51 protein-coding genes (2 of these 51 running past the window's edge) are annotated in these 56720 nt (G+C 71.6%); 18 read left to right on the top strand and 33 right to left on the bottom strand.

Annotation, left to right across the window (positions count from 1 at the left end):
- Nucleotides 1-1920, bottom strand: partial view of a polyribonucleotide nucleotidyltransferase gene (locus ACYU7L_RS15195; RefSeq protein WP_460798188.1) — the 5' portion only. Its footprint begins 390 nt before the window's first position; 1920 of the gene's 2310 nt are visible here — the first part of the coding sequence; the start codon lies at nt 1918-1920; its stop codon lies beyond the left edge, outside the window.
- Nucleotides 1921-2219: 299 nt separating this feature from the next.
- Nucleotides 2220-2495 carry a 30S ribosomal protein S15 gene (gene rpsO / locus ACYU7L_RS15190; RefSeq protein ID WP_460798184.1) on the bottom strand — a complete coding sequence of 92 codons (276 nt, stop codon included), beginning with the start codon at nt 2493-2495 and terminating at the stop codon, nt 2220-2222.
- Between the two features lie 280 nt (nt 2496-2775).
- Here rpsO and ACYU7L_RS15185 point away from each other — a divergent pair, with 280 nt between their 5' ends.
- Nucleotides 2776-4908: a molybdopterin-dependent oxidoreductase gene (locus ACYU7L_RS15185; protein WP_460798180.1), complete on the top strand. Its 2133-nt coding sequence runs from the start codon at nt 2776-2778 to the stop codon at nt 4906-4908.
- A gap of 30 nt (nt 4909-4938) precedes the next feature.
- Here ACYU7L_RS15185 and ACYU7L_RS15180 read toward each other — a convergent pair whose 3' ends face one another.
- On the bottom strand, nt 4939-7119 hold the full coding sequence (locus ACYU7L_RS15180; RefSeq protein ID WP_460798176.1) for an MMPL family transporter: 2181 nt from the start codon (nt 7117-7119) through the stop codon (nt 4939-4941).
- A gap of 140 nt (nt 7120-7259) precedes the next feature.
- Here ACYU7L_RS15180 and ACYU7L_RS15175 point away from each other — a divergent pair, with 140 nt between their 5' ends.
- On the top strand, nt 7260-8501 hold the full coding sequence (locus tag ACYU7L_RS15175; RefSeq protein ID WP_460798174.1) for a sensor histidine kinase: 1242 nt from the start codon (nt 7260-7262) through the stop codon (nt 8499-8501).
- Nucleotides 8453-9094, top strand: a complete 642-nt coding sequence (locus ACYU7L_RS15170; RefSeq protein WP_460798171.1) for a LuxR C-terminal-related transcriptional regulator — start codon at nt 8453-8455, stop codon at nt 9092-9094. The genes ACYU7L_RS15175 and ACYU7L_RS15170 overlap by 49 nt, the downstream gene beginning before the upstream one ends.
- 9 nt (nt 9095-9103) lie before the next feature.
- Here ACYU7L_RS15170 and ptsP read toward each other — a convergent pair whose 3' ends face one another.
- A complete protein-coding gene (gene ptsP, locus ACYU7L_RS15165; protein WP_460798169.1) occupies nt 9104-10801 on the bottom strand; it encodes a phosphoenolpyruvate--protein phosphotransferase in 1698 nt (565 codons plus the stop codon).
- A 100-nt stretch (nt 10802-10901) separates the two neighbouring features.
- On the opposite strand from ptsP, the gene ACYU7L_RS15160 reads away from it, so the two are divergent.
- From ACYU7L_RS15160 to ACYU7L_RS15145, 4 genes are all read left to right on the top strand, one after another.
- Nucleotides 10902-11669 (top strand): DeoR/GlpR family DNA-binding transcription regulator, encoded by a 768-nt coding sequence (locus ACYU7L_RS15160; protein WP_460798167.1) that lies wholly within the window; start codon nt 10902-10904, stop codon nt 11667-11669.
- A complete protein-coding gene (locus tag ACYU7L_RS15155; RefSeq protein ID WP_460798165.1) occupies nt 11666-12640 on the top strand; it encodes a 1-phosphofructokinase family hexose kinase in 975 nt (324 codons plus the stop codon). The genes ACYU7L_RS15160 and ACYU7L_RS15155 overlap by 4 nt, the downstream gene beginning before the upstream one ends.
- Entirely contained in the window at nt 12637-14739 is a 2103-nt protein-coding gene (locus ACYU7L_RS15150) for a PTS fructose transporter subunit IIABC (RefSeq protein ID WP_460798162.1), read from the top strand. The genes ACYU7L_RS15155 and ACYU7L_RS15150 overlap by 4 nt, the downstream gene beginning before the upstream one ends.
- Before the next feature lie 97 nt (nt 14740-14836).
- Nucleotides 14837-15094: an HPr family phosphocarrier protein gene (locus ACYU7L_RS15145; RefSeq protein ID WP_460798159.1), complete on the top strand. Its 258-nt coding sequence runs from the start codon at nt 14837-14839 to the stop codon at nt 15092-15094.
- A 49-nt stretch (nt 15095-15143) separates the two neighbouring features.
- Here ACYU7L_RS15145 and ACYU7L_RS15140 read toward each other — a convergent pair whose 3' ends face one another.
- The 8 genes from ACYU7L_RS15140 to rimP all read right to left on the bottom strand — a co-directional run bounded on the left by ACYU7L_RS15140 (nt 15144) and on the right by rimP (nt 23733).
- On the bottom strand, nt 15144-16160 hold the full coding sequence (locus ACYU7L_RS15140; protein ID WP_460798155.1) for a hypothetical protein: 1017 nt from the start codon (nt 16158-16160) through the stop codon (nt 15144-15146).
- Nucleotides 16157-17095, bottom strand: coding sequence for a bifunctional riboflavin kinase/FAD synthetase (locus ACYU7L_RS15135; RefSeq protein ID WP_460798823.1), 939 nt, complete (start codon nt 17093-17095; stop codon nt 16157-16159). Before ACYU7L_RS15135 ends, ACYU7L_RS15140 begins: the two co-directional genes overlap by 4 nt.
- Nucleotides 17096-17177: 82 nt before the next feature.
- Nucleotides 17178-18077, bottom strand: a complete 900-nt coding sequence (truB, locus tag ACYU7L_RS15130) for a tRNA pseudouridine(55) synthase TruB (RefSeq protein ID WP_460798152.1) — start codon at nt 18075-18077, stop codon at nt 17178-17180.
- Nucleotides 18074-18559 (bottom strand): 30S ribosome-binding factor RbfA, encoded by a 486-nt coding sequence (gene rbfA / locus ACYU7L_RS15125; RefSeq protein WP_460798149.1) that lies wholly within the window; start codon nt 18557-18559, stop codon nt 18074-18076. Before rbfA ends, truB begins: the two co-directional genes overlap by 4 nt.
- A gap of 152 nt (nt 18560-18711) precedes the next feature.
- Complete coding sequence (gene infB, locus ACYU7L_RS15120) at nt 18712-21678, bottom strand: translation initiation factor IF-2 (protein ID WP_460798145.1); 2967 nt, start codon at nt 21676-21678, stop codon at nt 18712-18714.
- A gap of 118 nt (nt 21679-21796) precedes the next feature.
- Entirely contained in the window at nt 21797-22105 is a 309-nt protein-coding gene (locus ACYU7L_RS15115; protein ID WP_460798143.1) for a YlxR family protein, read from the bottom strand.
- Between the two features lie 159 nt (nt 22106-22264).
- Nucleotides 22265-23242: a transcription termination factor NusA gene (gene nusA / locus ACYU7L_RS15110; protein WP_460798141.1), complete on the bottom strand. Its 978-nt coding sequence runs from the start codon at nt 23240-23242 to the stop codon at nt 22265-22267.
- Nucleotides 23242-23733, bottom strand: coding sequence for a ribosome maturation factor RimP (gene rimP, locus ACYU7L_RS15105; RefSeq protein ID WP_460798138.1), 492 nt, complete (start codon nt 23731-23733; stop codon nt 23242-23244). Before rimP ends, nusA begins: the two co-directional genes overlap by 1 nt.
- A 111-nt stretch (nt 23734-23844) precedes the next feature.
- Between rimP and ACYU7L_RS15100 the strand changes: the two genes are divergently transcribed.
- The 3 genes from ACYU7L_RS15100 to ACYU7L_RS15090 all read left to right on the top strand — a co-directional run bounded on the left by ACYU7L_RS15100 (nt 23845) and on the right by ACYU7L_RS15090 (nt 25148).
- On the top strand, nt 23845-24429 hold the full coding sequence (locus ACYU7L_RS15100) for a hypothetical protein (RefSeq protein WP_460798135.1): 585 nt from the start codon (nt 23845-23847) through the stop codon (nt 24427-24429).
- Complete coding sequence (locus ACYU7L_RS15095; RefSeq protein ID WP_460798133.1) at nt 24426-24842, top strand: ferritin-like domain-containing protein; 417 nt, start codon at nt 24426-24428, stop codon at nt 24840-24842. The genes ACYU7L_RS15100 and ACYU7L_RS15095 overlap by 4 nt, the downstream gene beginning before the upstream one ends.
- Nucleotides 24843-24935: 93 nt before the next feature.
- Nucleotides 24936-25148 (top strand): hypothetical protein, encoded by a 213-nt coding sequence (locus ACYU7L_RS15090; RefSeq protein WP_460798130.1) that lies wholly within the window; start codon nt 24936-24938, stop codon nt 25146-25148.
- A 338-nt stretch (nt 25149-25486) separates the two neighbouring features.
- Here the strand turns inward: ACYU7L_RS15090 and ACYU7L_RS15085 are convergent, their stop codons facing one another.
- The 3 genes from ACYU7L_RS15085 to ACYU7L_RS15075 are packed head-to-tail and all read right to left on the bottom strand — an operon-like array spanning nt 25487 to nt 29533.
- The gene (locus ACYU7L_RS15085) at nt 25487-26206 is read right to left on the bottom strand and encodes an HAD family hydrolase (protein WP_460798127.1); all 720 of its coding nucleotides are present in this window, start codon (nt 26204-26206) and stop codon (nt 25487-25489) included.
- A gap of 10 nt (nt 26207-26216) precedes the next feature.
- Complete coding sequence (locus tag ACYU7L_RS15080) at nt 26217-27722, bottom strand: acetyl-CoA hydrolase/transferase family protein (protein WP_460798125.1); 1506 nt, start codon at nt 27720-27722, stop codon at nt 26217-26219.
- A 29-nt stretch (nt 27723-27751) separates the two neighbouring features.
- A complete protein-coding gene (locus ACYU7L_RS15075; protein WP_460798122.1) occupies nt 27752-29533 on the bottom strand; it encodes a proline--tRNA ligase in 1782 nt (593 codons plus the stop codon).
- Nucleotides 29534-29716: 183 nt separating this feature from the next.
- On the opposite strand from ACYU7L_RS15075, the gene ACYU7L_RS15070 reads away from it, so the two are divergent.
- A complete protein-coding gene (locus tag ACYU7L_RS15070) occupies nt 29717-30682 on the top strand; it encodes a hypothetical protein (protein ID WP_460798119.1) in 966 nt (321 codons plus the stop codon).
- Nucleotides 30683-30691: 9 nt separating this feature from the next.
- Here ACYU7L_RS15070 and ACYU7L_RS15065 read toward each other — a convergent pair whose 3' ends face one another.
- Both ACYU7L_RS15065 and ACYU7L_RS15060 read right to left on the bottom strand, forming a co-directional pair.
- Nucleotides 30692-31063 carry a DoxX family protein gene (locus ACYU7L_RS15065; protein WP_460798117.1) on the bottom strand — a complete coding sequence of 124 codons (372 nt, stop codon included), beginning with the start codon at nt 31061-31063 and terminating at the stop codon, nt 30692-30694.
- A gap of 18 nt (nt 31064-31081) precedes the next feature.
- Nucleotides 31082-31927, bottom strand: a complete 846-nt coding sequence (locus ACYU7L_RS15060) for a GNAT family N-acetyltransferase (RefSeq protein ID WP_460798114.1) — start codon at nt 31925-31927, stop codon at nt 31082-31084.
- A gap of 411 nt (nt 31928-32338) precedes the next feature.
- Here ACYU7L_RS15060 and ACYU7L_RS15055 point away from each other — a divergent pair, with 411 nt between their 5' ends.
- Nucleotides 32339-33811: an HNH endonuclease gene (locus ACYU7L_RS15055; RefSeq protein ID WP_460798112.1), complete on the top strand. Its 1473-nt coding sequence runs from the start codon at nt 32339-32341 to the stop codon at nt 33809-33811.
- A gap of 185 nt (nt 33812-33996) precedes the next feature.
- On the opposite strand, the gene ispG is transcribed toward ACYU7L_RS15055, so the two are convergent.
- The 3 genes from ispG to ACYU7L_RS15040 form a co-directional block, all read right to left on the bottom strand.
- Nucleotides 33997-35148 (bottom strand): flavodoxin-dependent (E)-4-hydroxy-3-methylbut-2-enyl-diphosphate synthase, encoded by a 1152-nt coding sequence (gene ispG / locus ACYU7L_RS15050; RefSeq protein ID WP_460798109.1) that lies wholly within the window; start codon nt 35146-35148, stop codon nt 33997-33999.
- A gap of 72 nt (nt 35149-35220) precedes the next feature.
- Nucleotides 35221-36576, bottom strand: coding sequence for a M50 family metallopeptidase (locus tag ACYU7L_RS15045; protein ID WP_460798107.1), 1356 nt, complete (start codon nt 36574-36576; stop codon nt 35221-35223).
- Nucleotides 36573-37703, bottom strand: coding sequence for a 1-deoxy-D-xylulose-5-phosphate reductoisomerase (locus tag ACYU7L_RS15040; protein WP_460798105.1), 1131 nt, complete (start codon nt 37701-37703; stop codon nt 36573-36575). Before ACYU7L_RS15040 ends, ACYU7L_RS15045 begins: the two co-directional genes overlap by 4 nt.
- 159 nt (nt 37704-37862) lie before the next feature.
- Between ACYU7L_RS15040 and ACYU7L_RS15035 the strand changes: the two genes are divergently transcribed.
- The 4 genes from ACYU7L_RS15035 to ACYU7L_RS15020 are packed head-to-tail and all read left to right on the top strand — an operon-like array spanning nt 37863 to nt 41786.
- Nucleotides 37863-38993, top strand: coding sequence for an ABC transporter substrate-binding protein (locus ACYU7L_RS15035; RefSeq protein ID WP_460798103.1), 1131 nt, complete (start codon nt 37863-37865; stop codon nt 38991-38993).
- Between the two features lie 2 nt (nt 38994-38995).
- Nucleotides 38996-39847 carry an ABC transporter permease gene (locus ACYU7L_RS15030; RefSeq protein WP_460798101.1) on the top strand — a complete coding sequence of 284 codons (852 nt, stop codon included), beginning with the start codon at nt 38996-38998 and terminating at the stop codon, nt 39845-39847.
- Entirely contained in the window at nt 39844-40683 is an 840-nt protein-coding gene (locus ACYU7L_RS15025) for an ABC transporter permease (protein WP_460798099.1), read from the top strand. The genes ACYU7L_RS15030 and ACYU7L_RS15025 overlap by 4 nt, the downstream gene beginning before the upstream one ends.
- On the top strand, nt 40680-41786 hold the full coding sequence (locus ACYU7L_RS15020; protein WP_460798096.1) for an ABC transporter ATP-binding protein: 1107 nt from the start codon (nt 40680-40682) through the stop codon (nt 41784-41786). Before ACYU7L_RS15025 ends, ACYU7L_RS15020 begins: the two co-directional genes overlap by 4 nt.
- Nucleotides 41787-41829: 43 nt before the next feature.
- Here ACYU7L_RS15020 and ACYU7L_RS15015 read toward each other — a convergent pair whose 3' ends face one another.
- Genes ACYU7L_RS15015 through ACYU7L_RS15005 form a run of 3 tightly spaced genes read right to left on the bottom strand, consistent with a single transcriptional unit; the run spans nt 41830 to nt 46242 of the window.
- On the bottom strand, nt 41830-43725 hold the full coding sequence (locus ACYU7L_RS15015; protein WP_460798094.1) for a propionyl-CoA synthetase: 1896 nt from the start codon (nt 43723-43725) through the stop codon (nt 41830-41832).
- A 56-nt stretch (nt 43726-43781) separates the two neighbouring features.
- Entirely contained in the window at nt 43782-44726 is a 945-nt protein-coding gene (locus ACYU7L_RS15010) for a hypothetical protein (RefSeq protein ID WP_460798092.1), read from the bottom strand.
- Nucleotides 44727-44745: 19 nt separating this feature from the next.
- Entirely contained in the window at nt 44746-46242 is a 1497-nt protein-coding gene (locus ACYU7L_RS15005) for a M1 family metallopeptidase (protein WP_460798090.1), read from the bottom strand.
- Nucleotides 46243-46437: 195 nt separating this feature from the next.
- Between ACYU7L_RS15005 and ACYU7L_RS15000 the strand changes: the two genes are divergently transcribed.
- Together ACYU7L_RS15000 and ACYU7L_RS14995 are read left to right on the top strand one after the other, a co-directional pair.
- Nucleotides 46438-47322 (top strand): serine protein kinase RIO, encoded by an 885-nt coding sequence (locus ACYU7L_RS15000; RefSeq protein WP_460798088.1) that lies wholly within the window; start codon nt 46438-46440, stop codon nt 47320-47322.
- Between the two features lie 65 nt (nt 47323-47387).
- Nucleotides 47388-48497: an LOG family protein gene (locus ACYU7L_RS14995; protein ID WP_460798086.1), complete on the top strand. Its 1110-nt coding sequence runs from the start codon at nt 47388-47390 to the stop codon at nt 48495-48497.
- Nucleotides 48498-48536: 39 nt separating this feature from the next.
- Here the strand turns inward: ACYU7L_RS14995 and ACYU7L_RS14990 are convergent, their stop codons facing one another.
- The 10 genes from ACYU7L_RS14990 to frr form a co-directional block, all read right to left on the bottom strand.
- Complete coding sequence (locus ACYU7L_RS14990; protein ID WP_460798084.1) at nt 48537-49775, bottom strand: glycosyltransferase family 4 protein; 1239 nt, start codon at nt 49773-49775, stop codon at nt 48537-48539.
- Between the two features lie 287 nt (nt 49776-50062).
- Nucleotides 50063-51211 carry a dual-specificity RNA methyltransferase RlmN gene (gene rlmN / locus ACYU7L_RS14985; RefSeq protein ID WP_460798080.1) on the bottom strand — a complete coding sequence of 383 codons (1149 nt, stop codon included), beginning with the start codon at nt 51209-51211 and terminating at the stop codon, nt 50063-50065.
- A gap of 43 nt (nt 51212-51254) precedes the next feature.
- On the bottom strand, nt 51255-51650 hold the full coding sequence (locus ACYU7L_RS14980; RefSeq protein WP_460798078.1) for a hypothetical protein: 396 nt from the start codon (nt 51648-51650) through the stop codon (nt 51255-51257).
- Entirely contained in the window at nt 51647-52195 is a 549-nt protein-coding gene (locus ACYU7L_RS14975) for a hypothetical protein (protein WP_460798076.1), read from the bottom strand. The genes ACYU7L_RS14980 and ACYU7L_RS14975 overlap by 4 nt, the downstream gene beginning before the upstream one ends.
- Nucleotides 52196-52268: 73 nt before the next feature.
- Entirely contained in the window at nt 52269-52601 is a 333-nt protein-coding gene (locus tag ACYU7L_RS14970) for a hypothetical protein (protein ID WP_460798073.1), read from the bottom strand.
- Nucleotides 52598-54238, bottom strand: a complete 1641-nt coding sequence (locus tag ACYU7L_RS14965; RefSeq protein ID WP_460798071.1) for a radical SAM protein — start codon at nt 54236-54238, stop codon at nt 52598-52600. Before ACYU7L_RS14965 ends, ACYU7L_RS14970 begins: the two co-directional genes overlap by 4 nt.
- Before the next feature lie 19 nt (nt 54239-54257).
- Nucleotides 54258-55055 carry a prolipoprotein diacylglyceryl transferase gene (locus tag ACYU7L_RS14960; RefSeq protein ID WP_460798069.1) on the bottom strand — a complete coding sequence of 266 codons (798 nt, stop codon included), beginning with the start codon at nt 55053-55055 and terminating at the stop codon, nt 54258-54260.
- A 6-nt stretch (nt 55056-55061) separates the two neighbouring features.
- Nucleotides 55062-55364 (bottom strand): hypothetical protein, encoded by a 303-nt coding sequence (locus tag ACYU7L_RS14955; protein WP_460798067.1) that lies wholly within the window; start codon nt 55362-55364, stop codon nt 55062-55064.
- Nucleotides 55365-55672: 308 nt separating this feature from the next.
- Entirely contained in the window at nt 55673-56527 is an 855-nt protein-coding gene (locus tag ACYU7L_RS14950; RefSeq protein WP_460798065.1) for a phosphatidate cytidylyltransferase, read from the bottom strand.
- An 11-nt stretch (nt 56528-56538) separates the two neighbouring features.
- On the bottom strand, nt 56539-56720 hold the 3' end of the coding sequence (gene frr, locus ACYU7L_RS14945) for a ribosome recycling factor (protein ID WP_460798819.1). 373 nt of this gene lie beyond the right edge of the window; only the last 182 of its 555 coding nucleotides appear in the window; the start codon falls outside the window, past its right edge — the gene reads right to left on this strand; the stop codon is at nt 56539-56541.

The raw sequence follows: 56720 nt of genomic DNA, 5'->3' as shown, positions 1-56720 counted from the left end.
CAGCGACGCACCGGTGTCGTCCTGGATCTGGTTGATCACCTTGCCCTTCGGGCCGATGACCTCGCCGATCTTGTCGACGGGGATGCGCACCGTGATGATGCGCGGCGCGTGCAGCGACATCTCCTCGGGAGCGGTGATCTCCTCGTTCATGACCGCGAGGATCGCCGTGCGGGCGTCCTTGGCCTGGTTGAGCGCGGCCGCGAGGACCTCGGCGGGGATGCCGTCGAGCTTGGTGTCCAGCTGGAGCGCGGTGACGAACTCCGGGGTGCCGGCGACCTTGAAGTCCATGTCGCCCATGGCGTCCTCGGCACCGAGGATGTCGGTCAGCGCGACGTACTCGGTCTTGCCGTCGACCTCACCGGAGATGAGGCCCATCGCGATGCCGGCGACGGGGGCCCGCAGCGGGACACCGGCCTGGAGCAGCGACAGGGTCGAGGCGCAGACCGAGCCCATCGAGGTGGACCCGTTGGAGCCCATCGCCTCGGAGAGCTGACGGATCGCGTAGGGGAACTCCTCGCGCGTCGGCAGCACGGGCAGCAGCGCACGGCGCGCGAGCGCACCGTGGCCGACCTCGCGGCGCTTGGGCGAGCCCACGCGACCGGTCTCGCCGGTGGAGAACGGCGGGAAGACGTACTTGTGCATGTAGCGGCGCGTCTTCTCCGGGGAGAGCGTGTCGAGCTTCTGCTCCAGCGTGAGCATGTTCAACGTGGTGACACCCAGGATCTGGGTCTCGCCGCGCTCGAACAGCGCCGAGCCGTGGACGCGCGGGATCACGCCGACCTCGGCGTGCAGCGGGCGGATGTCGGCCAGGCCGCGGCCGTCCATGCGGATCTTGTCGCGCAGCACGCGCTCGCGCATGAGGGACTTCGTGACCGACTTGAACGCGGCCCCGATCTCCTTCTCGCGCCCCTCGAACTGGGCGCCGAGCTGGTCGAGCAGCGACGCCTTGACGGTGTCGAGCGCGGCCTCGCGCTCGAGCTTGTCGGCGATCACCAGGGCGGCGGAGGTGCCCTCGGAGGCGGCAGCGAGCACGGCGTCGTAGACGTCGTCCTCGTAGTCGAGGAAGACCGGGAAGTCCTGGACCGGCTTGGCGGCCTCCTTGGCCAGCTCGGCCTGGGCCTCGCACAGCTGCTTGATGAAGGGCTTGGCCGCGTCGAGACCGCCGGCGACGACCTCCTCGGTGGGCGCCTGCACGCCGCCCTGGACCAGGGTCCAGGTCTGCTCGGTGGCCTCGGCCTCGACCATCATGATCGCGACGTCGCCGGTGTCGGTGACGCGGCCGGCGACGACCATGTCGAAGACGGCGTTCTCGAGCTGGCTGTGGGTCGGGAACGCCACCCACTGGCCCTCAATGAGCGCGACGCGCACGCCGCCGACGGGGCCGGAGAACGGCAGGCCGGAGAGCTGGGTCGACAGCGACGCGGCGTTGATCGCCAGCACGTCGTAGGGGTGGTCGGGGTCGAGCGCCATCACGGTGATGACGACCTGGACCTCGTTGCGCAGACCCTTCTTGAAGGTCGGGCGCAGCGGCCGGTCGATCAGGCGGCAGGTGAGGATCGCGTCCTCGCCGGGACGACCCTCGCTGCGGAAGAACGAGCCGGGGATCTGGCCCACGGCGTACATCCGCTCCTCGACGTCGATCGTCAGGGGGAAGAAGTCGAAGTGGTCCTTGGGGTGCTTGCCGGCCGTCGTGGCCGAGAGCAGCATGGTGTCGTCGTCGAGGTACGCCGTCACGGAGCCGGCGGCCTGCCGGGCGAGCAGCCCGGTCTCGAACTTGATGGTCCGGGTGCCGAACTTGCCGTTGTCGAGAACGGTCTCGACGGCGGAGATAACCGGGCCGGCCTGGGTGGAGTCTGTCAAGGGTTCATCCCTTTTCTCTTCGCGGAGCGATCCGCAAGTCCGCCTGCGTCGGCGGGGCATCGAAGGTGTCCCGCCTGGGTGTGCCCTCCCGTGCTTGCGTGGGAGGGGGCCGGTCTTCGATCGAGGCCCGCGGAGCCCAGCTCCGAAGGCCACTACCGAGGACCGGGCCGGCGTCTGCGGGTCGCTCCTGGTGATGTGTTCAGTGTGGAGTTGTGGGGTGCTGCACGTTCGTCGTACGGGGAGGTCTGGAGCCGACACTAACGAATCCGGCCCGCGGGCCGAAACCCGCACGCGCCCAGAGCGCGAGAAGCGGCCGCCACCAGGGGTGGCGACCGCTCCTCACAGAGACGTCAGACAGATCAACGACGCAGGCCGAGGCGCTCGACGATCGAGCGGTAGCGAGCGATCTCCGTCTTCTGCAGGTAGTTGAGCAGGCGACGGCGCTGACCGACCAGCAGCAGCAGACCACGACGGCTGTGGTGGTCGTGCTTGTGCTGCTTGAGGTGCTCGGTGAGGTGCGCGATGCGGAAGCTCAGCAGCGCGATCTGCACCTCGGGCGAACCGGTGTCGCCCTCGGTCGTGGCGTACTCGGCGATGATCTTCTTCTTGGTCTCCGCGTCGGTACCGATCGACATACGGGGGCTCCTTTCGATTCGCTGCGCGGCGCGCCGGGGCCTGTTCACCCGGGCACTCTGGATCCGCGGCCGTTCGTACGGCGGTGTTCTGGTGCGTCACCCGCGATCTGTCAGGCGGACCTGACCCGGGCAACCGCACAAGATTATCAGCGCGACGGGTCGCCGGACTAATCGTGCCGCCGGTCCGACGGCCGGCCCCTCCCACTCTGGTGTCCGAGTCCAACAGGGTCCGTGCGCGCGGACCGTTCCCCCGACGCGTCGTCGGTGTGAGGATGCCCGGATGGGCGTGGAGAAGCGGATCGGCGTGTGCAACCTGTGTGAGGCCATCTGCGGGCTGGAGCTGACCCTCGAGGACGGTGCCGTCACCTCGGTGCGCGGCAACCCCGACGACCCGCTCTCGCGTGGCCACATCTGCCCCAAGGGCGTGGCCATCGCGGACCTCCACACCGACCCCGACCGCCTGCGCCGCCCCCTGATGCGGATGGGCTCCGAGCCCGACGGCAGCCCGCACTGGCGCGAGGTCGGCTGGGACGAGGCCCTCGACGCCGTGGCCGACGGCCTGGCGCGCACGATCAACGACCACGGCAAGGACGCCCTCGGGGTCTACCTCGGCAACCCCAACGCGCACAGCCTGGGGTCGCTCACCCACGGGACGGCGATGGTGAAGTCGTTCCGCACCCACAACAAGTTCAGCGCCACGTCGGTCGACCAGCTGCCCCACCAGCTGGTGGCGTACCTGATGTACGGCCACCAGCTGTTCCTGCCGATCCCCGACATCGACCGGACGTCGTACTTCCTGGTGGTGGGGGCCAACCCGATGGCGTCCAACGGGTCGCTGATGACCGTCCCGGACTTCCCCGCCCGGCTGCGCCAGCTGAAGGCTCGCGGCGGCCGGATGACGGTGCTGGACCCGCGTCGCAGCGAGACGGCCCGGGTCGCCGACGAGCACCACTTCGTGCGGCCGGGGACCGACGCCCACGTGCTGCTGGCGATGGTGCAGGTGATCCTCGCCGAGGACCTCGCCACTCCCCCGTCGTACGTCGACGGGCTGGGGGCCGTCGCGGAGGCCGTCGCCGACTTCACCCCCGAGCGCGCGGAGGCGGCCAGCGGCGTCCCCGCCGGCGAGATCCGCCGCATCGCCCGCGAGTTCGCGGCCGCCGAGAGCGCGGTGGCCTACGGCCGGATCGGGGTCTCGACCCACGCGTTCGGCACCGTGTGCCAGTGGGCCGTCCAGCTGCTCAACCTGTTGACGGGCAACCTCGACCGGGTCGGGGGCGCGATGCTCACGAGCCCCGCGATCGACGCCGTCGGCACCGGCCTGATCGGGCGCGGTCACCACGACGTGTGGCGCAGCCGGGTCCGCGGCCTGCCGGAGTTCGGCGGCGAGCTTCCGGTGGCGGCCCTGCGCGAGGAGATCGAGACCCCCGGGGAGGGGCAGATCAGGGCGATGCTGGTCGTCGCCGGCAACCCGGTGCTGTCGACGCCCGACGGGGTCCGGCTCGACCGGGCGCTGGCCGGGCTCGACTTCATGGCCTGCGTCGACATCTACCTCAACGAGACGACCCGGCACGCCGACGTGATCCTGCCGCCGACGACCGCTCTGGAGCGCGACCACTACGACCTGGTCTTCCACGTGCTCGCGGTCCACAACACCGCTCGCTTCACCCCGGCCGTGCTGCCCAAGCCGCAGGGCGCCCTGCACGACTGGGAGATCTACCGCGAGATCGTGCTGCGCACCCAGCGCCGTCTCACCAACCGGCCGCCGCGGAAGGTGCGGCTGCAGCAGCGGCTGCGGCTCTCGACGAGCCCCACCCTGCTCGTGAGCATGCTGCTGCGGCGCGGGAGGTCCGGTGTCACGCTGCGCCGGCTGCGGGCGACCCCGGCCGGGATCGACCTCGGCCCGCTGCGTCCTGGACAGCTGCCGGAGCGGCTGCCGCACCGCAGCAGGCGGGTCGATGCCGCGCCCGGTCTCGTCCTGGACGACCTCGCCCGCCTGCGGGACGCCGCGGCGCCCGCCGGCGACGAGCTGGTGCTCATCGGTCGCCGCCACCAGCGCGACTGCAACTCCTGGCTGCACAACGTCGAGAGGCTGACCCGGGGCCGTCCGCGTCACCAGCTGCTCATGCACCCGGAGGACCTCGCCGAGCACGGCCTCGAGGAGGGAGCCTCGGTCTGCGTCACGTCCCGGGTCGGCGCCGTCGAGGTGGAGGTCCGGGCGACCGACGAGATGATGCGCGGCGTGGTCAGCCTCCCCCACGGCTACGGGCACCAGCGTGCCGGCGCCCGGATGGCTCACGCCGAGCAGGTCCCCGGAGTGTCGGTCAACGACCTGACCGACCCGGACCTGCTCGACGTGAGCGGCAACGCCGCGCTGACCGGCGTCCCGGTCACGGTCACGGCGGCCGGACGCTAGCCGACCGCCCCCTCCCGTCAGCCCACCCCGTCAGCCCACCGACGTCAGCTGCTGCGCGGACTCCGGCTCGACGACCGTGCGCCCCACCGGGGGCCTCGGCCGCGTCGGCCACCACACCCGGTCCCCCAGGAGCACCAGGATGGCCGGCATCGTGACGAGCCGGATCAACGTGGCGTCGAGGAGGATCGCCACGGACAGCCCCACCCCCATCATCTTCATCTCCATCATGCTGAGCGTCGCGAAGATCGCGAACACCGACACCATCACCGCGGCCGCGCTCGTCACCACGCCTGCGGTGTCGCGGATCCCGCGCTCCACGGCGAGCCGTGTCGGGAGGCCGGAGGCGACGTGCTCGCGGATCCGGCTCAGCACGAAGACCTGATAGTCCATCGAGAGCCCGACCAGCACCACCATCACGAACACCGGGATCCAGTCGATGACGAAGCCGGGACTGGTGAAGTCGAGCAGCCCCTCGGCCCAGCCGTGCTGGAACACCGCGGTCAGCACGCCGAAGGCGACCCCGACCGACACCGTGTTGAGCAGCAGGGAGACGAGGGCGATCCACAGGCTTCGGAAGGCCAGCCCCATCACCAGGAGCGTGAGGACCAGCACCGCGCCGATCACCAGCGGGAGCCGTTCGCGCAGCAGGTCGACGAAGTCCATCGAGCCGGCCGCCCCGCCACCGACCGCGACCTCCACCGGCAGGTCGCCCAGCGCGGCGGGGGCGAGCTCACCGCGCAGGTCGCGCAGGGCCTCGTCGACGGCGGGGTCGGACTCCTCGAAGGGCATCGCCAGCTGAAGCACCGACGTCGTCCCGTCAGCGGAGACCTGGACCGGGTCACGTCCCGCGTCGACGAAGTCACCGGTCCCGATCGCCGCGTCCTGGAGCCGGCCCAGCGCGGCGTCGACGGCGTCGTGCTCGGCCGCCGGACCGCGGACGACGACGTCCGCTGAGGCCCCCTCGACGGGGAACTCCTCGGCGATCTGGAGGAAGGTCTGCACCTCGGGGATGGACGTCGGCAGCGTCTGCAGGTTGGAGGCGTGCAGCTTCATCCCCAGCGCCGGGGCAGCGAGCAGAAGCAGGACGATGGTGGAGACACCGAGAGCGGCCACCGGGCGTCGCAGCACGGGGCCCAGCAGCCGGCTGCTGATCCCGCCGCGACCGATGCGCCGGTTGACCCGCCACAGGAGCGGGACGCGCGGTCGGTCCACCCAGCGGCCCAGCTTGACCAGCAGGGCCGGCAGCACGGTGATCGAGCCCAGCACCGCGATCGCCACCACCAGGATCGCCCCCGAGGCCAGCGAGTCGAACGTCGAGCTGCCGATCAGGAAGAGCCCGGCCATCGAGGCGATCACCGCGCCACCGGAGACGAGGATCGAGTGACCCGAGGTCTCGGCGGCGATCTCGACCGCGTCGAGCGTGCCTCGGCCGGCGGCGCGCTCCTCACGCTCGCGCTTGAGGTAGAACAGGGAGTAGTCGACGCCGACCGCCATGCCGATGAGCACGATCATGCTGGAGACGGTGGGCTCCGCGTGGATCAGGTGGGACAGCGGCGCCGTGATCCCGATCGTGGCGGCGACGCTCGTGACGGCGAGCAGCACGGGCAGGCCGGCGGCCACCAGCGCCCCGAAGGCGAGCAGCATGAGCAGCAGGGTGATGGGGAGGCTGATGCCCTCCGCGGCGGACAGGTCGTCGGCCACCTGGGCGTTGATGCTCTCGTCGAGCGTGAGGTCCCCGGCCTGGCGCACCACCAGGCCCGGGTGGTCGGCCTGCACCTCCGCGGTGACGTCGAGCATCGGCCCCGGCTCCTCGTGGTCGTCGGCCACCTGGACCGCGACGAGCAGCGCGGAGCGGTCGCCGTTCCACTGCGGCGCGCTCACCGCGTCCACCCCCTCCACGCCCGACATCGCGGCACGCAGCTCGTCGGCGGCCGCGGCCGCGTCCTGCTGGTCGAGAGCAGCGCCGTCGTTCGCCGTCACCAGGACGCTCTCGCTCGAGGGGTCGTCGAGTCCCGCCTCGTGCATCATCGCGTCGGCACGCCCCGACTCACCGACCCTGTAGTCGGCGTCGGTCGTGTCCTGCGTGGGTACGGCGGCCGCCAGGGCCACCGCGACCAGGACGAAGGCCAGCCACGCCCCGATCGCGCGCCAGGGGTGCGTGGCGCTCCAGCGGGCGACACGTTGGGGTATCGCGGTCAACGGGTTGGACATGGCAGGCTCCTGCGGTCGTGCCGGAATCGGATACGACCAGCCTGGTGCGCCGCTCCGGCCCGGTCAGGGGTCCGCGCACCCGACTCGACGGGGGTGCCTGCACCACCGCGTCGGCGGCCGGAGGCGAGGAGGATGGGGCGGTGAGCATCCCCACGACGACCACTCCCGCGCGTCCCCAGGAGCCCGGTCGCCCCAGCAGTCTGAGAGCCAGCCGTCTGAGAGTCAGCCGCCTGAGGCTCACGGCGTACGCCGCCGCCCAGCTGCTGATGGCCGTGGCCGCCCTGCTCCTCCTCGTCCTGACGGTCGCAGGCGGTGTGCTCGCGATCATCTGGGTCGGGATCCCGCTGCTCTTCGTGACGATCCCCGCCACGCGGTGGCTCGCCGACCGGCACCGGTCCATCGCCGGCGAGGTGCTGGGGACCCCCATCCCGCCGCAGTACCACCCCCGGCGCCCGGGCAGCCCCATCGACCGGATGACCGGCTGGGCCTCCGACCCGATGACGTGGCGCGACCTGGGTTGGCTCATCGCGGCAGGGACCGTGGGGCTGGCCGCGTCGCTGCTGACGATCGTGCTGTTCCTGGCCGTGGTCACCGGCTTCCTGTGGTGGTACGGCGTCGAGCCGATCATGCGGGCGCGCTGCGCGATGGACCGCTGGCTGCTGTCCTACGGCCACGCGGAGCGTCTCGAGCAGCGGGTGCAGGTGCTCACCGAGACCCGGGCCGACGCCGTCGACCACTCGGCCGCCGAGCTGCGCCGGCTCGAGCGCGACCTGCACGACGGCGCCCAGGCCCGGCTGGTGGCGCTGTCGATGAGCCTGGGGTTGGCCGACACGCTCTTCGACAGCGATTCCGAGGCGGCGCGCAGGCTGGTTCGCGAGGCGCGGGCGACCAGCGCCGGCGCCCTCGGCGACCTGCGCGCAGTCGTGCGCGGCATCCACCCGCCCGTGCTCGCCGACCGGGGGCTCGGCGGGGCGGTCGAGGCGCTCGCTCTCGACCTGGCGCTCCCGGTGTCCGTGCAGATGGACCTCGCCGGCCGGCCCCCGGCGCCGGTGGAGTCGGCGCTCTACTTCGCCGTCGCGGAGTGCCTGACCAACACCGGCAAGCACGCCGCGGCGGAGCATGCGTGGGTGCGCGCCACCCATGCGGACGGGGTGCTGCAGGTGGTGGTCGGCGACGACGGCCGCGGGGGCGCCGATCCGGGCGACGTCTCCGCTCAAGAGTACGGCGTCGGGACCGGCATGCTGGGGGTGATGCGCCGCCTGGCCGCCTTCGACGGCACGATGAGGGTCTCGAGCCCGGACGGCGGGCCGACCGTCGTGACCCTGGAGGTGCCGTGCGTCTTGTCCTCGCCGAGGACCATGCCCTCCTGCGAGCCGGACTGATCCAGCTCCTGGAGGCCACCGGCTTCACGATCCTGCACGCCGTCGGGGACGCCCCGTCGCTGGAGCTCGCCCTGCAGGACCCCGACGCCGACGCCGCCGTGGTCGACGTACGCCTGCCTCCCACGCACACCGACGAGGGCCTGGTGGCGGCGATCGCCGTGCGAACGGCCCGCCCGGGCTTCCCCGTGATGGTGCTGTCGCAGTACGTCGAGCACCTGTACGCGCGCGAGCTGCTGGCCAGCGGCGAGGGGGCGATCGGCTACCTGCTCAAGGACCGGGTGGCCGACGTGGCGGAGTTCGTCGACGGCATCAGACGCGTGGCGGCGGGCGGCACGGTGCTCGACCCGGAGGTGGTGGCGGCGATCATGGCGCGGCGCCGCAGCCAGCCCATCGACCGGCTCACCCCCCGCGAGCGCGAGGTGCTGGCCCTGATGGCGCAGGGGCGCTCCAACGCCGCCATCGCCGGGGCACTCGTCGTCTCGGAGAAGGCCGTGGCCAAGCACATCAACAGCATCTTCACCCGGCTCGACCTGCCGCCGGCGCCCGACGACCATCGCCGGGTGCGCGCCGTGCTGGCCTGGCTGCGCCCCTGAGCCGGGCGCTCAGATCCCGAGCGCGTCGCGCACGGCGGCCCGGGCCGCCAGCGGGTCGTCCGCGGACAGGGCGCCCTCGGCGGCCTCCTGGCAGGCGGCCGCGGTGACCGAGGACAGCCGGGCACCGACCGGCCGGACGGCTGCGGAGGCCATGGACAGCGACGTGACGCCCATGCCGACCAGGGCGCAGGCCAGCAGCGGGTCGGCGGCAGCCTCGCCACACACCCCCACGGGCTTGCCCGCCTCGCGGCCGGCAGCCGCCGTGATCGCGATCAGCTGCAGCACCGCTGGCTGCCAGGCGTCCGTGAGGTGCGCCAGGTCGGTCGCCATCCGGTCGGCGGCCATCGTGTACTGCGTCAGGTCGTTGGTGCCGATCGAGAGGAAGTCGACGACGTCCAGCATCTTGTGGGCGAGGAGGGCGGCGCTGGGGACCTCGACCATGACACCGGCCCTGAGGCCATGCGCGTGGACCTTCCCGGCGAAGTCGGTCGCCTCGGCGAGCGTGGCGACCATCGGCGCCATCACCCACGTGTCGACTGCGGTGCGCTCGGCGGCCAGCGCGATGCCGGCCAGCTGGCGCTCCAGCAGACCGGGGTTGTCGAAGGCCAGGCGCAGCCCCCGCACGCCGAGGGCGGGGTTCTCCTCCCCCTCGTGGGTGGCGAACGCGATCGGCTTGTCCGAGCCCGCGTCGAGCGTGCGGACGACGACGTGGCGGCCCGCGCCGGCGAACGGCGCGAGCACCTCGGCATAGATCTCGGCCTGCTCCTCGACGGTCGGCTCCTCCCGGCGGTCGAGGAAGCTCAGCTCGGTGCGGAAGAGCCCGACGCCCTCCACCGGGCCCTGGGCGGCAGCGCGTGCCGACTCGGCGTCCGCGACGTTGGCCAGCAGCTCGACGGCGGACCCGTCCGCGGTGACGGCCGGCCCGGTCCAGGAGTCCAGCTGTGCCCGCAGCTCGCCATCGGCCTCGACCCGGCGGGCCGCGTCCGTGGGGTCCGGCGACGGCTCGACGGTCCCGCTCGTGCCGTCGACGAGGACCTGGGTCCCCTCCGCGATCGTCAGCGCGCCCGAGCAGCCGACCACGCAGGGGATGCCCAGCTGGCGCGCGATGATCGCGGTGTGGCTGGTGGAGCCGCCCCGCTCGGTCACCAGTGCGAGGACCCGGGAGGGGTCCAGGCCGGCGGTGTCGGAGGGCGCCAGGTCGGTGGCGACCAGCACCGAGGGCTGGTCGGGCGCGGGGACCCCCGGCTCGGGGGCGCCCACCAGATGCGCCACGAGGCGGCGCTCGATGTCGCGCAGGTCGGTGACGCGCTCGGCCATCAGCCCGCCCATGCCGGCGAAGATCGCCGCGAACTGCTCGACGGCCGCCGTGAGCGCCGCCAGCACGTCGACCTCTCCCCCGGTCAGCTGCTGGCGCACGGCCGCCCGCAGCCCCTTGTCGCGGGTGAGACCGGCGCTGGCGGTGAGCACCTCGGCGGCCGCACCCGAGACCGAGGCGGCCTTGCGCGTGAAGCCCTCCGCGACGGCCACGGCGGCCGCGTCGTACGCCGCGAGTGCCTGCTCCGCGTCCTCGAGGCCCCCGGTGCCGAACGCGGCGACCAGCTCGGGCGACACGACGGCGACCACATGCACGGCGGGACCGACGACGACCCCAGGGACGACCGGGGTGCCCTGGAGGAGTTGGCGGCTGCTGTCTGTCTGGCTGGTCATGTCTCCATGAAACCCGCATCGCTCTTGACAGTCAACACAAACGGGGGATAAAACAACATAAACACAGATCGAACGGTTGATCTGAGGAACTGGAGGTCGGATGTACGCCGAGGAGCGCCAGCAGGCGATGGTCGAGCTCGTCACCCGTCAGGGGCGGGTGTCGGTCGCCGACCTGTCGCAGGAGTTCGACGTCACGACGGAGACGGTACGCCGTGACCTCTCCGCGCTGGAGCGGCTGAACCTCCTGCGGCGCGTGCACGGCGGGGCGGTGCCCGCGGACACCTTCACGGTCATCGAGGTCGCGCTCAGCGACCGCGACGCCGCCAACCCCGAGGCCAAGGAGCGGATCGCGGCTGCCGCCATCGAGCTGCTGCCCGGCGCCGCCTCCACCGTGCTCATCGATGCGGGGAGCACCACCGGCCGCTTCGCCGCACTGCTCCCCCGCGAGCGCCAGCTCACGGTCTTCACCCACGCCGTGCCCGTGGCCGCGCGGCTGGCCAGCCAGCCGAACATCGAGCTCCATCTCCTCCCCGGGCGGGTCCGGGCGACCACGCAGGCCGCGGTCGGCGCCGAGACCATCGAGGCCCTGGGCCGGATCCGCGCCGACGTCGCGGTCCTGGGCACCAACGGCATCTCGGTGGCCCACGGCCTCTCGACCCCCGACGACGCCGAGGCCGCGGCCAAGCGGGCGATGGTCGCCTCCGCCCAGCGGGTCGTGGTCCTCGCCGACTCCGCCAAGATCGGTCAGGAGCGGACCCTGCGCTTCGCCGAGATCTCGGACGTCGACGTCCTGGTCACCGACGAGGGCATCTCGGCGTCGGACCGCGCCGCGCTCGAGGAGGCCGGTGTCGAGGTGGTGATCGCGTGATCGTCACCCTCACCCCTAACCCGAGCGTGGACCGCACGGTCGACCTCGCCGGCCCGCTCGAGCGTGGCAGCGTCCTGCGTATCGCGGCGGGGATCGCGCAGTCCGGCGGCAAGGGGGTCAACATCTCCCGTGCTGCCGTGGCGGCGGGAATCCCGTCGGTCGCCGTCCTCCCCGCCCACAAGGACGACCCCTATGTCATCGAGCTGCTCGGAGTCGGGGTCGACTGCCGCCCCGAGGAGCCCACCGGTCCGGTGCGGGTCAACCTCACGATCACCGAGCCCGACGGCACCACCACGAAGCTCAACAGCCCCGGCTCCGTCGCCACCCCCGAGTCTCTGGACCGGCTTCGCGAGGGAGTGCTGCGGCGCGCCGACGGCGCCGACTGGGTGGTCCTGGCCGGCTCGCTGCCGCCCGGCGCCCCTGCCGGCTGGTACGCCGAGCTCGTCGCCGCGCTCGTCCCGGGGCCGGCGAAGGTCGCCGTCGACACCAGCGAGGAGCCGCTCGCCGCGGTCGTCGCCGGGCTGACGACCGCCGCCCCCCATCTGATGAAGCCCAACGCCGAGGAGCTGGCCTCGCTGACCGGCGATGCCGTGGAGTCCCTCGAGAACGACCCCCGGGCAGCGGCCCGCGCCGCACTGGTCCTCGTGGAGCGCGGCGTCCGGTCGGTGCTCGTCACGCTCGGCGCCCAGGGCGCCGTACTCGTCCGCGCCGACGGCGTCTGGCAGGCCACTCCCCCGCCGATCGAGCTGGCCAGCACGGTCGGCGCCGGCGACGCCAGCCTCTTCGGCTACCTGCTCGGCGATGTCCGGGCGCTGCCCCCGGCCGAGCGGCTCGCCCTCGCCGTGGCCTACGGCAGCGCCGCCGCCAGCCTCCCCGGCACCGGCATCCCCGACCCCACGCACGTCCACCCCGAGCTCGTCCACGTCCGAACGCTCGACCTCACCCCCGCAGCCCCTGGAGCCCTTCCGTGAACCCCTTACTGACCACCGACCTGGTGCGGCTCGACGCCGACCTCGGCAGCGACAAGCACGACGCCATCCGGGCACTGGCCCAGATCGTCCAGGACGCCGGTCGCGCCACCGACCCGTCCCAGCTCGTCGAGGACGCGCTCGCCCGTGAGGCGACCTCCTCCACTGGCCTGCCCGGTGGGATCGCCATCCCACACTGCCGCACCGACGGCGTCGACACCCCGACCCTGGCGTTCGTCCGGCTGAGCCCTCCGGTCGACTTCGGCGCCAAGGACGGCCCGGCGGACATCGCCTTCCTGATCGCCGCCCCGATGGGGGGCGACGCGACGCATCTGCAACTGCTCACCCAGCTGGCGCGCGCGCTGGTGAAGCCCGACTTCACCAGCGCCCTGCGCGCGGCCGGCACCGCCGAGGAGGTCGTGGCGATCGTCTCGGGGATCTTCCCGGACCAGGGAGCGGCCGCGGACTCCACGCCAGATGCGCCGCCCGCGGCGGCAGCGCCGACCGCCGGGGACACCTCTGGGGCGAGTCCGACCGAACGCCCGCGCCTCGTCGCGATCACCGCCTGCCCCACCGGCATCGCGCACACCTACATGGCCGCCCAGGCCCTGGAGGAGGCCGCCGAGCGCGCCGGCGTCGACATCGCGATCGAGACCCAGGGGTCGGCGGGCGCCAAGCCCTTGGCGCCCGACGTCATCGCCGGTGCGAGCGCGGCGATCTTCGCCGTGGACGTCGGTGTGCGCGACGCCGGCCGGTTCGCGGGCCTGCCGCTGGTGAAGTCCAGCGTGAAGCGTCCGATCGACGAGGCGGACCTGATGATCGCCGAGGCCCTCGAGGCCGCCACGAGCCCCCAGGCGGCCCGCGTCGAGGGCGCCGCCGACGAGTCCGCCGCATCGACCGCGGGCGAGTCCTGGGGCGGCCAGGTCCGCCGGGTGCTGATGACCGGCGTCTCCTACATGATCCCGTTCGTCGCGGCCGGAGGTCTGCTGATCGCGCTCGGGTTCCTCTTCGGCGGCTACGCGATCGCGTTCGGCGGCACCTTCGACGGCGAGTCGGTCAACGTCGGGCAGCACATCGTCACCAACTCCACGCTCGTCGACCTCCCCGACCCCGCGGCGTACGACCTCGACCAGTCCGAGCTGGTCCGTGGCCCCCTGCTGACCTATCTGGGCGCACTGATGCTGGTGCTCGGGCAGGCGGCGTTCGCGTTCCTGGTCCCGGCGCTGGCCGGCTACATCGCCTACGCGATGGCGGACCGGCCCGGCATCGCCCCCGGCTTCGTGATGGGCTGGATCGCCACCGACACCCTCAACTCCGGCTTCCTCGGCGGCCTGGTGGGCGGCGTGCTCGCGGGCTTCGTGGCCCACTGGATCTCGTCGTGGAAGGTCCCGGCCTGGGCCCGAGGGCTGATGCCGGTGCTGGTGATCCCGCTGGGTGCCACCCTCATCTCCGGCTTCGTGATGCTCGCTGTGCTCGGTGAGCCGCTCAGCGCTCTCACCGAGGCTCTCTCCGACGGCCTGAACTCGATGAGCGGCGGCTCGGCGATCGTCCTCGGTGTCGTCCTCGGCCTGATGATGGCCTTCGACATGGGCGGCCCGCTCAACAAGACGGCCTACGGCTTCGCCACCGCCGGCCTCGGCGCCGCGGCCACCGCCGCGGACGCCCCCGAGCTGAAGATCATGGCCGCGGTCATGCTCGCCGGCATGGTGCCCCCGCTGGCCATGGCCCTGGCCACCGTCCTGCGCCGCGGCCTGTTCACCCCGGCCGAGCGCGAGAACGGCAAGGCGGCCTGGCTGATGGGGGCCTCCTTCATCAGCGAGGGCGCGATCCCGTTCGCAGCCGCCGACCCGCTGCGGGTGATCCCCGCGATCATGGCCGGCAGCGCCGTCACCGGTGGCCTGTCCCAGGCACTCGACGTCTCGCTGCGCGCCCCGCACGGCGGCATCTTCGTGCTCTTCGCCGTCGGCAACGTGCTCGGCTTCCTGATCGCCCTGGTCGCCGGCGTCCTGGTCGCTGCCTTCGCCGTGATCGCGCTCAAGAGCATCGGCCGCTCACCCGCCGAGATCGCCGAGCTCGCGGCGACCGCACCCCTCTCGAACTGACCCCTCTCGAACTGACCCGTCTCGAACTGACCCGTCTCGCACCGACCCCGTCCCACCGCTCGCACCACCACACAGCCCGACCACTCGAGGAGCTCACATGCCCAGCAAGACCGTCATCGTCGGATCGGCCGTCGGCCTGCATGCCCGTCCCGCCGCTCTCATCTCCGAGGCCGCCGGGGAGCTCGGCTCCGACGTCTTCATCTCGCTGCCCGGTGGCGACCCGGTCGACGCCAGCTCGGCCCTGATGATCATGACCCTGGGTGCCGGCAACGGCGCCGAGGTCGAGGTGTCGGGCGACGACCAGGCTGCGGTCGACAAGATCGCGGCGATGGTCGAGCAGGACCTCGACGCCTGACCTCACCCCCACCAGCGCGAGCAGCGGGCAGTGCCTCGGAGCCCAGACGTCAGAGGCTCTGCCCGCTGCGTGCGCGCAGGGCCCGATAGACGGCCCGCACGCCCACGGCGCGCTCCATCTCTCGCAGGACGCCGGAGAAGAACTGGCCGCGGTAGGTCTCGTCGGTCAGCGCCGACACCGTGAAGTAGAGGCCGGAGAACGCTGACAGGAAGGTCGCCACCTTGAGCAGCGGGAGCGAGGTGTTCGGCAGCCCCGGCAGCTGGGCGACGTCGCCCGCCTTCTGCTGGGCCCAACCCAGGACGACCTCGTCGGTCATCGCGAGCGAGCCGAACAGCATCAGGAACACGAACACGGACAGCACCAGCAACAGGACCTGCACGGCCTGGACGATCATCAGCACGAGGATCAGGTTCCAGCGCTCAAAGCCGGTGATCGTCGCGTACGCCGCCGGGTCGCTGTCGGGGTCCGCCACCAGCTCGCGGGCCGCGTCCTCCAGCGGGGTTCCGGCGCACGCCGCCAGCAGGAGCTTGTCGTCCACGGAGTCGTCGGTGCGGTCCACCTCCTCAGGAAGCCGGCCCAGCAGGAACCCCGCCCCCATCAGCGCGAAGAGCAGCACGGTCAGCCACAGGACGCCTCCGTTCCAGCTGGCCGCGACCTCCCAGACCTCGGCGTTGATGAACAGGAACGTCACGAACAGCAGCAGCAGCGGGAGTGCCCGGGTCACCATCGGCAGCAGCATCCGCAGGCTGGACATCGTCCGCGCCAGGGCCCAGCCCAGGAGGGGTCGTGCCCGCAGCGCGGTGAGCCCGTAGAAGGCGGCCGCGACCGCACCGATCGAGACCAGCGTCGCCGGCGCGAAGGCCAGGTCGTCGGACACCCACGCGAGCGCCCAGCCGGCGCCGGCGGCCAGCAGCCCGACCAGCACCACCAGCGGCAGCGTGCGACGCGGGTGCAGCGCGGCTCGGGCCGCCGCCCGCTCGCTCGGGACGAAGTAGGGCAGGCCGTTGCGCAGGAACCACGCCTCCGTCGCCCGCAGCGGGTCGGCGTCGGCGACGGGTGCGCTCACGACCCGAGGATCTCTCTCGCCCGGTCCACGTCGTCGCGCATCCGCTCGACGAGCGCCGCCACGTCCGCGAACCGGACCATGCCACGCAGCCGGGCCACGAAGGAGACCTCGACCTCCACGCCGTATAGCTCGAGGTCCGTGCGGTCGAGCACATACGACTCCACCCGGCGCTCACGCTCCCCGTCGAACGTGGGGTTGGTGCCGACGCTGATCGCGGCCGGCAGCACCTCCTGGGTGTCGAGGCGCCGCAGCCAACCGGCGTAGACACCGTCGGCGGGGGCCGCGGCCATCCCGCTGGTGGGCACGTTGGCGGTGGGATAGCCGAGCTCGCGACCGCGCCGGTCGCCGCGCACCACGGTCCCCCGAACGGTGAAGTTGCGCCCCAGCGCCTCGGCCGCGCCCTCGACGTCGCCGGCTGCCAGGCAGTTGCGCACGTAGGTCGAGGACCAGACCTGCGGTCCGCCGTCGAGCGCGATCCCCTCGGCCTCGAAGTCGCTCGTCTCGCCGACCCTGCTGAGCAGGGCCACGTCTCCGGCGGCCCGCTTGCCGTAGCGGAAGTTCGCCCCGACCACGACCACCCGGGCGTGCAGCGCCTCGACGAGGATCCGCGCGATGAACTCCTCGGGGGCCCAGTTGGCGATCTCCCGGTCGAAGGGCACGACGAGGGCGTCGTCCACCCCGGCCCGGCCCAGCAGGTCCAGACGGGTCTCGATCGTGGTGAGCGTGGGAGGTGCGTGCTCAGGACGCAGCACCGCGATGGGGTGCGGATCGAAGGTCACGGCGACCACCCGCTCGACGCCACGCTGGTCGGCGACCTCGCGCGCACGCCGTACGACGTGCTGGTGGCCGAGGTGGACACCGTCGAAGTTGCCGATGGTGACCACGGTGCGACCGAGATCGGCCGGGACCTGGTCGATGGAGCGCCAGACGCGCATGGGCTCACCGGCCTTCCTGTGCTGCTGCATCATCGCGGGTCAGCCTTTCACAGCAACCGTGGGGGCGGGCACCGAGTCTCCCTCAGACGAAGACTGCCACGGCCCGGGCCTGCGGCCCACGCTGCTCGTAGAGGGCCAGGAACTCCCCCGTCGGGTCGAAGAGCGCCGTCGGCGGACCCGTCTGCTCACCGCTCTCCTGGCCGGGAAGGGCGAGGTCCAGGGCCCGACCGAAGCGGACGTCCGCAGCCTGCTCCGCACTCAGGTCGTACGACGCGAAGCTGGCGCGCGCAGCCTCGGCGATCGGGACCATCGTGAACTCCTCGGCCAGCTGCTCGAGGCTCCGGGCCACGTCGAGGTCGAACCCGCCGACCGCGGTGCGCCGCAGCGCCGTCAGGTGCCCGCCGACCCCGAGTGCTGCACCCAGGTCGCGTGCGATCGCGCGGACGTAGGTGCCGCTGGAGCAGCGCAGGTCGACGTCGACGTCGATGACGCCGTCCCCGCGGCGCGGCTCCCCGGCGGTGAGCTCGTGCACGGTGACCGGCCGGGCCTTCAGCTCGACCTGCTCCCCCTCGCGCACGCGCTGGTAGGCGCGCTTGCCGTCGACCTTGATCGCGGAGACGGCGGTGGGCACCTGCTCGATGTCGCCGACGAAGACCTGGAGCGCCTGTGTGATCTGCTCGTCGCTGATGTGCTCGGCCGGGGTGGTCGCCAGCACGTCGCCCTCGGCGTCGTCGGTGACGGTGCTGACGCCGAGCCGGATCGTCGCGGCGTAGCCCTTCTCCGTCAGCATCAGGTGGCCGAGCAGGCGGGTCGCCCGGTTGACGCCCAGCACCAGCACGCCGGTGGCCATCGGGTCGAGGGTCCCCGCATGGCCGACCTTGCGAGTGCCGGCGAGACGGCGCACCCGCGAGACGACGTCGTGCGAGGTCATCGCGCTGGGCTTGTCGACGACGACGAGCCCGGCCGGCGGCTGGTCGCTCACGCCTCGCGCGCGTCCTCGGACACCGCGGACGTCCCGGACTCGTCCTCGTCCTCGAGGACGTTCTCCTCGTGGGGCTTCCGGTAGGGGTCGGCCTCGCCTGCGGGCTGGGCTCCCTCTCGGGCAGCAGCCACGGCAGCGTCGGACTCCCGCACCTTGGCGAGCAGGTCCTCGATCTGACGAGCGTTCTCGGGCAGCGCGTCGTGGACGAAGGTGAGGGTGGGGACGGTGCGCATCCCGAGCTGCTTGCCGACCTCGGCGCGCAGCACACCCTTGGCCGACTCCAGGGCGGCACCGCTGGCCGTGATCTCGTCGGCCTCGCCGAGCACGGTGTAGTAGACCGTGGCGTGCTGGCTGTCGCCGGTGAGCCGGACGTCGGTCACCGTGACGAATCCGAGGCGCGGGTCCTTGATCCGCCGCTCGAGCATCTCGGCGACGATCACCTGGATCCGGTCCGCGATCTTGCGCACGCGTGGGCTGGCCATGACTTCTCCCTGCTTCGAACCAGTTGGCTTCGAACGTGATGCGAGGCGCGTGGTCACGCCCCGCCATTATGCGTGGAACGGCTGTGCACAGAACGGCTGTGCACGAAACGGCCGGGCGCCCCCGTGAAGGGACGCCCGGCCGACTGGGTGGATCAGCTGCGCGGGATCTCGCGCATCTCGAAGGACTCCACGACATCCCCGATCTGGATGTTCTGGTAGTTCTTCAGCACCAGACCGCACTCGAAGCCCTCGCGGACCTCCGACGCGTCGTCCTTCTCCCGCTTGAGCGAGGCCAGGTCGAGGTTGTCGGCCACCACGGCACCGTCGCGGAGCACACGCGCCTTGGCGTTGCGCCGGATGGAGCCGGAGGTGACCATGCAGCCGGCGATGTTGCCGATCTTGCTGGAGCGGAAGATGTTGCGGATCTCGGCCTGGCCGAGCACCGCCTCTTCGTACTCCGGCTTGAGCATGCCCTTGAGCGCCGCCTCGATCTCCTCGATCGCCTGGTAGATGACCGAGTAGTAGCGGATCTCGACACCTTCCTTGTCGGCCATCTGGCTCGCCTTGCCCTGGGGCCGGACGTTGAAGCCGATGATGATGGCGTCGGAGGCGGCGGCGAGGTCGACGTTGGTCTCGGTGATCGCACCGACACCGCGGTCGATGACGCGGAGGCTGACCTCTTCGCCGACGTCGATCTGGGCCAGCGAGTCCTCGAGGGCCTCGACCGAGCCGGACACATCGCCCTTGAGGATCAGGTTGAGCTCCTGCGTCTCGCCCTTCTCCATGGAGGCCATGAAGTCCTCGAGCGTACGACGCACGCGACGCTTGGCCTGCATGGCCGCCCGCTCACGCGACTCGCGCTTCTCGGCGATCTGGCGGGCCATGCGGTCGTCGTCGACGACGATGAAGTTCTGGCCCGCACCCGGAACAGCGGTGAGACCCAGGACCATCGCGGGGCGCGACGGGTCGGCCTCGGTGATGTTCTCGCCGTGCTCGTCGAGCATCGCCCGGACTCGTCCATAGGCAGGCCCGGCGACGACGGACTGACCGACGCGCAGCGTGCCGCGCTGGACCAGGATCGTGGCGACCGGACCGCGACCGCGGTCGAGGTGCGCCTCGATGACCAGACCCTGAGCGTCCTGGTTGGGGTTGGCCCGCAGGTCCAGGGACGCGTCAGCGGTGAGCACGATCGCCTCGAGGAGCTTGTCGAGGTTGAGCTCGGACTTCGCGGAGACGTCGACGAACATCGTGTCGCCGCCGTACTCCTCGGGGACCAGGCCGTACTCGGTCAGCTGACCGCGCACCTTGGTCGGGTCGGAGTCGGGCTTGTCGATCTTGTTGACCGCGACCACGATCGGGACGCCGGCGGCCTTGGCGTGGTTGAGCGCCTCGATCGTCTGCGGCATGACGCCGTCGTCGGCCGCGACCACCAGGACCGCGATGTCGGTCGCCTGCGCACCACGAGCACGCATCGAGGTGAAGGCCTCGTGACCCGGGGTGTCGATGAAGGTGATCAGACGCTCGTCGCCGTCGACCTCGGTGGCGACCTGGTAGGCACCGATGTGCTGAGTGATGCCACCGGCCTCCTTCGCCGCCACGTTGGCGCTGCGCAGGGCGTCGAGGAGCCTGGTCTTTCCGTGGTCGACGTGACCCATGACCGTGACGACCGGAGGACGCGCGGACAGGTCGGACTCGTCACCCTCGTCCTCACCGAACTCGAGGTCGAAGGACTCCAGCAGCTCGCGGTCCTCGTCCTCGGGCGAGATCACCACGACGACGTAGTTGAGCTCCTCGCCGAGCAGCTCGAACGTCTCGTCGTTGACCGACTCGGTCGCGGTGACCATCTCGCCGAGGCCGAACAGCATCTGCACGAGCGCTGCCGCGTCGACGCCGATCTTCTCGGCGAAGTCGGTCAGCGAGGAGCCGCGGGCCAGACGCACGGTCTCGCCGTTGCCCTTGCGGACGCGCACACCACCGATGGTGGGCGCCTGCATGGCCTCGAACTCCTGACGACGGGCGCGCTTCGACTTGCGACCGCGACGCGACGGACCGCCGGGGCGACCGAAGGCGCCCTGCGTGGTCCCGCGCTGGCCGGGACGACCGCCACCGGGACGACCGCCACCGCCGGGACGACCGGCGAAGCCGCCGGGCCCACCGGGACCGCCACCGGGAGCGCCACCGCGACCGGGAGCACCGGGACGACCGGCACCGCCGCGAGCGGGGGCGCCGGGGCGACCGGGACCGCCGCCGGGGCCACTGGGACGACCACCGGGGCCGCCACCGAAGGCGGCCGGGGACTTCGGCATCATCGCCGGGTTGGGGCGCGGCATGCCGGGACGCCCGGGGGCGCCGCCGTCACGGGCCGACGGGGGACGCGGCGGACGCTGGTCCCCACTGGCACCGCCACTGGGCGCGCCTGCGGGAGCGCCGGGACCGGCGGGGGCTCCACCGTCACGCGGTGCGGACGGACGACGTCCCATGCCCTGGCTGGGCGAGAACGGGTTGTTCCCCGGACGCGGGGAGCCGGGACGGCCCACCGGACGAGGAGCCGGCGACTTGGGCGCAGGCGCCTTCGGCGTCGGGCCGCCTGCCCGAGCGGCCGGGGCGGCGGGGGCCGCAGGGGCCTCCGGTGCAGCCTCGGGCTCGGGTGCGGAGGGGGCGCGCGGACCGGGCTTGGGGCCCGGACGCGCAGCGCCGGTGGAGGGCTGCGCTTCGGGAGCGGCAGGAGCCTCGACGGGTGCGGGTGCCTCAGCAGCGACGGGCGCGGGGGCCTCGGCTGCAGGAGCCTCGGCAGGTGCGGACGCCTCGGGGGCGGCGGGAGCCTCGGCTGCGGCAGGAGCCGCGGGGGAAGCCGCGGCCCGCTTGGGGCCGGGGCGCGGACCGGGGGTGCCGGGCGCCTTGGGGGCGGCCGTACCGGGGGCGGCCTGGTCGGCTGCCTGGGCCGGCGCCGCAGTCTTCAACTGCTCGCCGAACTGCTTCTTGAAACGCATCTCGACCGGGGGCTCGACCGTCGACGATGCCGACTTGACGAACTCCCCCATCTCCTTGAGCTTCTCGAGAACGAACTTGCTCTCGACACCGAACTCTTTGGCGAGTTCGTGGACTCGGGTCTTAGCCACGCTGCTCCTTCTGGCCCGAGCCCCGTCTCAAGGGGTGCTGCGGACCGTTAGTGGTTGTGCATGCTCATCGGGAAGTACTCATCGAGTGCTCATGAGCTGCTGCTCCAGTTCCTGTAGGTCACACGTCGGTCATGTCAACGGTTGTTCGTGCTGCTGGTGGTGCCTGCTGCTCGGTGGTGCGGGGCGGGTCGAGGTAGGCCCTCAGCTGCTCGGCACTGAGCGCTCCCCCGGCCCTGAGGGCCCGGGGGAAGGCCTTGCGTCGAACCGCGAGGTCGAAGCACTCGGTGGTGGGGTGCAGGTGCGCCCCCCGACCGGGTGCGGTGGCGCGTGGATCGGGCACCAGGGCCGGAGAGCCCCACGCGTCCGAGCCTGCGACCACCCGCAACAACTCGCTCTTAGTGGCCCGCGCCCGGCACCCGACGCACATCCTGACCGGTTCGCCCGCTCCAGCGGGCGTATCGCCAGCAGGAGCAGGGTTCTGGTCGGGTCGTGCATGGGGGGTGAGTTCGCGTGCCACTGGCAACAACCCTACTCCTTTCGCCCCGGTTCAACGAACCGGGGCGAAGAGCAGCCGGCCGTCACGGTGTCATTGCGGCGACGGCGCCTCGTCCGATCGGATGTCGATGCGCCAGCCGGTCAGGCGGGCCGCGAGGCGGGCGTTCTGCCCCTCCTTGCCGATGGCCAGCGACAGCTGGAAGTCCGGCACGACGACCCGGGCGGAGCGGGCCGCGAGGTCCACCACCTCCACCGAGCGGACCTGCGCGGGGGACAGCGCGTGCGCCACCATCTGGGCAGGGTCGGCCGAATAGTCGACGATGTCGATCTTCTCGCCGTGGAGCTCGGCCATCACGTTGCGCACGCGCTGGCCCATCGGGCCAATGCACGCGCCCTTGGCGTTGACGCCCTGGATCGTGGATCGGACAGCGATCTTCGTGCGGTGCCCCGCCTCACGGGCGATCGCCGTGATCTCGACGGTCCCGTCGGCGATCTCTGGCACCTCGAGGGCGAAGAGCTTCTTGACCAGGTTGGGGTGCGAGCGCGAGAGCGTGACCTGGGGGCCACGCATGCCCTTGCGCACCGAGACGACCAGGCACTTGATGCGACTGCCGTGGACGTACTTCTCACCGGGGACCCGCTCACCCACGGGCAGCATCGCCTCCAGTCGACCGAGGTCGATCAGCACGTCGTCGGGGTTGCGGCCCTGCTGGATGATGCCGGAGATCACGTCGCCCTCGCGACCGGAGAACTCGCCGAACTTGATCTCGTCCTCCGCGTCGCGCAGACGCTGCAGCATGATCTGCTTGGCCGTCGTCGCTGCGATCCGGCCGAACCCGTCTGGGGTGTCCTCGAACTCCCCCACCTCGTTGCCGTCGTCGTCGACCTCGGTCGCCATCACGGTGACGTGACCGGACTTGCGGTCGAGCTCGACGCGCGCACGCTCACGCGCACCCGGCGTCTTGTGGTAGGCCGTGAGGAGGGCCTGCTCGATCGCATCGACGAGCACGTCGAAGGAGATCTCCTTCTCACGCTCGAGCATGCGCAGGATGCTCAGGTCGATGTCCATCAGGCGTCGTCGTCCTTTCGGGTCTTGCGGTTGAACTCGACCTGCACGAGGGCCTTCGCGATGTCGCTGAAGGCGACCTCGTGGCTCTCCCCGTCGATGTCGAGGGTGACGGAGGTCTCGTCACTGGTCGTGATCCGGCCGGTCAGCTCGCCCTCCTCGAGGAGGGTGATCTTGACCAGGCGGTCGGCATTGCGGCGCCAGTGGCGCGGCAGCGTGAGGGGGCGGTCGACGCCGCGGGAAGTGACCTCGAGCGTGTAGGGCATCTCGCCCATGACGTCGGACTCGTCGAGCACCTCGGAGATGGCACGGGTGGCCTCGGCGACGTCGTCGAGCGTGACTCCCCCGTCCGTGTCGACTGCGACGCGCAGCACGCGCCGCTTGCCGGCGGGGGTGATCTCGACGGCCTCGACATCGAGGCCGAGGGCACTGAGGGGTCCGGAGAGCTCGGACTCGATGCGGTCCCGGGTGGCGTCCTGACGGGCAGTGCTCACGGGGATTGCTACCTCCTTGTGCTGTTGTAGAGGGTCCACCCTAACCGCTCTCGCGGGCTTCCCAGCCATCGCAGTCGGGGGCGACCCGGCAGCGGCGATAGGGTCGGCGCCGTGTCCACCATCGACCCCGCGCGCGTACGACGCGACCTGCTCACGGCGGGCCGAGCGGCGCCCACTCGGCGCGCCGCCCTGCGCGGCGGGGCCGTCGCACTGGCGGTCCTCGGCGGGGCTGGATGTGATGCCTCCGACGGCGGTCGCGCCACGACCTCGCCCTCCGTCTCCTCCCCCTCGGGCCGCACGGACGACGAGGTGGCGGACGCCCAGCTGGCCGCGGAGGCGCTGGGGCACATCGACGCCACCCTCGCGCTCGTCGCCGCCGTCACGACGCGACATGCCGTCGCCGGCCCGCTGGTCGGGGACCTCGTCGGCGCCCATGTGGCACACCGCGACCTGCTCCTCGACGCGGTCGCCGGCACCGAGGAGCCGGACGCAGTGACGAGCCCACCCGACGCCCAACGCGCCTGGTCGGGGCTTCGCCGCCGCGAACAGACGCTGCAGGCCCAGCTGGGCGCGCTGGCGCTCCGCGCCGGCAGCGGTCCCTTCGCGCGCCTGCTCGCGGTGATGGCGGCCTCCGTGGCCCAGCACCTCGCTGCGCTCCCACTCACGCTCCCTCCCGCGTCAGGAGGCAGCGCATGACGACGACGGACGCACTCCAGGCCACCCTGGCCGCCGAGCACGCTGCCGTCTGGCTGTACGGCGTGCTCGGCGCGCAGACCTCCGCCTCGTCGGAGGCGGCCCTGCACAACGAGCTCAGCCAGGCCTACACACTCCACCGGTCCCGCCGCGACGAGCTCTCCCGGACGCTGCGTGACCTCGCCCAGGAGCCCGTCTCCGCCGCCGCGGCGTACGAGACGCCGTCCCCGATCAGGAGCCCGCGGCAGCGCCGCAGCGCGGCGATCGAGATCGAGGACCGCTGCGCGACGACCTACGCCGCCCTGGTCGCCAACACCGTCGCTGCGCAGCGTGCCTGGGCGGTCGCGGCCCTGACCGACGCTGCGGTGCGTCGGGTCCGACTCGGGGGCGAGCCCGAGCAGCTCCCGGGCGACTGAGGTTGCCCTGCTGAGAGTGCACGGCGACTGCGACGCGTCGAACGGGGTATCGGTCCCGGGCACGGGGACCCGCACAGCGACAGGAGAACGACCATGAGATCCGTCGGCAGTCTGCTCAGCGCCTTGATCGTCGTCTGGCTGGTCATCGGGGCAGCAGCCGCCTACCAGCGCGACTACTTCACCAACGACCGCGAGGTGAACTGCAAGACCACCGGCGACACCGTGCTCACCGTCCTGGCCGGACCGCTGAACTATCTCGGCGTCAACCCGAAGATCGACTGCACCGTGCCCGAGCCGTCCCGCTAGGACGCCGACGGCTGACCACCACCACGGGCGAAGGGTCCGAGCCGGCGACGACTGTGCTCCGAAATGGCCGCGGTCCGCGAACATGTCCTCCGAGGAAGCCCCGAGATCTTCCCCGAGTGGACACGTTCGCGGACCAGGAACGGCGCCGGTCAGCGCGGCACCGCTAGTGATCTGCGACAGGCGCCGATCACCGGTTCGGCAGTGGCGGGTTGCCCGAACAACCTGCCGTGCAAAAGTCTGCAACACGACGCGAGGCAACGCCAGCCCTCACGCATTGCAGGTTCGTGCAATGCGGGAAGTTGCAAGGGCTCCCCGGGCGGCAGCCGCGCGGCAGAGGGTCAGGTGGGCGCGGACCACTCCGAGACGATGTCGAGCACGTCGAGCAGCCGGTGGGCGAGCGCGTCGGGAACGCCCTCCGTGTGGCCGACCTGCTGCGGGGGGATGTTGCTGTGCGGCACGTGGATCGCCCGCAACCCGGCGTTCTGAGCGCCCCAGACGTCGTCGAAGAGCCGGTCGCCTACATAGACGCACCTGCTCGGGTCCCCGGCATCCACAGCGGCCATGGCCGTCGCGAACGCGTGGGGTGAGGGCTTCGTCCACTCGATCTCGCTCGTGTAGACGTCGCCGTCGATCAGGTCCAGGACGCCGTCCCGGTCGAAGAAGCCCCGGTGCCACTCTCGGGGCCAGATCGTGTTCGACAGGACGCCCACCTTGATCCCCCGACCGCGGAGGCCCTCGAATAGCGGGCGCACCTGCGCGTCGGTCGCTGTGTGGGGCTCCCAGAACTCGTAGTAGGCGTGCAGCAGGTCCGGGTCGTGGTCGAGGCCGGCCTCGTGGAACAGATCGGCGACCGTCGAGCTTCGCTGATGGTCGCGGGAGCGGCCCCACACCGCATCACCGGCCGCATGCAGCCGAGCGCTCACTTCTGCCAGGTCGTGGTCGCTGTCGACCACCGCCTGGGCCAGGGCGAGCGACTCGGCGTGGAAGTCCACGTCGCTCCACCGCGTGAGGGTGCCACCCCAGTCGAAGATGACCGCCTCGATGGGCGCCCCGCTCACAGGCGCCCGCTCACATGTGTCCGGTCTCGAGGTAGCGGCTGTGCCAGCTCAGGGCCTCGTCGAGCAGGTGCGGCGTGTGCCGCGCCGTGGGGCGGGCTGCCTTGGCACGCGCGACGTAGTCGGTGAGCCGATCACGGAAGTCCGGGTGCACGCAGTTGGCGATGACCCGCTCTGCCCGGTCGGTGGGCGAGAGCCCGCGCAGGTCCGCCAGCCCCTGCTCGGTGACGAGCACGTGCACGTCGTGCTCGGTGTGGTCGACGTGGCTGACCATCGGCACGATCGAGGAGATCGCGCCGTTCTTGGCCGTCGAGGGCGAGACGAAGAAGTTCAGGAACGCGTTGCGGGCGAAGTCGCCACTGCCGCCGATGCCGTTCATGATCCCCGAGCCCATGATGTGGGTGGAGTTGACGTTGCCGTAGATGTCGGCCTCGATCATCCCGTTGATCGCGACGACGCCGAGGCGTCGTACGAGCTCGGGGTGGTTGGAGATCTCCTCGCTGCGCAGCAGGATGCGGCCCTTGTAGGACGACACGTTGGAGAGGAAGCGCTGCACGCCCTCGGGCGAGAGGCCGAACGACGTCGCGGAGACACCCACCAGCTTGCCGCTGTCGAGCAGGTCGAGCAGCCCGTCCTGGATCACCTCGGTGAAGGCGATCATGTTCTCGAACTCGCTGTCCTCGAGCCCGGCCATCACCGCGTTGGCGACGTTGCCGACGCCGCTCTGCAGCGGCAGCAGGTTGCGCGGCATCCGACCCGCCTTCACCTCGTGGCGCAGGAAGTCGACGAGGTGCTCGGCCATCGCCTCCGACAGCGCGTCGGGGGCGGTGAGCGGCGTGTTGCGGTCCGGGCTGTTGGTCTCGACCACAGCGACCACCTTGGAGGGGTCGACACGCAGGTAGGGGTCGCCGATGCGCTGCATCGGCTGGGTCAGGTGGATCGGACCGCGGTTCGGGGGCAGGGCCGCGCCGTAGTAGATGTCGTGGAAGCCCTCGAAGTCGCGGGGCTGCCACTCGTTGACCTCGATGATCACCCGGTCCGCGCGATCCAGCCACGTCTTGTTGTTGCCGACCGAGCTGCTGGGCACCAAGAGCCCGTTGGGGAGGATCGCCGTCACCTCGACGACGGCCACGTCGAGGGGGCCGTAGAAGCCGAACCACATGTGCTGGGCGGAGTGGCTCAGGTGGGTGTCGACGTAGTCGACCTCCCCGGAGTTGATCAGCGCCCGCAGCGTCGGGTCGGAGTTGTAGGGCAGCCGCTTGTCCAGCCCGTGCACCTCGGCGAGCACTCCGTCGACCTCGGGAGCCGTCGAGGCCCCGGTCCACAGGCCGATCGTGAACTCCTCGCCACGCGCGTGGGACGCCTCGATCCGGCGGGCCAGGGCCTGCGGGATCGCCTTGGGGTAGCCGGCCCCGGTGAAGCCGCTGATGCCCACCGAGTTGCCGTGGTGGATGAACTCCGCCGCGGCCTCGGCCGTGGTGACCTTGGCGGCCAGGGAAGGACAGCTGATGCGTGACATGCGTGCTCCCGTGAGATGGGTGAGGTGGATCAGGGCCGTACGACGGCCAAGAGGTGGGTGACGACGTCGGCGACCGGGACGTCGGTCCGGTCTCCGGTGCGGCGGTCCTTGACCTCGACGGTGCCGTCCACCAGGCCCTTCCCGACCACCGCGATCGTCGGGACGCCGATGAGCTCGGCGTCCTTGAACTTCACGCCGGGGCTGATCTTCCCGGCCCGGTCGTCGAGGATGACGTCGACCCCGGCGGAGGCCAGCTCCGCGGCGATCCGCTCGGCCTCCTCGAAGAGGGCCGGGTCCTTGCCCGCCGCGACGAGGTGGACGTCGGCCGGGGCGACCTCGCGCGGCCAGCACAGGCCCAGCTCGTCGTGGTTGTCCTCGGCGATGACGGGAACGGCCCGGGAGACCCCGATGCCGTAGGACCCCATCGTCACCGTGACCAGCTTGCCGTTCTCGTCGAGGACCTTGAGGTCCAGGGCCTCGGCGTACTTGCGGCCGAGCTGGAAGATGTGGCCCATCTCGATGCCTCGGGCCGTCTCGACCGTGCCGCTGCGTCCCTCGACGGCACACGTGGGGCAGGCGTCGCCGTCGCGGACCTCGGCGGCCTCGATGGTGCCGTCCGGGGTGAAGTCGCGACCGGCGACGAGGTCGATCACGTGCTGGCCGGCGACGTCGGCGCCGGTGACCCAGCGGGTGCCCTCGACCACGCGCGGGTCGACGAGGTAGCGGATCCCCGACGGGGACTCCTCGCCCAGGGCGCCGGGGCCGATGTAGCCCTTGACCAGAGCCGGGTGCTTGCGCAGCTCGCCCTCGTCCATCGGCTCCACCTCGATCGGCTCGAGCTGGCCCTCGAGGCGCTTCTGGTCGACCTCGCGGTCGCCGGGCAGACCGATGGCCAGCGGCTCGCGGGTGCCGTCGGGGTGCTTGAGCACCACCAGCACGTTCTTGAGAGTGTCGCCAGCGGCCCAGGGACGGTCCTCGCGGGGGAACTGCGCGTTGAGGTGGTCGACCAGGGTGTCGATGGTCGGCGTGTCCGGGGTCTGCTCCGCGTGCGCCACGGGCGCGTCGTCGTACGCCACGGGCGCGGGGGCGGGGACGGTCACGGCCTCCACGTTGGCGGCGTAGTCGCACGTCGTGCACTGCACGAAGGTGTCCTCACCGACGCTCGAGCGAGCCAGGAACTCCTCGGAGCGCGAGCCGCCCATGGCGCCGCTGGTGGCCTTGACGATGACGTAGTCGAAGCCGAGTCGGTCGAAGGTCTTCACGTAGGCTTCGCGGTGCGCGTTGTAGGAGATCTCGAGGCCGGCGTCGGTGGTGTCGAACGAGTAGGAGTCCTTCATGACGAACTCCCGCCCGCGCATCAGGCCGGCGCGCGGACGCGCCTCGTCGCGGTACTTCGTCTGGATCTGGTAGAGCCAGACAGGCAGGTCCTTGTAGGAGGAGTAGAGGTCCTTGACGACGAGGGTGAACATCTCCTCGTGCGTCGGGCCGAGGAGGTAGTCGCCGCCCTTGCGGTCCTTGAGCCGGAACAACCCGTCGCCGTACTCGGTCCAGCGACCGGTCGCCTCGTAGGGCTCGCGGGGCAGCAGCGCCGGGAACTGCAGCTCCTGCGCGCCCATCGCGTCCATCTCCTCGCGGACGATGCGCTCGACGTTGCGGTAGACCCGCAGGCCCAGCGGCAGCCACGTGTAGATGCCGGGCGCGGCCCGGCGGATGTAGCCCGCGCGGACCAGCAGCCGGTGGCTCGGGACCTCGGCGTCGTTCGGGTCGTCGCGCAGCGTGCGGACGAAGAGCTGGGACATGCGCAGGATCATGGACGTCAGGTTATCCGGGGCATCGCCTGCCGCGTGCATCCGATGGTCCCGTCCGGCACGGCCATCCGTCCCGTCCCCGATGTCCGATAGTCGTGCGCAGGTCGGGCGAGCAACCTGCGGGGTGGGTGCGACGTCTACTGGGTGAACGCCGGGAGTCGCCCGGCCGCCTCGTGGGAGCTCGTCATGGATCGACTCGTCCGCCTGGTCGCGGCCTCCGCCGCCGCCCTGCTCACCCTGGGACTGCTCGCCGCGCCTGCCCCGGCCGCCGCACCGGTCCGCCTGGACCCGACGGAGCTCGAGCGCGGTCCCGACAGCCGGCTCCCCCACCTCGATGGCGCCACGATCGTGGACGGTGAGCGGCGGATCCCCGTCCGGGCGGACGTCGTACGCCTGCTCGGTCGCGCCGGCGACGGGTACGTCGTGGTCGCGGACGGGGCCATCGAGGACGGTCGCGGCCCGGCGCTGCGCGTCGAGGCCGACGGTACGACGACCCGCCTCAGCCGCCGGGTCGACGCCTGGAGCGCGCTGCTCTCCCGCGACGGGCTGCAGCTGGTCGAGCTGCGCCACCGCGGCCGTGACACCCGCGTGAGCGTGCGGGACGCGAGCACCGGTGACGTCGTGCGGCGACGCGACTTCGCGGGTCAGCTCGACGCGCTCGACGCCGATGCCGGACGGGTGATCCTCAGCGAGTGGGACCGGGGCACACGCTGGTGGAGCACCTCGACCGGTCGACTGCGCCGTATCTCGGCGAGGCCGGGGCAGCACGCCGACATCCGCGCCGACCGACTCGCGTCGTACACGGGCGACCCCTATCAGGACGGCTGCACCGTCGTGTCGAGGCTCTCGGCGCCGCGCCGGGTCCTGTGGCGCTCGTGCCGCGAGCGCGTCGAGGCCTTCTCACCGACCGGCCGGCGCCTCGCCACCGTGCACATCCTGGCCGACGGCCGCGGGCCCAACCAGGTCTGGGTGCGTGGCGCCCGGGGCGCTCTGAAGGCGAGCTTCCGGGCCTACTCCTTCGGGAGGGTCGTCTGGGAGAGCGACCGGGCCCTGCTGATGGACACCTACACCGCACGCCGGACGGCCACGGTGCGATGCGTGGGGACGGCCTGCGAGAGGGCCAGTCGGATCAGGCGCTCCGAGCTGGGCTGACCACGGGGGTCAGCTGCGCGCCGCGCGCACCGCGGCGCGGATCATCGGCAGCTGCAGCGGGAGCCGGCTGTAGGCGATGGCCTTGAACTTCGTGCTGCGGCTGCGGCGGGCGTCGTCGGCCATCTTCAGGTTGCCCGGGTAGACCCCGAGGAGCACGGCCACGCTCGCCCATCCTGCGACGCGTCGAGTGCGGGGCAGCAGCATCCCGGCCGCGCACGCCAGCTCGGCGACGCCGCTGCCCAGGATCAGCTCGCGGTGGGCCGGCAGGGCCTTCGGCATCAGCCGCTCGAACGTCTCGGGCCGGACCAGGTGGATGACTCCGGAGGTGGCGAAGGCGGCGGCGAGGATGCGGGCGTCCCAGGGCAGGGTGGAGATCGACATGGGGGAAACCTAGGGCACTCAGAACATGATGGTGGCGAACCGGGCAGTCTCGTGGAAGCCGGCCCGCTCGTAGGCCGCGCGTGCCGGCTCGTTCCACTCGTTGACGTAGAGCGACACCACCGGCGCGATCTCGGCCAGCACGATCTCGGCGACCGCGGCCATCCCGCGGGTGGCGAGCCCCTCCCCCCGCCGGTCGGGCGGGACGTAGACGCCCTGCACCTGCGCGGCGTACGGCGAGGCGCAGGCGACCTCGGCCTTGAAGACCACGCGCCCCTCCTCGAAACGGGCGAACGACCAGCCGCGGGAGACCAGCTGCATCACCCGTGCCCGGTAGAGGTCGCTGCCGCCACCGAACTCAGGGGAGACTCCGACCTCCTCGGTGTACATCGCCACGCACGCTGGATAGAGCAGCTCGAGGTCGTCGCGCGTGGTGCGCCGCACCTCAGGGTCCGCGGCCACGAGGGGCGGGCCGGACAGCTCGAGATGCGGCTGGCGGCGCCGGATCTCACGGGGACTCCCCCACGTGTCCTCGACGACGCGCCAGAACGCGTCCACGGCCTCCTCCGGGCCGACCAGGGTCGACACCGACCGTCGCTTGGCCAGCGCCCGGGCGGCGAAGGCGACCGCATCGTCAGGCGTGGCCCCGACCGGCACCAGGTTGGCGCCGACGTGGCAGGCCGCCGTCAGGCGACCGTCGTCGAAGCGCCCCCACATCTCTCCGCCGAGCCACCGAGGATCGAGGTTGGTGGTGCGGGCGCGGTAGTCCGCGAAGACGTTCACGACCGGGTCCTGAGCCGTGAGGGCCAGGAACTCGTCGAGATCCGGCGTGCCGAGAAGGTGCACGCCGTGCCGGGTGGAAAGCACGAGCGGAGCCTACTTGCCGCCCACTCGGGACGCCCCTGCCACTCCCAGCCTGCGCATGCTCAGTGGTCGGGCAGGTGCTTCGCTGGTCGAGCAGGTTGCGCAGCAACCGACGTCGAGACCCCCGGCGCCCTCGCTGGTCGAGCAGGTCGCGCAGCAACCGACGTCGAGACCCACCGGCGCCCTCGCTGGTCGAGCAGGTCGCGCAGCAACCGACGTCGAGACCCACCGGCCCCTCGCTGGTCGAGCAGGTTGCGCAGCAACCGACGTCGAGACCCACCGGCGCCCTCGCTGGTCGAGCAGGTTGCGCAGCAACCGACGTCGAGACCCACCCGCGAAAAAGTTCTCCACAGTCTGCGCGTCGCGCCGCTTCTGGGCGGGGTCACTGTCGGCGGTCCCTGATCCAATAGATCCATGACCCAGACAGCCGCCCCCGACACCGCCGCCGCGGTGCTGGAGGCTGCCCGGATCACCCGTGTCGGAGCTGATGCGGCAGAGGCTCGACAGCTTCGGTTGGCCGTGGACTGGGCGGCCATGCACTCGGTCGACTCCCTCACCGACGCCGCAATAACCCACGACGGGTACGGCGACCGAGGCCTCCCCATCGCCGGCGAGGGTGCCCCGTTGGTGGCGGAGTTCGCGATCACCGAGTTCGCCCTCGCCGTCGGCATGTCCACCGACGCCGGCAACCGCTACGTCGGCCAAGCCGTGGAGCTGCGCTACCGCCTTCCCAAGGTGTGGGCGCGGGTGTGTGCCGGGGATCTGGTGGCGTGGAAGGCGCGACGGATCGCGGACGCCACGATGAGTCTCGTGCCCGAGGGTGCGGCGTTCGTGGACCGTCACGTCGCCTCGGTGGCCCACAAGATCGGCATCGCCGCGCTGGACCGGCTGATCGAGGAGGCCTGGGTCCGGTTCCAGCCCGAGGACGCCGAGCAGCGCCGTCGTGCCGCGGCTGATGGCCGGTGTTTCGATGTGGACACCGACCAGGTCTCCTATGAGGGCACCATGGCTATCCGTGGGGAGCTCAACATCGCCGACGCGATGGACCTCGACGCCGCCGTCACCTCCGGGGCGGAGGCCCAACGCGCCCTCGGGTCGGAGGAGCCCCTCGGTGCGCGTCGGGCGAAGGCGGTCGCGGACCTCGCCCGCCAACAGCTGGCGTTCGACCTCAACACCACCGACGGCGACGACGCCGCAGGGGCTCAGAGCGGTGGATCCGACTCACCCCTTGCACCCGATCAACCGCGCTCATCCTCTACGGCCCCCGAGGGCCCGGCCCCCACGCGTGGGGCAGCGCGGCGTCCCCGGCAGGTGGTGCTCTACGTCCACCTCTCCCACGACGCCCTGCGCGCCCGGAGCCTCGACAACAGCGCCGACGCTGACGTCGACGGGGATCGGAACGGGATCCACCTCGCGCGGCTCGAGAACACCCGGTCCTTCGTGTCCGTCGATCAGGTCCGCGACTGGTGCGCCAACCCCGACGCCCAGGTCACCGTGAAGCCGCTGATCGATCTCGAGGACCACGTCCACGTCAACGCCTACGAGGTCCCCGACCGGCTGGTCGAACGCGTCGCGCTGATCAATCACAGCTGCGCGTTCCCGTGGTGCACCCGACCTGCCAGGAAGCTCAAGCCTGATGGGCATCGGGCGGACTGTGACCACGTCCGAGAACACGCGGCCGGTGGAGCTACGTGTTCGTGCAATGTCGCGCCGTTGTGTCGGCGGCATCATCGTCACAAGACGCATTCGCCGTGGTCTTGCACGGTGATCGATCCCGGGACGTTCCTGTGGACGAGCCCTCAGGGGTATCAGTACCTGCGTGACCACACCGGGACGCTTGACGTCACTCGCGACCGGGCACGCGCCGTACCACCACCCGACCAGTAGCTGCACCGCCCCGGACCCCGTCGTAGGCAGCATCCGGCGGGGGCTTCGGCGCGTCTACGGGGGTGGGTCTCGACGTCGGTTGCTGCGCAACCTGCTCGACCACCGGGGGGCGGTTGCTGCGCAACCTGCTCGACCAACGAACGAGGCTGCGCGAGCTGCTGATCGCCGAGGGTGGGTCTCCGAAGTCAGCTGACGCTGACCGAGGCCTCGGCGCCCTCGACGGGCTCCATCTGCTCGGCGAGGCGCATGGCCTCCTCGATCAGGGTCTCGACGATCATGTTCTCGGGGACGGTCTTGATGACCTCGCCCTTGACGAAGATCTGGCCCTTGCCGTTGCCGGAGGCGACGCCGAGGTCCGCCTCGCGGGCCTCGCCGGGGCCGTTGACGACGCAGCCCATCACGGCGACGCGCAGCGGCACCTCGAGGCCGTCGAGCCCGGCCGTGACCTGCTCGGCAAGGGTGTAGACGTCGACCTGGGCCCGACCGCAGGAGGGGCAGGAGACGATCTCGAGCTTGCGCTCACGCAGGTTCAGCGACTGCAGGATCTGCAGGCCGACCTTGACCTCCTCGACCGGGGGCGCCGAGAGCGAGACCCGGATGGTGTCGCCGATGCCGCGCGAGAGCAGGGCCCCGAACGCGGTCGCCGACTTGATCGTGCCCTGGAAGGCCGGCCCGGCCTCGGTCACGCCGAGGTGCAGGGGCCAGTCGCCGCGCTCGGCGAGCATCTCGTAGGCGCGCACCATGACCACGGGGTCGTTGTGCTTCACGGAGATCTTGAAGTCGTGGAAGTCGTGCTCCTCGAACAGTCCGGCCTCCCACACGGCCGACTCGACGAGGGCCTCAGGCGTGGCCTTGCCGTACTTCTCGAAGATGCGCTTGTCGAGCGAGCCCGCGTTGACGCCGATCCGGATCGAGGTGCCGCGGTCCTTCGCGGCGCGCGCGATCTCCTTGACCTGGTCGTCGAACTGACGGATGTTGCCCGGGTTGACCCGCACGGCCGCGCAGCCCGCGTCGATCGCGGCGTAGACGTACTTGGGCTGGAAGTGGATGTCGGCGATCACCGGGATCTGCGAGTGCTGCGCGATCTCCGGCAGCGCGTCGGCGTCGTCCTGGGACGGGCACGCCACCCGGACGATGTCGCAACCGGCGGCGGTCAGCTCGGCGATCTGCTGCAGAGTCGTGTTGACGTCGGAGGTCAGCGTCGTGGTCATCGACTGCACCGAGATCTGGTGGTCGCTGCCGACACCGACCTTGCCCACCTGGATCTGGCGGGTCTTGCGGCGGGGGGCCAGCACCGGCGGGGGCGCTGCGGGCATGCCAAGGCTGACTGCGGTCATGGTGTCGATCCTACCGAGCCACCCATGCCAGGCCCCTATCCGAGGCCCGTGCCGGCGCCAGCGCGGCCGACCTCAGGACTCGTAGAGCGAGAGCGGGACCACGAGGTCGCCGATGATCAGCACGACACCCATGACGAGCAGCGTCAGGCCCACGACGTAGGCCACCGGCAGCAGCCGGGCCACGTCGACGAAGCCGGGGTCGGGACGCTTGCGCAGCCGCGCGAACCCGCGGCGTACGGCCTCATAGAGGGCCCCCGCGATGTGACCACCGTCAAGCGGCAGCAGCGGCAGGAAGTTGAACATGCCGATGAAGAAGTTGAAGCCGGCGATCAGCATCAGGATGAAGACGGTCTTCTCCGTGGCCGGGAAGGCCTCGTGCGAGACCGTCTCCCCCGCCAGCCGCCCGCCGCCCACGACGCTGACCGGACTGTCCGCGGCGCGCTCCTCGAGCCCCACGATCGCCTGGGCCACGTCGAAGACCTTCATCGGGAGGGTGCCGAGGGCCTTGACCGTCTCGACCGTCATGTCGCCCATCTGGGCCAACGTGTAGAGCGGTCCCCCCTCGGCGAAGCCGGCGAAGGTCGGTGTCACCCCGAGGAAGCCGACCTCGGTGAGGGTCTCGTCGGTGGTCGACGTCGGTCGGGACTGGACGGTGGTGTTGGTCCGCCCGGTCAGCTCCTCGCCGTCGCGCAGGTAGGTGATCACGGCCTCGCCGCCCGCGTTGCCGCGGATGGCCTCCTGGAGGTCCTCCCACCCGCCGATCGGCGTGCCGTTGAAGGCGACGATCTCGTCGCCGGGACGCAGGCCCGCGTCCGCGGCCGGGCTGATCGGGTCCTCGGTGGTGCAGACCCGGTCGCTCTCCTCGTAGGGCACCACGCACGCCGACACGTCGTCGACGACCGGCTCGAGGACCGGGTCGTTGGGGTTGCCGTACGTCGCGAAGATGCCCGCGAAGATCACGAAGGCGATGGCGATGTTGACCGACGGGCCGCCCGCCATCACGATCACCTTCTTCCACCAGGGCATCCGGTAGAAGAGCCGGTCGTGGTCCTCGGGCGTGATCGTCTCCCACTCGGCCGCCCGGGCGTCGGAGATCAGCTGGGTGAACATGCCGGTGTTGGACTTGCGCACCTTGTAGACGTGGTTGCCCTCGGCGTCCACACCGTCGGGCTCGGCGATGTTGCCGGCCCCCGGGGGGAGCATCCCGACGATCTTGACGTAGCCGCCGAGCGGGATCGCCTTCACGCCGTACTCGGTCTCGCCGCGCTGGCGCGACCAGACGGTGGGGCCGAACCCGATGAAGTACTGCGTCACCTTCCCGCCGAACTTCTTGGCCGGGATCATGTGCCCGAGCTCGTGCAGGCCGATGGAGGCCAAGATGGCGAGGACGAAGACGACCACACCGAGGGTGTAGAAGAGCGCGGTCATGCGGTGGGGATCCCCTCCCGGATCAGGCGGGCGGCCTCTGCGCGCGCCCAGGCGTCGGCAGCGAGGACGTCGTCCACGGTCAGCTCTGACGTCTTCGAGGGTACGCCGTGTGCCCCGAGAACGGCGGAAACCGTCGTCACGATGTCGACGAAGCGCAGTCGGCCGGCGAGGAACTCCTCGACGCAGACCTCGTTGGCCGCGTTGTAGACGGCCGGGGCGGTCGCTCCGAGCGAGCCCGCCCGCTTGGCCAGCGCGACGGCCGGGAACGCCTCGTCGTCGAGCGGGAAGAACTCCCAGGTCTCCGGGCGGGTCCAGTCCACGGGAGGGGCGGCGTCCGGGACCCGGTCGGGCCACTCCAGGCCGAGCGCGATCGGGATCATCATCGTCGGCGGAGACGCCTGCAGGATCGTGGAGCCGTCGTGGAACTCCACCATCGAGTGCACCACCGACGTCGGGTGCACCACGACCTCGATGTCCTCGAACGCGACGCCGAAGAGCAGGTGCGCCTCGATCACCTCCATCCCCTTGTTGACCAGGGTGGCGGAGTTGACCGTGATCACCGGCCCCATGGCCCAGGTGGGGTGATTGAGCGCCTCCTGCGCGGTGACGTCGAGCAGGTCGTCGCGGGTGCGTCCGCGGAAGGGGCCGCCGCTGGCGGTGAGCACGAGGCGACGAACCTCGCCGGCGCTGCCCGATCGCAGGCACTGCGCGATCGCGGAGTGCTCGGAGTCCACGGGCACGATCTGACCGGGCCCCGCCCGCTCCATCACCAGCGGTCCGCCGATGATCAGCGACTCCTTGTTGGCCAGCGCGAGGGTGTTGCCGGCGTCCAGCGCGGCGAGCGTCGGCCGGAGGCCGACGGCGCCGGTGATGCCGTTGAGGACCACGTCGCAGGCCATCGCGGCCGCCTCCACCGAGGCCTCCTCCCCCAGTCCGGAGTACGCCGGCGCGAACTCGCGCACCTGCTCCTCGAAGAGCGTCGGGTTCGACCCGCCGGCGGTCAGCGCCACGACGCGGAACCGGTCCGGGTGGGCACGGACCAGATCGAGGGCCTGGGTGCCGATCGAGCCGGTGGAGCCGAGGATCACGACGTCGCGTCGTCGTGCGGGCGAGGCAGCAGAGGTCACCGCACCATCCTCCCAGCACCGGCGCCCACAAGGTGAACAGCGGGTAGACGGGCCCCCGACCTCGAGACACGGAGGGCCCAGGGGACTACCTTGCAGACAAGGAGTCGGCGCCCCGCGGGTGTTCGGCTCGTTGGTACGAGCAGATGAGGTCCACGAACCATGAGACACCGCACCCAGCTCGCCACCGTCGTCCTCGCCCTGGTGGCGCTGCCGCTCGCGGCCTGCGCGCCCCCGGCCGACGACGACGATGAGAAGGCCACCACCGAGAGCGGCGTCGCCGTGTCCGAGGCGACCAGCGCCGAGGAGTTCGGGGGCCTCGACGCCCTCGTCGAGGCGGCCGAGGATGAGGGCACCCTCAACGTCATCGCGCTGCCGCCCGACTGGGCCAACTACGGCAACATCATCAAGGCCTTCGAGGAGAAGTACGACATCGAGGTCAACTCCGCGCAGCCCGACGCGGCCAGCCAGGACGAGATCAACGCAGCCAACCAGCTCAAGGGCACCGACCGCGCTCCCGACGTCTTCGACCTCGGCCAGTCGGTCGCGTTGGAGAACGTCGAGATGTACGCGCCGTACAAGGTCGAGACGTGGGAGGACATCCCCGACGAGTTCAAGGCCTCCGACGGCGCCTGGGTCAACGACTACGGCGGCTACATGTCGGTCGGCTACGACTCCGCCAAGGTCCCCGACGTCACCTCCCTCGACGACCTGCTCGGTTCGGAGTTCCGTGGCAAGGTCGCTCTCAACGGCGACCCGACCCAGGCCGGCGCCGCGTTCAGCGGCGTGCTGATGGCGAGTCTGGCCAACGGCGGGTCCGTCGAGGACATCCAGCCCGGCATCGACTTCTTCGCCGACCTCAAGGACGCCGGCAACTTCGTGCCCGTCGACCCGACCCCGGCCACCATCGAGTCCGGCCAGACGCCCGTCGTCATCGACTGGGACTACCTGAACGCCGCCGAGTCGGCCAAGCTCGACACCTGGAAGGTGTTCGTGCCCGACGACGCCGTCGTCGCCGGCTACTACTTCCAGGCGATCAACGCGGATGCTCCGAACCCCGCCGCCGCCAGGCTGTGGCAGGAGTTCCTCTACAGCGACGAGGGCCAGAACCTCTGGCTCGCCGGGGGTGCCCGTCCGGTCCGCGCCGACGCGATGGCCGAGGCCGGGACGATCGACCAGGAGGCCTACGACGCGCTGCCGCCCGTGACCGGTGCGCCGACGATCCCGTCCAACGAGGAGACCACGGCCATGGCCACGGTCCTCTCCGAGAACTGGTCGAAGGTCATCGGCTGACGATGGGTCGACTCGCCCGCATCCGCCCGGTCCTGGGCCTGGTGCCGTTCCTCGGCTTCCTCACGGTGTTCCTGCTGATCCCCACCGTGACCGTCGTGATCGGCGCCTTCCAGGACTCCGACGGCGCCACCCTCGACAACCTCCGTGCGCTGGGCAGCGAGGCCTCGCTCACGGCGCTGTGGAAGAGCGTGGTGCTGTCCGGATCGACCGCTCTCATCGGAGCGGTGCTGGGCGGCCTGCTCGCGGCCCTGGTCGTGACCAGCCCGGCGGAGAGCGTCTTCCGCCGGGTGGTCACGTCGGTGTGCGGCGTCCTCGCGCAGTTCGGGGGCGTCGCGCTGGCGTTCGCCTTCATCGCCACGATCGGCTTCTCCGGGGTCGTCACGGTCTGGGCGCGCGACAGCCTGGGCCTCGACCTCTTCGGGTCGGGCTGGCTCTACGGCCTGCCCGGCCTGGTCCTGGTCTACGTGTACTTCCAGATCCCCCTGATGGTGATCGTCTTCCTGCCCGCCCTCGAGGGGCTGCGTCCCCAGTGGCGCGAGGCGGCCGTCAACCTGGGCGCCTCGGGCTGGCAGTACTGGACCAAGGTGGCCTTCCCCCTGCTGCGCCCTGCGTTCCTCGGCGCCGCCCTGCTGCTGTTCGCCAACGCGTTCGCGGCCTACGCGACCGCGGCGGCCCTGGTCAGCCAGGGCAACCCGATCGTGCCGCTGTTCATCCGCGCCGCGCTCACCAGCGAGATCCTGCTCGGCCGCGAGAACCTCGGCTTCGCGCTGGCCCTCGAGATGATCGTGGTGGTGGCCGTGGTGATGACCGCCTACGGCCTGCTCGTACGACGTACGTCGCGGTGGCTGCGATGAGCGCCCGCGCGAGCGCCCCCCGGGTGCTGACCCGGGTCCTGCGCTGGGTGCTGCTCGCAGCGTTCGCGGTCTTCTTCTTCGGCCCGCTCGTCGCGATGCTCGACTTCAGCACCCGGGTGCCCAACGCCACCGGCCGCACCTGGCTGGCGTGGAGCAACCTCGTCGAGGACCCGATGCTGTTCTCGGCGATCACCACGTCGCTGACGCTGGCGCTGCTGACCGTCTGCGGCATGGTGGCGCTGCTGGTCCCGACGATGATCTGGGTCAAGCTGCGGGTCCCCGGCGCCTACCGTCTGGTGGAGTTCCTGTGCCTGCTCCCGCTGACCATCCCGGCCCTGGTGATCGTGGTGGGCATCAAGAACGTCTGGGCCTGGGTGACCTACCTGCTCGGCGACAGCCCCCTCACCCTCAGCCTGGCCTACGTCGTCCTGGTGCTGCCCTACTCCTTCCGCGCCATCGACGTCGCCCTCTCCTCGATCGATGCCCGCACGCTGGCCGAGGCGGCGCGCTCGCTCGGCGCCGGCTGGTTCACCGTCATCGTGCGCGTCATCGTGCCCAACATCTGGGCCGGCGTGATGGCCGCGGCGGTGCTGTCGGTCTCGCTCGTCCTCGGCGAGTACACCTTCGCCTCGCTGCTGAACTACGAGAACCTCCAGGTCGCGATCGTCGCGATCGGCAAGGCCGACGGTCCCACCTCCGTCGCCGCCTCCCTGGCCACGCTGCTCTTCGGCTTCGTGCTCCTCGCGGCGATCTCGTGGTTCGGACGCGACCGCCGATCCGCCCGTCGCAGCGTCGCCACCCCGCTCTCCCCCACCGAAACGAGTACCCCCGCATGACGACCGCCTCCTCGCCCGTGGGCACCGGCTCCGCCTCGACCGGGCCGGCCCCCAGCACCGGTCTGGCCGTGCACTTCGAGGACCTGCGCCGCAGCTATGGCAACGTGCACGCGCTGGCCGGGCTGACCCTCGAGGTCGCACCCGGCGAGCTGGTGGCGCTCCTCGGCCCCTCCGGGTGCGGCAAGACGACCGCCCTGCGCATCGTCGCGGGCCTGGACGACCCCACCGCGGGCCGGGTCAGCGTCGGCGGCAAGGACGTCACCCGCGTCCCCGCCAACAAGCGCGACATGGGCATGGTCTTCCAGGCCTACAGCCTGTTCCCGCACTTGACCGTGATCGAGAACGTCTCGTTCGGGCTCAAGCTGCGCGGCCAGGCGCGCGGCGTACGACGACAGCGGGCCGGCGAGATGCTGGAGCTCGTCGGGCTGTCCGAGCAGGCCGACCGCTATGCCCACCAGCTCTCCGGTGGCCAGCAGCAGCGCGTGGCCCTCGCGCGGGCCCTGGCCATCCGGCCCTCCGTGCTCCTGCTGGACGAGCCGCTGTCAGCACTCGACGCCAAGGTGCGCAGCCAGCTGCGTGACGAGATCCGTCGCGTGCAGCTCGAGGTCGGCACCACCACGCTCTTCGTGACCCACGACCAGGAGGAGGCCCTCGCGATCGCCGACCGGGTGGGCGTGATGAACGCGGGACGCCTCGAGCAGGTCGCCGCCCCCGCCGAGCTCTACGCCGCTCCGGCCACCGCCTTCGTCGCGGGCTTCGTGGGACTCCACACCCGTCTGCCCGCGACCGTGACGGCTTCCGAGCACGCCGAGGTCCTGGGCGTCTCGGTGCCGATGCTGCCGGGCTCCCCGTCCTCGGGGACAGGCACCGCGCTGGTCCGTCCCGAGTCGGTCGTGGTGGAGCCGCTGGACTCCGTCTCCGGCCCCGGGGTCGCCACCGTGGTCCAGATGTCGTTCCTGGGGGCGATCTCCCGCGTCACCTGCCGCCTCGACGACGGCACCGAGGTCATCGCCCAGGCGGCCAGCGCCGAGGCGCCGTACTCCCACGGCGACCGGGTTCGGCTGACCCTGACGCCGGCGCCGGTGCTCGTCGTCCAGCCCTGACGCGGGCCGCCCGTGTTCTGAGGGGTGGCCCCAGACGGTGCTCTCAGGGGCGGCGCAGGGCGGGACGCAGGTCGTCGAGCACGGAGGCGTCCTCGATGGTCGAGGGCACCTTCGCGTCCTTGCCGTCGGCGATCTCACGCATGGTCTTGCGCAGGATCTTGCCCGAGCGGGTCTTGGGCAGCCCGCCGACGACGGTGACCGTCTTGAAGGCGGCCACCGCGCCGATCTCCCCGCGCACCAGCGCCACCAGCTCCTCGCGGACCACGTCGGGGTCCGTCTCGACGCCGGACTTGAGGACCACGAACCCGTGCGGGAGCTGGCCCTTGAGCGCGTCGGCCACGCCGATCACGGCGCACTCCGCGACCGCCGGGTGCTGGGCGATGACGGCCTCCATCGCGCCCGTCGAGAGCCGGTGGCCGGCCACGTTGATGACGTCGTCGGTGCGGCCCATGACGTAGAGGTAGCCGTCCTCGTCGAGGTAGCCCCCGTCGCCGGTGAGGTAGTAGCCCTCGAACGTCGAGAGGTACGACGTGACGTAGCGCTCGTCGTCACCCCACAGCGTCGGCAGGGTGCCCGGCGGCATCGGGAGCTTGATGCAGATCGCGCCCTCCGTGCCCGCCGGCACCGGCCGGCCGTGCTCCTCGAGGATCTCCACGTTGAAGCCGGGGACCGGCACCGACGGTGAGCCGGCCTTGAGCGGCATCGCCTCGAGCCCGCGCAGGTTGGCCGCGATCGGCCACCCGGTCTCGGTCTGCCACCAGTTGTCGACCACGGGGACACCGAGCTTCTCGCCCGCCCAGGCCCAGGTGTCCGGGTCGAGCCGCTCCCCCGCCAGGAACAGCGTCTCCAGCGACGACGTGTCGTGGCGGGCGAGGAGCTCGCCCTCGGGGTCGACCTTGCGGATCGCGCGGATCGCGGTCGGGGCGGTGAACAGCGCCTTCACGCCGTACTCCTCGATGACCCGCCAGAACGCCGCAGCGTCTGGCGTGCCGACCGGCTTGCCCTCGTAGAGCACGGTCGTGGCGCCGTTGATGAGCGGGGCGTAGACGATGTAGGAGTGGCCGACCACCCAGCCGACGTCGGAGGCGGCCCACCACACGTCGCCCGCACCGCAGCCGTAGACGTTCGGCAGCGACCAGGCCATCGCGACGGCGTGCCCGCCGTGGTCGCGCACGACGCCCTTGGGCTTGCCGGTGGTGCCGGAGGTGTAGAGGACGTAGAGCGGGTCGGTCGCCGCCACCTCGACGCACTCCGCGGGCTTGTGCCGGCCGACCTTCATCGCGGTGTCCCAGTCGACGTCGCGGCCCTCGACCATCGTCGCCTCGACCTGGGGCCGCTGCTTGACCACGACCGCGTTCGGCTCGTGGGTGGCGAGCTCCAGCGCCTTGTCGACCAGGGGCTTGTAGGCGATCGTCCGGCCCGGCTCGATGCCGCAGGACGCGGTCACGACGGCCTTGGGCCGCGCATCGTCGATGCGTACGGCGAGCTCGTGGGGCGCGAACCCGCCGAACACCACCGAGTGCACCGCGCCGATCCGGGCGCAGGCGAGCATCGCGACGACCGCCTCGGGGATCATCGGCAGGTAGATGACGACGCGGTCGCCCTGCACCACGTCGAGCGCCCGCAGCACCCCCGCGAAGGCCGCCACGTCCTCGAGCAGCCGGCCATAGCTGATCTTGGTCTTCGTGTCCGTGACCGGCGAGTCGTAGATCAGCGCGGTCCGGTCGGCGTGACCGGCGACGACGTGGCGGTCCAGCGCGTTGTAGCAGGTGTTGAGCGTCGCGTCGGGGAACCACCGGTAGAACGGGGGGCGCTCGGCGTCGAGCACCCGGTCGGGCTTCTTGAACCAGTCGATCGCCTTCGCCGCATCGCGCCAGAAGGCGTCGGGGTCGGCGACGGAGGCGGCGTAGGTCTCGCGGTAGCTCGGCATGGCACCCATGGTGGCGCCCCTCGCGCCGCAGCGTCCACTGGTGGTGCCCGTCACTCGACAAGTCGTCAGGAGTCCGCGACGAGCGGTCGGTCCCACCACCCGAGCACGCGCAGGGCACGCAGGGTGGTCCAGCGACTGGGCCCGGCCGACTCGAGGGCGAACCACTGCCGCCCGGGCCACGGGCGGTAGCGGCGCCAGGTCCCGTCCGCCCCGGCGGCCCCACGGAGCCTCTCGACCGCCTCGGAGAGCCGCTCGTCACGAGCGGCACCCGCCTCGCGGAAGTGCTCCAGCCCGCGCAGCACGTCGTAGTGCCACTGGGGCGGGAACGGGAAGCTCAGGTAGGCGGGGTCGACGACCTCTCCGGTGCGGTGCGACCGGAAGAGCCGGTGGGCGAGGAGGAACTCGCGGCCGGCGGCCAGCGCGCCCTCCACGTCCGGACGGGACGAGCCGGTGGGCACGCTCTCGACCCGCACCCGCTCGAGGGCCTCCAGCACGCTGATCGTGGTGTGGAAGGAGCCGTGTGCGGACCCGGTGCGCGCCGTGTCGCAGTTCCAGCCGCCGTCGCCGAGCTGCTCACCCACCAGCCAGTCGACCGCGCCCTCGACCCGTGCGTCGTCGTACCCGAAGCCATGGGCGAGCAGCACCAGCATCGCGGTGATGCAGGTCTCCGGCTCACGCACGGTCTTCGCCAGGTTCAGGCCGCCTCCCCACCAGCGGGCGGCATCCCAGAGCACCCGGCAGCCGGTCAGCGCCTGCGGGTGTCGGCGCTCGAGGCCCAGCCGGTCCAGGAGCAGCAGGGTGTAGGTCGTGGACGTCCACTTCGGGCTGTAGAGCGCCCCTGCCCAGCGGCCGTCGGGACCCTGCGCGGCGAGGAGCCGAGCACCCCACCCCCGCGTCGCGACGAGTCCCCGCCCAGCCGTGACCTGCGCGGCCGGGGCACCCAGCAGGTCACGGTGCACCTGCCAGCGCACCGCCGGATCACCCTCGAGGAGCCACGCGACGGTGTCCATGCCCAGACCTCAGCGGACCTCAGCCCGCCCCGTTGGCAGCGGTCCGGGCCGGGCGCGTCGATCCGCGCAGCCAGGCGTCGAAGAACCCGTCCAGGTCCTCTCCGCTGATCTCGGCGGCGAGCGCCTCGAAGTCGTCCACGCTGCCGTTGCCGAGGCGCCGTCCCTGCGTCCAGGCCTTCAGCAGAGCCCAGAAGTCGGTGTCCCCGATCCGGTGGCGCAGCGCCTGCACGACCATGGACCCACGGTCATAGACCTCGAAGTCGAAGATGTGGGACGCCCCCGGGTCGGCCAGCTCGAGCTTCCAGAACGGCGCCGGCATCGAGCGCCACTGCCGCATCAGCCAGGTCTGCGCGTCCGGCCCGCCGTGGGTCTCGTCCCAGAGGCGCTCCATGAAGCTGGCGAAGCCCTCGTTGAGCCAGATGTCGCGCCAGTTCTTCACCGACACGGAGTCGCCGAACCACTGGTGGGCGGTCTCGTGCACCACGAGCCAGACGTTGCCGGGGCCGCCGACGTAGGGGTAGGTCGAGCGGGTCTGGTTCTCGAGCGCGAAGCCGGTGTAGAGGCTGGTCGTGACGCCGCCTGCGATCGAGAACGGGTAGTCGCCCAGGTAGCGCTCGCTCCACGCCACCACCTGGGGGGTCCGCTTCATCAGCTTCATCGCGCGGCGGCGGGCCGCCGGCCCCAGCTCGCGGGAGACGGCGGAGAGCCAGCGCACGCCGTGGTCGGTGCCTCGGGCGATCTGGAAGCGCCCCGCGGCGAAGAACGCCAGGTAGGGAGCCATCGGCTCGCTCGCCCGCCAGTGCCAGGTGGTCCTGCCTCCGGCGCTCGTGCGTCCGACCAGCTCGCCGTTGGCGATGGCCTGGCGTCCCTGGGGCACGGTGACGTGGATGTCGAAGGCGGCCTTGTCGCGGGGGTGGTCGTTGCCCGGGAACCACCACGCGGCCATCTGCGGCTCACCCATCGCCACGGCCTCCTGCGGGCTCGAGAGCCACGGGTCCTCGCCGCGCCAGCGCTCGTGCCCGGGCCGGCCCGCATAGCCCACCCGCACCCGGAACGTCGCACCGGCGGCGATGGGGCGCGCGGGCACCACCTGCAGCTCGTGGCGGTTCGGGCGGCGGAAGGTCGCCGGCTGCCCGTCCACGAGCACCTTGCGGACGCCGAGCATGAAGTCGAGGTTGAGGCTGGAGAGGTCCTGGTCGGCGCGGGCCGTGAGCACCGTCCAGCCGCTCACCCGCGCACGGCGCAGGGCATAGCGGACATGCACGTCGTAGTGGGCCACGTCGTAGCCGCCGTTGCCGTCGGTGGGGAAGTAGGGGTCGCCGATCCCGGCGGCCCCCGGCGCAGCGGCCGCCGCGGCCCGGTCGAGCCTCTCCACATCGACGGCTGCATCGACGGCTGAATCGACGGCTGGCCCGACGGCTGAGGCCGGCAGCGCGGTGATGCCGGCCAGCAACGCCCCCGCACTGAGCGCGACCAGCGCTCGCCTCAAGGGTCCCGAGAATCTCGTGGTGCTCATGACGGCCATGGTCCTCTCCCCGTGCTCACGATGCGCAAGGTATCCGAAAACCCGTTGCCGGAGCCGTGTCGTCGCGACACGATGGTGCCAGCGTGCGCCGACAGCGGCGTCGCCCGATCGAGAGGAGCCGTGACATGAGGACTGTGCCCGGCCTGTCCGCAGACCACCTCTCGATCACACGGAGCATCACCAGCGATGTCAGACCACTTCAGCGAGCTCACCACTGACGAGCCGCAGCACCACCCCGACGATCGGTTCGCCGATCTCGACCCGACCTTCGTCTTCGACTTCACGGCGTACGACGATCCCGACGGCGCCGACCAGCGCTGGTCCACCTGGCTGAGCGTCGAGCCGCTCTGTCGTGGCCCTCAGCCACGCCCCGACTGGGTCGTGACCGACCAGGGCGCCCTCGACACCGAGCTCGGCGTCCTCAAGACCGGCAAGGAGGCCGACGTCTTCCTGCTGGAGCGCGGCACGCCCGACGGCCCCTCGGTCGTGATGGCCGCCAAGCGCTACCGGGACTCCGAGCACAGCGCCTTCCACCGCTCGAGCGTCTACACGGAGGGCCGACGCACCCGCAACAGCCGCGATGCCCGGGCACTCGCGAAGAAGACCGCCCACGGCCGCGCCGTGGCCGACGGACAGTGGGCGTGGGCGGAGTGGGAGGCCCTCGTGCGCTGCTGGTCGATGGGGCTCCCCGTCCCCTATCCGGTGCAGATCGACGGCACCGAGATCCTGATGGAGTGGGTCACCGTCGACGGTGAGACCGCCCCGCGGCTGGCCCAGACCCGTCCGGCGCCCGCCCTGCTGGCGTCGTACTTCGACCAGCTGCGCGGGGCGATGGCCGAGCTGGCTCGCCACGGCCTCGCGCACGGCGACCTCTCGCCGTACAACATCCTGGCGGCGGGCGAGCGTCTGGTGATCATCGACCTGCCGCAGGTGGTCGACCTCGTCGGGAACCCGCGCGGGACGGACCTCTTGATGCGCGACTGCACCAACGTCGTGACGTGGTTCCGGGCGCGGGGACTGGACGTCGACGAGCACGCGCTCTTCGCGGAGCTGGTGGCCCAGGCCTTCTGAGACCAGGATTTCTGAGACCGAGCCGTTGAGAGGCCACTGAGGGGCGTTCGGCTAGGTTCGCGGGCATGCAGCACAGCCGCGGACGTGTCATCGAGGTCGCCTCGCTCGCCGACCTGGACCGCAGGCTCGCGGCCGGAGCGACCTCGATGACCGGCTGGCACCTGCAGGACCTGGACCTCACCGGCCACCGGGAGGCCCTGCGCAGGTGCCGCGTCGCGGGGGCGCTCTTCGTCGGGTGCCGCTTCGGCAACGGCGACGAGGAGTCCGTGCGCGCGCGGGGCGCCGTGGTCTTCCCCGATGTGCCGGGTGTGCCGGTGGACACCTACCGGACCACGCTCTACACGGCCGCCGAGCTCTTCGACTCCCCCGCCTACGCCGAGAGCCTGGACGCCCGCGCCTACGCCTGGGCCCAACAGCCGGGCATGCGGGGGCGCGACGCGACCCTGGCGCGCGCGCTGCACGACCACTCCGTCGACGAGGCCCTGCGTGCGTGGGTGACGCAGCAGCGTCGGGAGGGCCGCCCCCTGGTCGGGGTGATGGGCGGGCACGCCCTGGTGCGCGGCGGCGAGGAGTACGCCGCGGCGACGCGCCTGGGACGAGCCCTGGCGTCCTCGCTCACCGTCGCGACCGGGGGCGGACCCGGCGCGATGGAGGCGGCCAACCTCGGCGCTCACCTGAGCGGCCAGCCGGAGGACGCGGTCGACCACGCCCTGGAGACGCTCGCCGCGGCGCCCTCCTTCCACCCGTCGGTCGGCGCCTGGGCGGAGGCGGCCTTCGCCGTCCTCGATCGCTTCCCCGGCGGCGCCCAGTCGTTGGGCATCCCCACCTGGCACTACGGCCACGAGCCGCCGAACCCGTTCGCCACCGCGATCGCGAAGTACTTCGGCAACCCCGGCCGGGAGGCGGTGCTGCTCGAGGTCTGCGACGCGGGGATCGTGTTCCTGCCGGGGGCCGGTGGGACCGTCCAGGAGATCTTCCAGGACGGCTGCGAGAACTACTACGCCGACGAGTCGTCGCTGGCTCCCATGGTCCTCGTCGGGCGGCGCTACTGGACCGAGGAGCTGCCCGCGTGGCCGCTGCTGCGCGCGCTCGCCCGCGGACGACCGATGGAGGCGATGGTGCACCTGGTCGACACCGTCGAGGAGGCGACGGACCTGATGGTCTCGTCTCGCTGAGCGCCGGTCGCGGAAGCAGCTCGAGGGAGGGGCCTCGTCTCAGCCGGCGAGCTCGCTCAGCCGCCGGAGCGCCGGCTGGCCCGACACCCTCCGGTAGTGGCCGACCAGCGCCGCGTTGACCGCGGCCCACGAGCGGCCCTCGACGCTGGGTCGCGCCGCGGCCGCCATCCGCGCCCGCAGCTGCTCGTCGTGGCCGAGCAGGCGCACGAAGGCTCCGACCTGGGCCGCCTCGCCGGGCTCGAAGAGGAAGCCGGTCCGACCCTCGGCCACCAGGTCCAGTGGTCCCCCCGCTCGCGGGGCCACCACCGGCACCCCCGAGGCGAGCGCCTCCTGAGCGGACTGGCAGAAGGTCTCGTGGCGTCCGGTGTGCACGAAGACGTCGAAGGAGGCGTGGGCCCGGGCCAGCTCCTCACCGTGGAGCAGACCGAGGAAGGCCGCCTGGGGCATGAGCTCACGCAGGCGCCGCTTCTCGGGGCCGTCGCCGACCATCACCAGCCTGATCCCCGGCATGTTGCTCAACCCCCGCAGCAGGTCGAGCTCCTTCTCGGCGGCCATCCTCCCGACGTAGCCCACGAGCAGCTCCCCGCCCGGCGCCAGCCGTCGGCGCAGGTCCTCACACCGGTTGCCCGGCGAGTACGCCGCGAGGTCGACGCCCCGGGGCCAGTGCACCACGTCCGGCACCGCCAGCGCCTCGAGCTGACGCATGCTCGCCGTCGACGGGGCCAGGGTCAGCGCGGCCGAGGAGTGGATGCGCCGGGTGAGCCACGCGGCGGCCGTCGCGCCCCCCGCCACGTCGTACCGCTCGGCGAACCCGATCAGGTCGGTCTGATAGATCGCCACGGCGGGGATGCCGAGCTCGGCCGCTGCTCGGCAGGCCTGGTGGCCGAGCGTCGCCGGGGAGGCGACGTGCACCACGTCGGGGCGGAAGCGCAGCATGATCTCGCGCAGCCGGCGCCGGGTCTCGAACCCCAGCCGGAAGTCCTTGTAGAACGGCAGGCTGGCACCACGGGTGCGGGTGACCGGGAAGCCCGCATAGGAGGGCGGCCCGGTCGGAGCGACCAGCTCGGCCTCGTGGCCCTCGGCGGCGAGGTGCTCCAGCACCCGGCGCACGGAGTTGGTCACGCCGTTGACCTGGGGCAGGAAGGACTCGCTGACCACGAGCACGCGCAACGGGCGCGCCTCCCGGCCGGCGGGGAAGGCGAGTACGGCGCCGCCTGTGCTGTCGGGGGCGCTCGGACGCGAGGTGGCGGTCGGGTGGCTGAACCGGAGCAGGGTCATCGTGTCCCTAACGTCGTGAGGTCTCGGCACCTCGGACGCTAGGAAGCCCGCGCCAACACCCGGTCAGCCGCGGATGGACACCCCGTGAACCCTGCGGGTCGACGCCGTTCAACACCCCAGTCGGCGCAGTTACACCGCCGAGTCGGCGCACTTTCACCGCCGAGTCGGCGCACTTTCACCGCCGAGTCGGCGGACTTTCACCGACCGGGGTGAAGTTGCGCCGACTGGGCGGTCAAGAAGCGCCGACTCGGGGGTGAAGTTGCGCCGACTCGGCGGGGTGGGGCGGGTCAGGCCTCGGTGGCGGCGAGCTGGCCGCAGGCGCCGTCGATCTCCCGGCCGCGCGTGTCGCGCACCGTCGTGGAGATGCCCTTGGCCTCCAGGCGACGGACGAACTCGCGCTCGTCGGCCGGGTCCGACGCGGTCCACTTGGAGCCGGGCGTGGGGTTGAGCGGGATCAGGTTGACGTGCACCCAGCCCCAGTCGCCGTACGAGTTGAGGACGTCGCCGAGCAGGTCCGCGCGCCAGGCCTGGTCGTTGATGCCGCGCATCATGGCGTACTCGATCGACACCCGGCGCTTGGTCTTCGCGGCGTAGTCCCACGCCGCCTCGACCGTCTCCGCGACGGAGAACCGCGTGTTGATCGGGACCAGCTCGTTGCGCAGCTCGTCGTCGGGTGCGTGCAGCGAGAGCGCCAGCGTGACCGGGATGCCCTCCTCGGTGAGCTGCCTGATCCGCGGCACCAGGCCCACGGTCGAGACCGTGATGCCGCGCGCGCTCATGCCGAGTCCGGCCGGAGCCGGGTCGGTCAGCCGGCGCACCGCGCCGATCACGGCCTTGTAGTTGGCCAGCGGCTCGCCCATCCCCATGAACACGACGTTGGAGACGCGGCCCGGCCCACCGGGGACCTCGCCGCGCGCCATCGAGCGGGCACCCGCAACGACCTGCTCCACGATCTCCGCGGTGGACATGTTGCGCTGCAGTCCGCCCTGGCCGGTGGCGCAGAACGGGCAGGCCATGCCGCAGCCGGCCTGCGAGGAGACGCAGACCGTGGCGCGGTCGGGGTAGCGCATCAGGACGGACTCGACCAGGGCGCCGTCGAAGAGCTTCCACAGGGTCTTGCGCGTGGTGCCCTTGTCGGCCTCCATCGTGCGCAACGGCGTCATCAGCCGCGGCAGGAGGGCCTCGACCAGCTCGGTGCGCTGGGTCGCGGGGAGGTCGGTCATCTCCGCGGGGTCGTCGACCAGCCGCGCGAAGTAGTGCGTGGAGAGCTGCTTGGCGCGGAAGGCCGGAAGACCATGACTGGTCAGCAGCTCCTTGCGCTCGTCCTCGGTGAGGTCGGCGAGGTGCCGCGGTGGCTTCTTGCGGCCACGCGGCTCGTCGAAGACCAGCTGGAGGGGGGTGGTTCCGGCAGCGGCGGGGGTCAGCTCATCAGACATCAGACCTCGATCATCCCACCCGGGCCAACGATGGGGCGAAACGTCAGCCGTCGGTCCGCATCAACACCCACAGCACGAGGGCCCCGACGCCGACCACCACGACCAGTGTCAGCAGCATGCCGAGGAGCATGTAGCGACCGAAGCGTCGGCTGGGCGGCGAGACCAGCAGCGCGAACGGGATCGCCAGCGTGATGACCACGAAGGGGTAGAGCCCCCGCGCCGTGTCGTAGGGGAAGAACAGCCTCAGGATCGTCGCGAAGGCACCGGGCACGAAGATGACGAAGAGCAGCCCGGAGAAGAACCCGGCGACCGGCGTGAAGGTCGGATGGTCGCGGTGCCACCAGCTCGGCGGGGTGCTCTCGGGCGGGGTCTCGCCGGGTGCCTCGGAGGGCGCCTCGGAGGGGGTCTCTGTTCGGGACTCTGGGGTGGACTCGGTCATGGCTCCAGTGCTGTCGTGAGGAGGTAGATGAAGGCCAGGCAGGCCCCGGCCAGCACGATGAACGTCACGGCGATGCCGATGATCATGCCCAAGGCCCACCAGCGGGTCTGCGGGAAGACCAGTCCGGCCACCATGGCCGCCCCGAACACCACCACCACGGCGATCGACCCGACGCCGAGCACCTCTCCGGGCAGCCCCACGGCGTCAAGGAAGAACGACACCGCCGTCCACAGCGTCACCAGGGCCGTGGGACCGACGAAGAAGCCGACGACCAGGCCGACCCACCGCATGGTCTTGTCGCTGCGTGCGCCCTCGAGCGGCGTGTACGGCGAGGGGTGCTGGCCGGACTGGTTGGGGCCGGGCTGGTTGGGACCGGGCTGGTAGGGACCGGGCGGATACGGGCCGGGCTGGTAGGGACCTGACCCGGGCTGCGGCGGGTACGGCGCGCCGTACTGCGCCGGCCCCCAGCCGCCCGGCGGCTGCCCCTGCTGCTTGCCGTCCACGGGCCGGTCGTCCGGTGACCGGTCGTCCGGTGGTTGGCTCATCGGCACACACCCCGCTCTCGCGGCTCATCGTAGGGCTCGGCCCCGCACCGCACGGGCGACGCGCTGAGGCCGGTCATCGGACCCACCACCAGATCCCGACGACCCCGGCCGCCACGAGCAGCGCCAGATAGGCGAGGACCAGGCGGGTGTCGCGCAGCAGGCACTGCGAGCGGGTCAGCCCGGCCCGCCGCGCGCGCCAGTAGCCCACGAAGCCCAGCCCTGCGAAGAAGACCAGCGCCACGGGGCCCAGCGCCCAGCCCAGGAGGGCGACGGTCGCGAAGATGCACAGCCGCAGCGGGTCGAAGGTCTCCCCCGCTCCAGAGCCCTCAGCCGCGGATTCCGCCGAGCCGGCGCCCCCTGCCGCAACGCCCCGGGTCGGCTCGACGAGGCGCGGGTCCCGGCTCACCGCGTCTCCTCGACGAGCGGCAGCAGACCCGACGCGCCAGCCCCCTCGACGGCCCCGGCCGGAGCACCTGTCGCGGTCGACAGCCGACGCCGTCCCAGCGGCGCCCAGGCCTGCACGGCGCAGAACGGCGCGCACTGGTGGGCGGCGGTTTCGGCGTTGACCGTGCCGACGTGCACGCAGCACTGGGTGAGCCGCTCCTCGATCATCGTGTTCATGTCCATGAAGGGCTTCACCGTCACCCGCAGCACCCGCTCCCCGAGCATCCGGCGCAGCCGCTCGTGCTGGCCGGGCAGCTTGGAGGCCACCAGGGTGCTGAGCGTGCCGATCCCGAGATCGCAGTTCTGGCAGATGTCGCGCCAGATCGTGGTCATCGACGGGTGCGAGAGCGAGGACTGCTCCGAGAGCAGGTCGAGCAGGGAGTCCTTGACCACCGAGCGCAGCGACACCGGGATGGAGTCGTCGGCGATCCGGTTGGCCAGGGTGTCGGGCTCCAGGTCGAGCCACTGCTTGAGCCGGTCGTGGCCGATCAGCGCGGTCAGCGAGCGCCAGCTGCCGGAGTCGTCGCGCAGCAGGTAGCCCACCGAGCAGCAGTGCGGATGCGAGCACGGCAGCGCGGTGAGGTCACGCCAGGAGACGAGCCCACCGGTCTGCTCCTCCAGCCGGGCGAGCACGCCGGTGTGGGTCAGCCGGTCCATCGGGTCGATCGCGCCCGAGCGCCCGGAGCCGAACACCGGCTGGATCGTCACCCCGCCGACGTACGGCGTGTCGAGGGCACGCTTGAGGACGAACCCGATCTCGTCGTCGTTGACCCCCAGCGCTGCCGTCATCGTCAGCGTGGTGAACACCCCCGCTCCGGAGAGCCGCTCGATCGCGCGCTCCTTGAACCGGCGGATGTCGGCACCGCGGTGGTAGCGAGAGGCCTCCGCCGACTCCCCGTCGTACTGCAGGTAGACCTCGACCCGCTCCCGGTGCCGTCGCAGCAGCGCGAGCAGCTCGTCGTCCCGGGCGATCGCGAGTCCGTTGCTGTTGATCAGGATGCGTACGACGGGGCGCGCGACGACCGCGTCGAGAAGCTCGGCCAGCCACGGGTAGAGGGTCGGCTCACCGCCGGAGAGCATCAACACGTCGATGCGGCCGTTCTCGCGGGCCAGCCGGGCGTCGATCGAGGCGAGCACCTGCTCCAACGGGGCCACCGAGGCGAGCGCCGGAGAGGACTCCGCGAAGCAGGTCGGGCACTTGAGGTTGCAGTGGTCGAGCAGGTCCTCGAGCAGGATGCAGGTGTGCTGGGTCTGCATCTCCGGCAGGCCGTGCTCGTAGGCCGACGGCACCGGCAGGAAGTTGCCGCGCAGGTCGGGCTCGTGGACCTTGGTGGGTGCCGTCCACTCCTCGAGGTAGCTCAGGATCTCCGGCGACTCGTCGTAGAGCGTGCGGACCATGCCGTGGGCCGGGCAGCCCCGCTCGAGCCAGATCCGGTCGTCGCGCTCGACCAGCCAGCCGCTGAGCCGCTGCACCTCCGCGAGCGGTCGGTCGGGGCGCTCCTCGTGGCACACCGGGCAGAACGCGTTGACGTAGCGGTGGATCCGGTCGCCGCGCAACGGCATGCCCGCACCGCGCGCGCCTTGCTGGGCCGTGCTCATGGGAGACCTCCGGTCTGGTTCACGCGGACACCTCCGGTCGCGCCGGCACCGATGGCCGGCGATAGGCGCCCTGACCGTAGCGCCAGGCGATCCGCCCCAGGATCAGTGGGACGGTCAGGGCGAGGAACATCTGCGGTCGGGTGAGCTCCGCCCACGCGACCTCGTTGCCGCGGACGAACTCCACGAGGAAGCGGAAGACGCCGTAGCTCGCGACGTACCAGACGAACGTCTCGCCGGGCGGCAGCGCCTGGTGACGCAGCCAGAGCCAGAGCGTCAGGAACGCCACGAGGTGGAAGGCGATCTCGTAGACGAACGACGGGTGCAGGCCCACATCCGGCGCGACACCGACCCGGGCGGCGGCCTCCGCGTCGAGGGTGATGCCCCAGCCGCCTCCGGTCGGCGTGCCGGGTGTCTCGGTGAGCAGGCACCCGATCCGACCGACCGCCATGCCGAGCGCGACAGCCGGCGCGAACAGGTCTCCGGTGCGGGTCCGGTAGTCCACGATGCGCTTGGTGATGTGGACGCCGAGCCAGGCCCCCACCAGCCCTCCGAGGATGGAGCGGTTGCCGTAGAGCCACTGCTCGGCGACCGAGGCGTTCTGGCGAAGGTCGACGTGCTGGAGCCAGGTGCCCATCCGCATCATGATCGCCCCGCCCACCAGGGCACCGGCCACGACGAAGACGAGACGCTCGTCGGACGCGCCGCGCCGATGGGCCTCCAGGCCGAAGACGATCCCGGCGACGAGCACCCCGAGGCCCACGAAGACCTCGTGGGTGGGGACGGGGACCCCGAGGAGCGGATCGAGGGTGGGATACACGGCCGCTCAGAGGCCCGGGACGAGGGCCGACGCGCAGATCCCGCTGCCGACGACCATCCCGATCGCCAGGCCCATCACGAGACCGGCGCCCGCCTGTCGGGTGCGCGGCCTCACGAGCAGCACCACGGCGAGGACGAGCGGGGCGAGTGCGGCGGCCCCCACCAGCACACCGAAGACCCAGGAGCCGGTGAACGAGTCCCCCTCAGAGCCGTAGGAGCTGGCGAACCCGCCGAAGAGCACGATGGCGATCCACAGCCAGCTCAGGGCGAAGCCGAGCACGCCACCGGCGACGACCACGCCCCCACGCACCGGGCGTTGCTCCTGGGGCACTGGGCCGTGCGGGCCAGGACCGTGTGGCCCCGAACCGTATGGGCCCGAACCGTATGGGCCCGAACCGTGCGGCGGCCCCGCGTCAGGGGAACTGTCCATGGTGTCTCCTGCGTCCGGGGCGGGCATTCGGCGCCCACCCTTTCACGCCGAAGGCCCCGGGTGTCGGATTCCCCGGCCGACCGGGGAACGCTGATGTTGTCGGCCGATGCTTCGCCCGACAACATCAGTGATTGACCACCCTGACTACCTCAGGGAGCACAGAGCCAGCGCTCGATCGCCGGCTCAGCTCAGAAGACGAGGTAGTGCAGCAGCAGCCAGGTCGGAGCGATGGTCGCGAGCAGCGAGTCGAGCCGGTCCATCAGGCCGCCGTGGCCGGGGATGATCCGGCTCATGTCCTTGACCCCGAGGTCGCGCTTGATCACGGACTCGCACAGGTCGCCCAGCGTGGCCATCACGACCACGATGAGCCCGAGGATCACGCCCACCCACCAGTCGCCGTCCAGCAGCCAGGTGACCAGGAACCAGCCGGCGGCGACGCACGCCACCGCGGACCCCGCGAACCCCTCCCACGACTTCTTGGGGGAGATCACCGGCGCCATCGGGTGCTTGCCGAACAGCACGCCGGCGACGTAGCCCCCCGTGTCCGAGGCGACCGTGACCAGGATGAAGGCCACGATGCCCTTGGCCCCGTCGTCCTCTGCCAGCAACAGGGCCACGAAGGACCCGAGGAAGGGGACATAGATCAGCGTGAAGACAGCGGCCGACGCGTCCCGGACGTAGCCCTCCACTCCCCCGCCCAGGCGCAGCAGCATCAGCACGAGCGCCGTGACGGCGGTCGCCGTCACGAGGGCGGGTGCGCCCCAGAAGTAGGCGACGACCACCATCACCACGCCGCCGAGCATCAGCGGGCGCTCGGGCAGCTCGATCTGCTTGGCCCGCAGCCCCTGGTGCAGCTCCCAGATCGCGACCGCGACGGCGGCCGCGACGATGAACATGAACGCGGTCTTCCAGAAGTACAGGGACAGCGCGATGGCGCCCAGCAGCACCACCGCAGAGGTGATGGCCGCCGGGAGGTCGCGTCCGGCCCGCCCGTGGTCGACGGGGGGCGGTTGCGGGGAGGAGGAGGGAGAGGAGTCGGTCATCAAGGGGTTGCTCAGACCTCGAGCAGCTCGGCTTCCTTGTGCTTGAGCATCTCGTCGATCTGGTCGGTGTGCTGCTTGGTCAGGGTGTCGAGCTTCTTCTCGGCACCGGTCACGTCGTCCTTGCCGACGTCGCCGTCCTTCTCGAGCTTGTCGAGGTTCTGCTTGGCGGTACGACGGATGTTGCGCACCGAGA

This window comes from Nocardioides pacificus (genome assembly GCF_054775955.1).
The sequence above is the reverse complement of the archived record's forward strand: the minus strand, read 5'-3'. Positions and strand labels throughout refer to the sequence as shown.

Excerpts from the sequence above, each read along its gene's own strand:
- ACYU7L_RS15135 (WP_460798823.1), bottom strand. The coding sequence starts at position 17,095 with ATGCGCGTCTGGCGCTCCATCGACCAGGTCCCGGCCGATCTCGGTCGC.
- ACYU7L_RS15000 (WP_460798088.1), top strand. The coding sequence starts at position 46,438 with ATGTCAGACCACTTCAGCGAGCTCACCACTGACGAGCCGCAGCACCAC.
- ACYU7L_RS15090 (WP_460798130.1), top strand. The coding sequence starts at position 24,936 with ATGAGATCCGTCGGCAGTCTGCTCAGCGCCTTGATCGTCGTCTGGCTG.
- ACYU7L_RS14990 (WP_460798084.1), bottom strand. The coding sequence starts at position 49,775 with ATGACCCTGCTCCGGTTCAGCCACCCGACCGCCACCTCGCGTCCGAGC.
- ACYU7L_RS15080 (WP_460798125.1), bottom strand. The coding sequence starts at position 27,722 with ATGTCACGCATCAGCTGTCCTTCCCTGGCCGCCAAGGTCACCACGGCC.
- ACYU7L_RS15055 (WP_460798112.1), top strand. The coding sequence starts at position 32,339 with ATGACCCAGACAGCCGCCCCCGACACCGCCGCCGCGGTGCTGGAGGCT.
- ACYU7L_RS14995 (WP_460798086.1), top strand. The coding sequence starts at position 47,388 with ATGCAGCACAGCCGCGGACGTGTCATCGAGGTCGCCTCGCTCGCCGAC.
- ACYU7L_RS15145 (WP_460798159.1), top strand. The coding sequence starts at position 14,837 with ATGCCCAGCAAGACCGTCATCGTCGGATCGGCCGTCGGCCTGCATGCC.
- rbfA (WP_460798149.1), bottom strand. The coding sequence starts at position 18,559 with ATGGCCAGCCCACGCGTGCGCAAGATCGCGGACCGGATCCAGGTGATC.
- ACYU7L_RS14965 (WP_460798071.1), bottom strand. The coding sequence starts at position 54,238 with ATGAGCACGGCCCAGCAAGGCGCGCGCGGTGCGGGCATGCCGTTGCGC.
- ACYU7L_RS15160 (WP_460798167.1), top strand. The coding sequence starts at position 10,902 with ATGTACGCCGAGGAGCGCCAGCAGGCGATGGTCGAGCTCGTCACCCGT.
- ptsP (WP_460798169.1), bottom strand. The coding sequence starts at position 10,801 with ATGACCAGCCAGACAGACAGCAGCCGCCAACTCCTCCAGGGCACCCCG.
- ACYU7L_RS14950 (WP_460798065.1), bottom strand. The coding sequence starts at position 56,527 with ATGACCGACTCCTCTCCCTCCTCCTCCCCGCAACCGCCCCCCGTCGAC.
- ACYU7L_RS14975 (WP_460798076.1), bottom strand. The coding sequence starts at position 52,195 with ATGAGCCAACCACCGGACGACCGGTCACCGGACGACCGGCCCGTGGAC.
- ACYU7L_RS15005 (WP_460798090.1), bottom strand. The coding sequence starts at position 46,242 with ATGAGCACCACGAGATTCTCGGGACCCTTGAGGCGAGCGCTGGTCGCG.
- ACYU7L_RS15065 (WP_460798117.1), bottom strand. The coding sequence starts at position 31,063 with ATGTCGATCTCCACCCTGCCCTGGGACGCCCGCATCCTCGCCGCCGCC.
- ACYU7L_RS15035 (WP_460798103.1), top strand. The coding sequence starts at position 37,863 with ATGAGACACCGCACCCAGCTCGCCACCGTCGTCCTCGCCCTGGTGGCG.
- ACYU7L_RS15070 (WP_460798119.1), top strand. The coding sequence starts at position 29,717 with ATGGATCGACTCGTCCGCCTGGTCGCGGCCTCCGCCGCCGCCCTGCTC.
- rlmN (WP_460798080.1), bottom strand. The coding sequence starts at position 51,211 with ATGTCTGATGAGCTGACCCCCGCCGCTGCCGGAACCACCCCCCTCCAG.
- nusA (WP_460798141.1), bottom strand. The coding sequence starts at position 23,242 with ATGGACATCGACCTGAGCATCCTGCGCATGCTCGAGCGTGAGAAGGAG.
- ACYU7L_RS15010 (WP_460798092.1), bottom strand. The coding sequence starts at position 44,726 with ATGGACACCGTCGCGTGGCTCCTCGAGGGTGATCCGGCGGTGCGCTGG.
- ACYU7L_RS15030 (WP_460798101.1), top strand. The coding sequence starts at position 38,996 with ATGGGTCGACTCGCCCGCATCCGCCCGGTCCTGGGCCTGGTGCCGTTC.
- ACYU7L_RS14980 (WP_460798078.1), bottom strand. The coding sequence starts at position 51,650 with ATGACCGAGTCCACCCCAGAGTCCCGAACAGAGACCCCCTCCGAGGCG.
- ACYU7L_RS15025 (WP_460798099.1), top strand. The coding sequence starts at position 39,844 with ATGAGCGCCCGCGCGAGCGCCCCCCGGGTGCTGACCCGGGTCCTGCGC.
- ACYU7L_RS15015 (WP_460798094.1), bottom strand. The coding sequence starts at position 43,725 with ATGGGTGCCATGCCGAGCTACCGCGAGACCTACGCCGCCTCCGTCGCC.
- ispG (WP_460798109.1), bottom strand. The coding sequence starts at position 35,148 with ATGACCGCAGTCAGCCTTGGCATGCCCGCAGCGCCCCCGCCGGTGCTG.
- ACYU7L_RS15185 (WP_460798180.1), top strand. The coding sequence starts at position 2,776 with ATGGGCGTGGAGAAGCGGATCGGCGTGTGCAACCTGTGTGAGGCCATC.
- ACYU7L_RS15020 (WP_460798096.1), top strand. The coding sequence starts at position 40,680 with ATGACGACCGCCTCCTCGCCCGTGGGCACCGGCTCCGCCTCGACCGGG.
- ACYU7L_RS15115 (WP_460798143.1), bottom strand. The coding sequence starts at position 22,105 with ATGTGCGTCGGGTGCCGGGCGCGGGCCACTAAGAGCGAGTTGTTGCGG.
- rpsO (WP_460798184.1), bottom strand. The coding sequence starts at position 2,495 with ATGTCGATCGGTACCGACGCGGAGACCAAGAAGAAGATCATCGCCGAG.
- ACYU7L_RS15075 (WP_460798122.1), bottom strand. The coding sequence starts at position 29,533 with ATGATCCTGCGCATGTCCCAGCTCTTCGTCCGCACGCTGCGCGACGAC.
- ACYU7L_RS15045 (WP_460798107.1), bottom strand. The coding sequence starts at position 36,576 with ATGACCGCGCTCTTCTACACCCTCGGTGTGGTCGTCTTCGTCCTCGCC.
- ACYU7L_RS15180 (WP_460798176.1), bottom strand. The coding sequence starts at position 7,119 with ATGTCCAACCCGTTGACCGCGATACCCCAACGTGTCGCCCGCTGGAGC.
- ACYU7L_RS15095 (WP_460798133.1), top strand. The coding sequence starts at position 24,426 with ATGACGACGACGGACGCACTCCAGGCCACCCTGGCCGCCGAGCACGCT.